The 55926-nt window shown below is 64.1% G+C and carries 54 protein-coding genes (1 of these 54 cut by a window edge); 28 read left to right on the forward strand and 26 right to left on the reverse strand.

The features are described from left to right. Positions 1–1398, forward strand: partial view of a bifunctional aspartate kinase/homoserine dehydrogenase II gene (locus tag OKC41_RS05055; RefSeq protein WP_113069003.1) — the 3' portion only. 1056 nt of this gene lie to the left of the window's left edge; the window shows 1398 of its 2454 coding nt (coding positions 1057–2454); its start codon lies beyond the left edge, outside the window; its stop codon occupies positions 1396–1398. 67 nt (positions 1399–1465) lie between these two features. On the opposite strand, the gene OKC41_RS05060 is transcribed toward OKC41_RS05055, so the two are convergent. Then, entirely contained in the window at positions 1466–2155 is a 690-nt protein-coding gene (locus OKC41_RS05060) for an LrgB family protein (protein ID WP_201894631.1), read from the reverse strand. After that, entirely contained in the window at positions 2148–2549 is a 402-nt protein-coding gene (locus OKC41_RS05065) for a CidA/LrgA family protein (protein ID WP_039040574.1), read from the reverse strand. The genes OKC41_RS05060 and OKC41_RS05065 overlap by 8 nt, the downstream gene beginning before the upstream one ends. 128 nt (positions 2550–2677) lie before the next feature. Between OKC41_RS05065 and OKC41_RS05070 the strand changes: the two genes are divergently transcribed. Beyond that, positions 2678–3553, forward strand: coding sequence for a LysR family transcriptional regulator (locus OKC41_RS05070; protein WP_042880749.1), 876 nt, complete (start codon positions 2678–2680; stop codon positions 3551–3553). 8 nt (positions 3554–3561) lie between these two features. On the opposite strand, the gene OKC41_RS05075 is transcribed toward OKC41_RS05070, so the two are convergent. From OKC41_RS05075 to OKC41_RS05085, 3 genes are all read right to left on the reverse strand, one after another. After that, positions 3562–4392, reverse strand: a complete 831-nt coding sequence (locus tag OKC41_RS05075; RefSeq protein ID WP_234922275.1) for an ABC transporter substrate-binding protein — start codon at positions 4390–4392, stop codon at positions 3562–3564. After that, on the reverse strand, positions 4376–5209 hold the full coding sequence (locus tag OKC41_RS05080) for a hypothetical protein (protein WP_201894679.1): 834 nt from the start codon (positions 5207–5209) through the stop codon (positions 4376–4378). The genes OKC41_RS05075 and OKC41_RS05080 overlap by 17 nt, the downstream gene beginning before the upstream one ends. 153 nt (positions 5210–5362) lie before the next feature. Beyond that, positions 5363–6790: a PLP-dependent aminotransferase family protein gene (locus OKC41_RS05085; RefSeq protein ID WP_039040572.1), complete on the reverse strand. Its 1428-nt coding sequence runs from the start codon at positions 6788–6790 to the stop codon at positions 5363–5365. 252 nt (positions 6791–7042) lie between these two features. Here OKC41_RS05085 and OKC41_RS05090 point away from each other — a divergent pair, with 252 nt between their 5' ends. Genes OKC41_RS05090 through OKC41_RS05100 form a run of 3 tightly spaced genes read left to right on the forward strand, consistent with a single transcriptional unit; the run spans position 7043 to position 8723 of the window. Continuing rightward, a complete protein-coding gene (locus OKC41_RS05090; RefSeq protein ID WP_010675697.1) occupies positions 7043–7510 on the forward strand; it encodes an OsmC family protein in 468 nt (155 codons plus the stop codon). 18 nt (positions 7511–7528) lie between these two features. Then, complete coding sequence (locus OKC41_RS05095; RefSeq protein WP_029314812.1) at positions 7529–7966, forward strand: rhodanese-like domain-containing protein; 438 nt, start codon at positions 7529–7531, stop codon at positions 7964–7966. Then, positions 7956–8723: a GNAT family N-acetyltransferase gene (locus OKC41_RS05100; RefSeq protein ID WP_010675695.1), complete on the forward strand. Its 768-nt coding sequence runs from the start codon at positions 7956–7958 to the stop codon at positions 8721–8723. The genes OKC41_RS05095 and OKC41_RS05100 overlap by 11 nt, the downstream gene beginning before the upstream one ends. 128 nt (positions 8724–8851) lie before the next feature. On the opposite strand, the gene ybaK is transcribed toward OKC41_RS05100, so the two are convergent. After that, the gene (gene ybaK / locus OKC41_RS05105) at positions 8852–9322 is read right to left on the reverse strand and encodes a Cys-tRNA(Pro) deacylase (RefSeq protein WP_010675694.1); all 471 of its coding nucleotides are present in this window, start codon (positions 9320–9322) and stop codon (positions 8852–8854) included. Between the two features lie 181 nt (positions 9323–9503). Between ybaK and OKC41_RS05110 the strand changes: the two genes are divergently transcribed. Then, positions 9504–10985 (forward strand): sensor domain-containing diguanylate cyclase, encoded by a 1482-nt coding sequence (locus tag OKC41_RS05110; protein WP_201894632.1) that lies wholly within the window; start codon positions 9504–9506, stop codon positions 10983–10985. Positions 10986–11152: 167 nt separating this feature from the next. Here OKC41_RS05110 and ppc read toward each other — a convergent pair whose 3' ends face one another. Together ppc and argE are read right to left on the reverse strand one after the other, a co-directional pair. After that, positions 11153–13786, reverse strand: coding sequence for a phosphoenolpyruvate carboxylase (gene ppc / locus OKC41_RS05115; protein WP_201894633.1), 2634 nt, complete (start codon positions 13784–13786; stop codon positions 11153–11155). Positions 13787–13999: 213 nt separating this feature from the next. Continuing rightward, entirely contained in the window at positions 14000–15145 is a 1146-nt protein-coding gene (gene argE, locus OKC41_RS05120; protein ID WP_039040568.1) for an acetylornithine deacetylase, read from the reverse strand. A gap of 261 nt (positions 15146–15406) precedes the next feature. Here argE and argC point away from each other — a divergent pair, with 261 nt between their 5' ends. From argC to argH, 5 genes are all read left to right on the forward strand, one after another. Beyond that, positions 15407–16414 (forward strand): N-acetyl-gamma-glutamyl-phosphate reductase, encoded by a 1008-nt coding sequence (gene argC / locus OKC41_RS05125; RefSeq protein ID WP_010675690.1) that lies wholly within the window; start codon positions 15407–15409, stop codon positions 16412–16414. Positions 16415–16437: 23 nt separating this feature from the next. Next, positions 16438–17217, forward strand: a complete 780-nt coding sequence (gene argB, locus OKC41_RS05130; protein WP_010675689.1) for an acetylglutamate kinase — start codon at positions 16438–16440, stop codon at positions 17215–17217. Between the two features lie 25 nt (positions 17218–17242). After that, positions 17243–18160, forward strand: a complete 918-nt coding sequence (locus OKC41_RS05135; protein ID WP_010675688.1) for an ornithine carbamoyltransferase — start codon at positions 17243–17245, stop codon at positions 18158–18160. A gap of 56 nt (positions 18161–18216) precedes the next feature. Continuing rightward, a complete protein-coding gene (locus tag OKC41_RS05140) occupies positions 18217–19452 on the forward strand; it encodes an argininosuccinate synthase (RefSeq protein WP_010675687.1) in 1236 nt (411 codons plus the stop codon). A gap of 202 nt (positions 19453–19654) precedes the next feature. Further along, complete coding sequence (gene argH, locus OKC41_RS05145) at positions 19655–21040, forward strand: argininosuccinate lyase (RefSeq protein WP_042014804.1); 1386 nt, start codon at positions 19655–19657, stop codon at positions 21038–21040. A gap of 106 nt (positions 21041–21146) precedes the next feature. Here the strand turns inward: argH and OKC41_RS05150 are convergent, their stop codons facing one another. Further along, the gene (locus OKC41_RS05150) at positions 21147–22040 is read right to left on the reverse strand and encodes a LysR substrate-binding domain-containing protein (protein ID WP_201894634.1); all 894 of its coding nucleotides are present in this window, start codon (positions 22038–22040) and stop codon (positions 21147–21149) included. 96 nt (positions 22041–22136) lie between these two features. On the opposite strand from OKC41_RS05150, the gene OKC41_RS05155 reads away from it, so the two are divergent. The 4 genes from OKC41_RS05155 (at position 22137) to OKC41_RS05170 (ending at position 24237) form a co-directional block, all read left to right on the forward strand. Beyond that, a complete protein-coding gene (locus OKC41_RS05155) occupies positions 22137–22463 on the forward strand; it encodes a carboxymuconolactone decarboxylase family protein (protein WP_201894635.1) in 327 nt (108 codons plus the stop codon). Continuing rightward, entirely contained in the window at positions 22454–22846 is a 393-nt protein-coding gene (locus OKC41_RS05160) for a tautomerase family protein (RefSeq protein ID WP_010675683.1), read from the forward strand. The genes OKC41_RS05155 and OKC41_RS05160 overlap by 10 nt, the downstream gene beginning before the upstream one ends. Next, the gene (locus OKC41_RS05165; RefSeq protein WP_201894636.1) at positions 22843–23367 is read left to right on the forward strand and encodes a DUF4865 family protein; all 525 of its coding nucleotides are present in this window, start codon (positions 22843–22845) and stop codon (positions 23365–23367) included. The genes OKC41_RS05160 and OKC41_RS05165 overlap by 4 nt, the downstream gene beginning before the upstream one ends. A gap of 234 nt (positions 23368–23601) precedes the next feature. Then, positions 23602–24237: an FMN-binding negative transcriptional regulator gene (locus OKC41_RS05170; protein WP_201894637.1), complete on the forward strand. Its 636-nt coding sequence runs from the start codon at positions 23602–23604 to the stop codon at positions 24235–24237. A gap of 73 nt (positions 24238–24310) precedes the next feature. On the opposite strand, the gene OKC41_RS05175 is transcribed toward OKC41_RS05170, so the two are convergent. The 10 genes from OKC41_RS05175 to OKC41_RS05220 form a co-directional block, all read right to left on the reverse strand. After that, a complete protein-coding gene (locus OKC41_RS05175) occupies positions 24311–24772 on the reverse strand; it encodes a hypothetical protein (protein WP_201894638.1) in 462 nt (153 codons plus the stop codon). Positions 24773–24972: 200 nt separating this feature from the next. After that, positions 24973–25185: a hypothetical protein gene (locus OKC41_RS05180; RefSeq protein WP_201894639.1), complete on the reverse strand. Its 213-nt coding sequence runs from the start codon at positions 25183–25185 to the stop codon at positions 24973–24975. Between the two features lie 94 nt (positions 25186–25279). Beyond that, entirely contained in the window at positions 25280–25618 is a 339-nt protein-coding gene (locus OKC41_RS05185; protein WP_010675679.1) for a DUF1294 domain-containing protein, read from the reverse strand. Next, on the reverse strand, positions 25615–26205 hold the full coding sequence (locus OKC41_RS05190) for a sugar O-acetyltransferase (protein WP_104453223.1): 591 nt from the start codon (positions 26203–26205) through the stop codon (positions 25615–25617). Before OKC41_RS05190 ends, OKC41_RS05185 begins: the two co-directional genes overlap by 4 nt. Positions 26206–26294: 89 nt before the next feature. Further along, a complete protein-coding gene (locus tag OKC41_RS05195) occupies positions 26295–27554 on the reverse strand; it encodes an MgtC/SapB family protein (protein WP_201894640.1) in 1260 nt (419 codons plus the stop codon). Between the two features lie 220 nt (positions 27555–27774). Beyond that, the gene (locus OKC41_RS05200) at positions 27775–28611 is read right to left on the reverse strand and encodes a transporter substrate-binding domain-containing protein (protein ID WP_039040560.1); all 837 of its coding nucleotides are present in this window, start codon (positions 28609–28611) and stop codon (positions 27775–27777) included. Continuing rightward, a complete protein-coding gene (locus OKC41_RS05205) occupies positions 28608–29369 on the reverse strand; it encodes an amino acid ABC transporter ATP-binding protein (protein WP_234922277.1) in 762 nt (253 codons plus the stop codon). Before OKC41_RS05205 ends, OKC41_RS05200 begins: the two co-directional genes overlap by 4 nt. Then, entirely contained in the window at positions 29366–30028 is a 663-nt protein-coding gene (locus tag OKC41_RS05210; protein WP_201894641.1) for an amino acid ABC transporter permease, read from the reverse strand. The genes OKC41_RS05205 and OKC41_RS05210 overlap by 4 nt, the downstream gene beginning before the upstream one ends. Before the next feature lie 74 nt (positions 30029–30102). Further along, complete coding sequence (locus tag OKC41_RS05215; protein WP_201894642.1) at positions 30103–30768, reverse strand: amino acid ABC transporter permease; 666 nt, start codon at positions 30766–30768, stop codon at positions 30103–30105. Next, positions 30765–31976 (reverse strand): threonine synthase, encoded by a 1212-nt coding sequence (locus tag OKC41_RS05220; RefSeq protein WP_048208437.1) that lies wholly within the window; start codon positions 31974–31976, stop codon positions 30765–30767. Before OKC41_RS05220 ends, OKC41_RS05215 begins: the two co-directional genes overlap by 4 nt. Positions 31977–32191: 215 nt before the next feature. Between OKC41_RS05220 and OKC41_RS05225 the strand changes: the two genes are divergently transcribed. The 3 genes from OKC41_RS05225 (at position 32192) to OKC41_RS05235 (ending at position 37576) form a co-directional block, all read left to right on the forward strand. Next, positions 32192–34339: a prolyl oligopeptidase family protein gene (locus tag OKC41_RS05225; RefSeq protein ID WP_270671770.1), complete on the forward strand. Its 2148-nt coding sequence runs from the start codon at positions 32192–32194 to the stop codon at positions 34337–34339. A 203-nt stretch (positions 34340–34542) separates the two neighbouring features. Continuing rightward, the gene (locus tag OKC41_RS05230; protein WP_270671771.1) at positions 34543–36702 is read left to right on the forward strand and encodes an AsmA family protein; all 2160 of its coding nucleotides are present in this window, start codon (positions 34543–34545) and stop codon (positions 36700–36702) included. Positions 36703–36841: 139 nt separating this feature from the next. After that, positions 36842–37576 carry an SDR family oxidoreductase gene (locus OKC41_RS05235; protein WP_202039951.1) on the forward strand — a complete coding sequence of 245 codons (735 nt, stop codon included), beginning with the start codon at positions 36842–36844 and terminating at the stop codon, positions 37574–37576. Between the two features lie 56 nt (positions 37577–37632). On the opposite strand, the gene glnE is transcribed toward OKC41_RS05235, so the two are convergent. The 3 genes from glnE to OKC41_RS05250 form a co-directional block, all read right to left on the reverse strand. Beyond that, positions 37633–40506: a bifunctional [glutamate--ammonia ligase]-adenylyl-L-tyrosine phosphorylase/[glutamate--ammonia-ligase] adenylyltransferase gene (gene glnE, locus OKC41_RS05240; protein ID WP_069784243.1), complete on the reverse strand. Its 2874-nt coding sequence runs from the start codon at positions 40504–40506 to the stop codon at positions 37633–37635. Between the two features lie 135 nt (positions 40507–40641). Next, complete coding sequence (locus tag OKC41_RS05245; protein WP_010675667.1) at positions 40642–41082, reverse strand: GNAT family N-acetyltransferase; 441 nt, start codon at positions 41080–41082, stop codon at positions 40642–40644. Between the two features lie 107 nt (positions 41083–41189). Further along, the gene (locus tag OKC41_RS05250; RefSeq protein WP_010675666.1) at positions 41190–42440 is read right to left on the reverse strand and encodes a methyl-accepting chemotaxis protein; all 1251 of its coding nucleotides are present in this window, start codon (positions 42438–42440) and stop codon (positions 41190–41192) included. A gap of 100 nt (positions 42441–42540) precedes the next feature. Between OKC41_RS05250 and OKC41_RS05255 the strand changes: the two genes are divergently transcribed. From OKC41_RS05255 to OKC41_RS05295, 9 genes are all read left to right on the forward strand, one after another. Beyond that, positions 42541–43293, forward strand: a complete 753-nt coding sequence (locus OKC41_RS05255) for a potassium channel family protein (RefSeq protein ID WP_029314808.1) — start codon at positions 42541–42543, stop codon at positions 43291–43293. Between the two features lie 152 nt (positions 43294–43445). Further along, positions 43446–44051, forward strand: coding sequence for a TIGR04211 family SH3 domain-containing protein (locus tag OKC41_RS05260; protein WP_010675664.1), 606 nt, complete (start codon positions 43446–43448; stop codon positions 44049–44051). Between the two features lie 165 nt (positions 44052–44216). Further along, positions 44217–44996 carry an NAD(+) diphosphatase gene (gene nudC / locus OKC41_RS05265; RefSeq protein ID WP_039040550.1) on the forward strand — a complete coding sequence of 260 codons (780 nt, stop codon included), beginning with the start codon at positions 44217–44219 and terminating at the stop codon, positions 44994–44996. Positions 44997–45135: 139 nt separating this feature from the next. Beyond that, positions 45136–46203: a uroporphyrinogen decarboxylase gene (gene hemE, locus OKC41_RS05270; protein WP_010675662.1), complete on the forward strand. Its 1068-nt coding sequence runs from the start codon at positions 45136–45138 to the stop codon at positions 46201–46203. 152 nt (positions 46204–46355) lie between these two features. Next, the gene (locus tag OKC41_RS05275) at positions 46356–47285 is read left to right on the forward strand and encodes an ROK family protein (RefSeq protein WP_010675661.1); all 930 of its coding nucleotides are present in this window, start codon (positions 46356–46358) and stop codon (positions 47283–47285) included. A 50-nt stretch (positions 47286–47335) separates the two neighbouring features. Then, the gene (epd, locus tag OKC41_RS05280) at positions 47336–48346 is read left to right on the forward strand and encodes an erythrose-4-phosphate dehydrogenase (protein ID WP_010675660.1); all 1011 of its coding nucleotides are present in this window, start codon (positions 47336–47338) and stop codon (positions 48344–48346) included. Positions 48347–48412: 66 nt separating this feature from the next. Beyond that, positions 48413–49576, forward strand: coding sequence for a phosphoglycerate kinase (locus OKC41_RS05285; RefSeq protein WP_010675659.1), 1164 nt, complete (start codon positions 48413–48415; stop codon positions 49574–49576). Between the two features lie 115 nt (positions 49577–49691). Beyond that, positions 49692–50771, forward strand: coding sequence for a class II fructose-bisphosphate aldolase (fbaA, locus tag OKC41_RS05290; RefSeq protein ID WP_010675658.1), 1080 nt, complete (start codon positions 49692–49694; stop codon positions 50769–50771). Between the two features lie 153 nt (positions 50772–50924). After that, a complete protein-coding gene (locus tag OKC41_RS05295; protein ID WP_201894648.1) occupies positions 50925–52226 on the forward strand; it encodes an FAD-binding oxidoreductase in 1302 nt (433 codons plus the stop codon). A gap of 18 nt (positions 52227–52244) precedes the next feature. Here OKC41_RS05295 and OKC41_RS05300 read toward each other — a convergent pair whose 3' ends face one another. The 3 genes from OKC41_RS05300 to cutA all read right to left on the reverse strand — a co-directional run bounded on the left by OKC41_RS05300 (position 52245) and on the right by cutA (position 54887). Further along, a complete protein-coding gene (locus tag OKC41_RS05300; protein ID WP_039040544.1) occupies positions 52245–52670 on the reverse strand; it encodes a hypothetical protein in 426 nt (141 codons plus the stop codon). Between the two features lie 124 nt (positions 52671–52794). Then, on the reverse strand, positions 52795–54573 hold the full coding sequence (locus OKC41_RS05305; protein ID WP_201894649.1) for a protein-disulfide reductase DsbD: 1779 nt from the start codon (positions 54571–54573) through the stop codon (positions 52795–52797). Continuing rightward, entirely contained in the window at positions 54570–54887 is a 318-nt protein-coding gene (gene cutA, locus OKC41_RS05310; RefSeq protein ID WP_010675653.1) for a divalent-cation tolerance protein CutA, read from the reverse strand. The genes OKC41_RS05305 and cutA overlap by 4 nt, the downstream gene beginning before the upstream one ends. A gap of 183 nt (positions 54888–55070) precedes the next feature. Between cutA and OKC41_RS05315 the strand changes: the two genes are divergently transcribed. Further along, complete coding sequence (locus OKC41_RS05315) at positions 55071–55412, forward strand: hypothetical protein (protein ID WP_010675652.1); 342 nt, start codon at positions 55071–55073, stop codon at positions 55410–55412. A 70-nt stretch (positions 55413–55482) separates the two neighbouring features. On the opposite strand, the gene OKC41_RS05320 is transcribed toward OKC41_RS05315, so the two are convergent. Then, complete coding sequence (locus OKC41_RS05320; RefSeq protein WP_201888174.1) at positions 55483–55920, reverse strand: PACE efflux transporter; 438 nt, start codon at positions 55918–55920, stop codon at positions 55483–55485. Positions 55921–55926 lie beyond the last annotated feature (6 nt).

Consider the following 55926-nt stretch of genomic DNA (forward strand, 5'->3'; position numbering starts at 1 on the left):
CATCCGCTCACCCTGCAGCGCCAGCCGGATCGGCGGGTGCTGCGTCTGGCCTACACCCTGGAGGTGGCACAAGGGGCCTTCGAGGTGCTCCGTGACTTCCAGTTGCAGGGCAACTTTACCGGCCTCATCCAGAAGGAGGGGTTCAGCCTGGTCGCCCTGGTGGGGGCCGGCGTCACCGACAACGCCGAGCAGTGCCACCGCTTCTATCAGCTGCTGGCGGATCAGCCTCTGGAGTTCGTGCAGGTGGCCAAAGACGGCCTGAGCCTGGTGGCCGTGCTGCGCCAGATCGTGCTGGAGCCGCTGCTCATCGCTCTGCACAGTGCCCTGTTCAGCCGCCCGACCCGGGTCGGGCTGGTGGTGTTCGGCAAAGGCAATATCGGCGGTCACTGGCTGGGGCTCTACGCCCGCGAGAAGGCGCGCCTCGAGCATGAGCTCAATCTGGCGCTCACCCTCTACGGGGTCTTCGACTCCAAGGGCGGGCTGCTGGACGAAGAGGGGCTGGATCCCCTCAAGGTACAGGACAACTTCCATCCCAAGCCGCTCATCTGGCCGGAGCTGCTCTCCCAGCTGGAGCAGCACAGTTTTGACTCCCTGATCGCGCTCGACATGACCGCCAGCGAGACGGTGAGCCGCTACTACCCGGACTTTGCCCAGCTCGGCATCCACATCATCGCCGCCAACAAGTTTGCCGGTGCCGCCGACAGCGAGTTTTACCAGCGCATCAAGCAGACCTGTCGCGACCACCAGGTGCAGTGGCGCTACAACGCCACCGTGGGGGCCGGGCTGCCCATCCAGTCCAGCATCCAGATGCTGCGCCAGAGCGGTGACCGCATCCAGGGGGTCTCCGGCATCTTCTCCGGCACCCTCTCCTGGCTGTTCCAGCAGTATGACGGCACTCGCCCCTTCTCCGAGCTGGTGGACGAGGCGTGGCAACACGGCCTGACCGAGCCGGATCCCCGGGAGGATCTCTCCGGTCAGGATGTGCGGCGCAAGCTGCTCATCCTGGCGCGGGAGGCGGGCTTCGAGCTCGACTCCGCCGACATCGAGCTGGAGAACCTGGTGCCGGTGGCCCTGCGCAAGGTGAGTGCGGATCAGTTCATGGACAGGCTCAAGGAGCTGGATGACCCTATCCAGACCGCCTTCGAGGGGGCGCGCCGGGTCGGCAAGGTGCTGCGCTATGTCGCCCGCTTCGAACACGACGGCAAGGCCCGCGTCGGGCTGGAGGCGCTGGAGCCCCATCACCCGTTTGCCAACCTCTTGCCCTGCGACAACGTGTTCGCCATCGAGAGCGACAGCTATCGCACCAACCCCCTGGTGATCCAGGGGCCGGGAGCGGGCCGGGAAGTGACGGCCGCCGCCATCCAGTACGATCTCTGGCAGATCTGCGCCAGCCTCTGAGGCTGCGTGACACGATGCAATGAGCAGAGGCGCCCCAGGGCGCCTCTTCTGTTATCGGGTGGCGGAGTTACCAGAACAGCCGGCCCAGGAGGGGGGCGAGCAGCACGGTGGTCATGCCGGCGATCATCATCACCATGCTGGAGACCACCCCCTCCTCGTTGCCCATCTGATAGGCCCTGGCTGTCCCGGCCCCGTGGGCCGAGGCACCAAAGCCCGCGCCCTTGCCAAGGCGGCTGCGGATGGCGAGCACGGTGAGCACGCTTTCTCCCACCGCCATGCCGATGACGCCGGTCAGCACCACGAACAGGGCGGTGAGATCGGCGTTGCCACCCACGGAACGGGTCGCCTCCACCGCGAAGGGGGTGGTGATGGATCTCATGGCCATGCTGCGTTGCAACAGCTCGGAGAGGTTGAGCCAGCGGGCCAGCAGCACTGTGCTGCCCACCGCCATCACCACGGACGCCACGACCCCGACCGAGAGGGAGAGCCAGTGGCGGCGCATCAGCTGGCGATTCTCGTAGACGGGCACCGCGAAGGCGACGGTGGCAGGGCCCAGCAGCCAGAGCAGCCAGTGGGATTCGGCCATGTAGTCCCGGTAGGGAATGTGGAACAGCATCACCACGGCCACCAGCAGGGTGGGGGCCAGCAGCAGCGGCATCAGGGGCAGGATGCGCTTTTTGCCATAGAGCCACTTGCTGGCGTAGTAGAAGAGCAGGGTCAGGGCGAAGCAGAGCAGGCCGAGCAGGGTGTCAGACATGGCGGCGACTCCGGCGGGCCAGCTTCAGCTCGAGGCGATAGACCCTGTCCACCACCAGGGCCGTGGTGCCGAGCACCAGCACGGTGCTGACGATCAGGACCACCATGATGCGCCACCCCTCCTGCAGCAGCAGCTCCTGATAGTTGACCACGGCCACCACGGCGGGGACGAAGAAGAGCAGCATCTCCGCCAGCAGCCAGCGGGCCCCGGCACTGAACCACTGGGCCTTGACCACCCCGAGCAGGATGCAGACCAGCAGCAGCAACATGCCAGTGAGGTTGGCGGGCAGGGGCAGGTGCAAGGTGCGCACTGCGATGTCGGCCAGCAACCAGATGGCCGCCAGCAGGGCGATTTGGAAGGGGGTTTGCAACCAGCGAAGGCAGAGGGTTTTCATGGTAAGCGTCTTTCTGTGAACCTGCTCACAGTATAGAGAGGGACCAAACCTGCAAAAAATGAATTTAAATTATCAAAATCATGCCAAAGAGGCATGATTTAGCCAGCCATCCCCGTCAAGAGAGCACCATGGATATTCGAGCCCTGCGTTACTTCGTCGAGCTGGTGCGGGAGCAGAGCTTCACCCGCGCCTCCGAGAAGCTGTTCGTCACCCAGCCCACCATCAGCAAAATGATCCGCAACATGGAAGAGGAGCTGGGCCAGCCCCTGCTGAGCCGGGTCGGCCGCCGCTTCACCCTGACCGACAGCGGCCAGGTGCTGTTCACTCGGGCCCAGACCATCCTGGCGGAGATGCAGCAGCTGGAGGCGGAGCTGGCGGATCTGCAGAGCCTGCAATCCGGGCGTCTTGCCCTCGGCATCCCGCCCATGGTGGGTCATGTCTATGCGGATCTCATTCGTACCTATCGCAGCCGCTACCCCGGTGTGGAGCTCTCCATCGTCGAATATGGCGGGCGGCGCATCGAGCAGGCGGTGCTGGCGGGGGAGCTGGATCTCGCCATCACCATGCTGCCGACCAGGGAAGAGGGGGCTCTCTGCGCCCTGGATCTGGACAGTTACCCCATCCGGGTGGTGCTACCGGACCTGCCCCGCTGGCGCGAGGGTGGCGAGATCCGGCTGGAGGCTCTGCGGGACGAACCCTTCCTGCTCTATACCCAGGCCTTCACCCTGAGCGAGCGGCTGGAGCAGGCCTGCGAGCAAGCCGGGTTCGTGCCTCAGGTGGCGGCCCGCAGCAGCCAGTGGGACTTCCTCACCGCCATGGTGCGAAGCGGCATGGGGGTCGCTTTCCTGCCGGAGCCCATCTGCCGGCGGCTGACGCCGGACGGCCTGGTGTTGCGCCCTCTGGCCCCGGCGCTGAGCTGGCGGCTCGGGGTGATCTGGCCAGGGGATCGCTACCTCTCCCGCACCGCCGAGGCCTGGCTTGCCCTGTGCCGCGAACAGGGCTGAAGAGCGGGTTAGGGGGTCCCCGGTGACGCCATGCCTGTGACGAAGCGGGCATAGGCTGCGGAGTGTCGCACCTCCTCAATCTCGTCCCACACCTGTTGGCTGAGATCGGGGTGGGCCTGATGGAAGGGGTGGGAGAAGATGAAGTAGTAGGGTTTTTCGACCAGGGGAGGGGTGATCCGCTCGAGTGTGGCCTGCAGCTGCGGGTGGGCGGCCAGGGTCCGTTCTGCGACCCCGGTTTGCAGGGCGGCGGCAACGGCGCGCTGCATCGCGACCTTCTTGAGCAGGATCAGTGGTTCCCTGCTGGAGTCATCCACCCTGACACCGCTCTCCTGCAGCTGGGCGACGATGGAGAAACCGGACTGCGCCGCAATGACGCCATGGGCGACGAGCTGCCGGCCATCCCAGCGAACCTGTCCGCCTTTTGGCTGGTAGAGGCTGTAGCTCTCGGTGAGCAGGCGCTTGGCGGGATCAGGTGCCCCCTGTCGCATGGGATAGACCCCTATGGTGCGAGCACGCTCTTCGCTGTAGCTCAGCTTGACGGCGGCATCGAGCTGGCCCTGGCTGACGAGGGAGAGGCAGCGTTTCCAGGGCAGGGGGGTGAGAATGATGGGGTGCCCGGTCCGGTTTGCCACCTCCTTGAGGTGGAACTGGACTATCCCCTCGCCGGACATCAGCAACCAGGGAGGCGAATCACTGTTCTCCATGCAGGCACGAATGCTGCCGGGGGCGGCCATGACGCAGGTCGGCAGCAACCAGAGCAGCAGCGCCAGGCAGAGAGTGCGCAGGGGGAGCCTGCCTGACAGGGGAGAACCGGCGAGCCAGTCAGGGAGCGATGCCAAAGTCATCCCTCATCGGGTCATAGAGATAGGAGCGGTAGTCGGTGCTCTCGTCGGGCAACTGCGGGTTGGTCAGCCGGAAGATCTGGCGTGAATCGAGCCGGGCAAAGACCAGGGAAGGCTGGAAATGATGGCGCCAGAGGCGCTGCAGGGAGCCATCTTTCCAGGCCAGTTGCAGGCCGCGCAAAAGGCGCTCGCGCTCCTTGCTGTAGGTGGCGTGGCTGTAGAGGGAGTGGATGAGCGGATAGAAGAGGGCGACATGGCTATCTACGGTCAGCCCCGGCAGGCCGGGTCTGTGGTTTTTCCACTCGCTCAATATCTCGTTGGCACCACGGCAGAAGAGATCGATCCGGCCACGGGCCACCAGGCGAAACAGTGACTCATAGTTATCCACCTCCTGCACCCTGAAGCCGTTGTAGCGAAGGATGTCGGCATCCCGCCAGCCTGTGCCCACCCCTTGCGTGAACTGCTGCAACTGGGACAGGGTGTGAACCCCGGCAAGTGCCCGGGCACGGGCGCTGCCGACAAAACAGACCCGGTAGCCGAGCACGCCCAGATCGATGGGGAAGGGGACCAGGGTGACACCGGGTTGAGGGATCTCCTGGGGCCAGCTGTCGACGATGAAGAGGGCATTCTTGCCCGGCGTTTGCACTTCGAGCCGCATCCTCGCCTTGTTCATCCTGATGGCGTCGAGCAGTTCATAGTCGCCGTAATCGGGCCTTGTTTTCTCCAGCGCCAGCTGCATCGCCGCCCGGTAATAATTCATGCGGACATCCTGTTGGGTTTCCCCGGTGATCAGGGTGAAGCGGGTGGCCGCCATCGTGAGGGACGGGAGGGAGAGGGCGAGCAAAAGGAGCAGGATTCGATGCATCTTGACCGGGTTCGGCAACGGGATTGTGCCCAGTATAGACGGGCCATTCCCGTCGACACAGCGCTATCAGGCTCTGGCAGATCTGACCTCTTGAGAAGGGGGTCATGCGGATTTCATCAAGAGACCCAGGCGACGACAGAGTTGGCGCAGCGTCTGGTTGTCGAGGCAGCCGAAGCCGAGCAGCCACCCCTCCAGTGTCGGCGGGCCCAGGTAGAACTGGCCCAGATGGCGCAGCCCCAACCCGCAGGTATTGGCGGCATTGGTCCAGCGCGCCTCGCCACCGGGGGGCAGCAGCACGGCGCACTGCAGGCCGGCGCCGCTGTGGATGGGGGTGAGCCCCGGGCAGTGCTCTGCCAGTTCCGCCAGCAGCAGATCCCGTCTGCTCTGGTAGAGAAGGCGGCTCTGGCGCAGGTGGGTGGCGAAGTGCCCGCCCCGGATGAAGTCTGCCGTGACCGCTTGCTGCAACTGGTTGCTGTGGCCGTCGACGGCGGCCCGGGCGCGGCAGAAGGAGTCCATCAGCGGCCTGGGCAGCACCAGGTAGGCGAGGCGCAGCGAGCCGAACAGCACCTTGCTGAAGGTGCCCACATAGATCACCCGCCCCTGGCCGTCGAGCCCCTGCAGGGCGGGCAGGGGACGCTGATCATACTGGTACTCCCCGTCGTAATCGTCCTCCAGGATCCAGGCGCCGTGACGCTCTGCCTCGGCCAGCAGCGCCATGCGGCGGGGCAGGCTCATGGGGACGCCAAGGGGATACTGGTGTGCCGGGGTGCAGTAGATGAGGCGCGGTGCAGGATGATCCCCATGAGGGTTGAGTCCCTCTTCATCCACCGGCACCGGATGCACCCGGGCACCGGCGCTCTCCATTGCGGTGCGAGCCCCGGGATAACCGGGGTCTTCCACCCAGACGGTGTCACCGGCATCGATGAGCAACTGGGTTGCCAGCAGGATCCCCTGTTGGGAGCTGGTGAGGATCAGGATCTGATCCGGCTCGCACACCACGCCGCGTGACTGCACCAGATAGCTGCTGATGGCGGCGCGAAGTTCCCCAAGCCCCTGGGGATCCCCGTAGTTCATCCAGTCGCTGGCGCGCTGGCGCCACTGTTGCTGCATCAGCCGACCCCAGAGTGCCTGGGGGAAGAGACGGGGATCCGGCTGGCTGGAAGCAAAGGTGGTGCCCACCTCGGGCACGTCGTGACAGGCGCCACCCAGGGCCATCTCCTGGCCGCGACGAGAGAGGCCAGCCGCTGACTGGGGCGGGCGCGGCGCGGGGCGCACCGCCGCCAGGGCGACAAAGCTGCCGGCGCCCACCTTGCGCACCAGATACCCCTCCGCCTCAAGCCGGCCATAGGCCAGTTCCACCGTGCTGCGGGAGATCCCGAGATCCCGGGCCAGGAGACGGCTGGCGGGCAGGCGGCTGTGCAGGGGCAGGTGGCCCGCCAGGATGGCCTCGCGCAGGGTTCGCACCAGTTGTTCGTGCAGGGGCAGATCCCCTTGCTGCTGGCTGGCGAAGAGCGTTGGCAGAACGGTCATGGTGCGCTCCCGTTGGCTCGGGGGTTGCGCCCCTTTCGAGGCAGGGATCCTGCCCGCAGGGCATGGCGCGGCTGTGGGGCTGGCGACTGACGGGCAGAGCGGGTGGGGTGGATGGTCATGGTGGCGTCTCGATGAAATTGGTCTGCCCATATTGGCAAAATTGGTCGGCGTGGCAAGGCCATTTTGTCGCTACATTGGTGGTCACAGGGTGGCGCCAGCAGGCGGCACGGATTGGCAACACAAGGAGTCTGCATGTCGGAATACAGTGCCACCATCAGTTGGCAGCGGGGGGAGCATGAGCCCTTCGTCGATCAGCGTTACAGCCGGGCCCATGAGTGGGCGTTTGATGGCGGGGTCAGGGTGCCGGCCTCCTCCTCTCCCCATGTGGTGCCGCTGCCTTACTCGGTGGCGGAACATGTGGACCCGGAAGAGGCGTTTGTGGCGGCCCTCTCCAGTTGCCACATGCTCACCTTCCTCTGGCTGGCGGCGAAGGCGGGCTATCGGGTAGAGAGCTACCGGGACGAAGCGGTCGGCATCATGGCGAAAAACGGACAAGGTCGCCTCGCCATGACCCGGGTCACCCTGCGTCCCAGGGTGATCTTCGGGGGAGAGCAGGAGCCCGCCCTGGCGGATCTGGAGCAGTTGCACCACCAGGCCCATGAGGAGTGCTTCATCGCCAACTCGGTCAACACCGTCGTCACCACAGAGATCGTCATCTAGTCATCAGGAGCGTTCAGGATGAGTCATGTATTGAGCACAGGGGTGGCAGGGGCCGCCGAAGCCAGCGCCTTTTTCGAGGCCCAACTGAAGTTTCGTACCGATCCGGCGGATCTGGCCGCCGATCTGCTGGCCGGGGTGGCGGGCATCGTGGTCATCGATACCCGCTCCCCCGCACACTATGCCGAGGGGCACATTCCCGGCGCCATCTCCTTCCCCCACAGGACCATGACGGCGTCGACCACGGCGTTACTGGACCGGAACCTGGTGTATGTCTGCTATTGCGACGGCATCGGCTGCAACGGTTCGACCCAGGGGGCCTACAAGCTGGCGTCCCTCGGGTTTGAGGTCAAGGAGTTGATAGGGGGTCTGCACTGGTGGCGTCAGGACGGTTTCGCCGTCGCCACGGGCAGCGAGCCCGGAGTGCTGCTGGAAGGGGGAATTGCCTGTGCCTGTTGAACGTTGCAATGAGGGGGGCGACGCCTCTCTGTCCGGCGCCGCCCTTTTCAACGACTTTGGGCAGCCTCTGGGGCGTGCGCTGCCAGAATGGCGCGGCGCCGAGTTCCCTCCCCACCGTGCACTGCATGGCTGGGGCTGTCGTCTCGAGCCCCTTGATCCCGAGCGCCACCTGGGGGATCTGTGGCAGGCATTCAGTGCCGACAGCGGGGCCATGTGGACTTACCTGACCAGCGGCCCTTTCGCGGACGAGGCCGCCATGGGGGTCTGGCTGCGGGAGGTCGCCACCAAGCGGGATCCCCAGTTCTACGGCATCATCGACGAGGGGAGCGGACGGGCGCTGGGGCTGGCGAGCTACCTGCGCATCGATCCCCTGGCGGGCAGCATCGAGGTGGGCTGGCTGCACTTCTCCCCCGCCATGCAGCAGTCACGGCTGGCGACGGCGGCCATGGTGTTGATGATGGCCAATGCCTTTGCTCTGGGATACCGGCGCTACGAGTGGAAGTGCAATGCCCTGAACCTGCCTTCGCGCCAGGCGGCCCTGCGCCTGGGCTTTCACTATGAGGGGACCTTCCGTCAGGCGCGGGTGGACAAGGGACACAACCGGGATACGGCCTGGTTCTCCGTCATCGACAGCGAGTGGCCCGCCCTGAAAGGGTGCTTAGAGCGCTGGCTGGAGGACGGCAACTTCGACCATGCCGGGCGTCAGCGTCGCCGACTCTCCGAACTGACCGCCGCCTGCCGCTCTGCGGCGTGTTGAGGGCGGCAGATCACCCGCCGGGACGGGGCGGTTTCCGGTGCCGGGGCTTTGGGTATCCTTCGCACACAAGGCGCCAGATCCGGTATCCAGACGCAAGAGGCGCCAGTCATGGCGCCTCTTTTGTTTGTTCAGTCGTGGTGATCGCCGATGGGGGCCGCAATCCAGTTCATCAGCCGGACCATGTCCCCGGGGGCCACGCCGACCGAGAGCCCCCGCTTGCCACCGCTCACCAGGATCTCGTCGAAGGCCATGGCGGAATCATCCAGCACGGTGGGCAGCAGCTTCTTCTGGGCCAGGGGACTGATGCCGCCTACCTTGTAGCCGGTCAGCTTTTCGGCTTCCGCCGGCTTCATCATCTCCACCTTCTTTAGCCCGGTGGCCTTGGCGAGCTGCTTGAGGCTGCACATGCCCGAGGAGGGCACGATGGCCACCACCGCCTGCTTGTCGTGATGGGCGAGCAGGGTCTTGAACACCTGCGCCTCGGGCAGGCCCAGCTGGGTAGCGGCATGCTTGCCGAAGTCGTCGTGGGCTTCACACTCGTAGGGGTAGAGCCTGTGGGGGATCTTGAGCTTTTTCAGCAAGTTGATGGCGGGTGTCATGGGGTCTCCTCGAACCGTGGCAAGGCCAGACAGTCTGCGCCCGGGAGCCGGATGTGGCAAGAACCAGTCTTCACACCCAATCGGGGCCTGTGTTAGCGTAACCGGGTGCCGGATCCTATGATTTGGGCACTTGTCCCCGCATTCCAATGCAATGCGCCGGCGATCGAAAGGAATCGTAGCCATGAATACCACAGCACTTTGCGCTTGCGATATCGACGCGATGGATCGATATGAGACCCTTGCCAGGCTGACCGCCCTTGATCGGGCCTATGGCATGGTCGAGTTCGATCTCGATGGTCGCATGGTGTCGGTCAACCCCCTGTTTTGCGACATGCTGGGCTATCCCCCCGAAGCGCTGGTGGGCCAGTCCCATCTCATGCTGTTGCCGCCGGATCTGCAGGCGGAGCATGATCTCTTCTGGCAGAAGGTATTGGGTGGCGAGATCCAGTCGGGGGAGTTTCGCCGGGTCAGGCAAGGTGGCAGCCCCCTCTGGCTCCATGCCACCTACATGCCCGTGAGCGACGAGGCCGGCACTCTGCTGGGGGTGGTCAAGCTGGCGCACGACATTACCTCGGCTGTGATGGCCAAGCAGCGGGTCGAGCAGCAGAGCCAGCTGTTTGACATCGTGGTGGCCGCGCACCAGAGTTTTCTGCTCGATCGCAATCTCGGCTCCGCCTGCGACACCGTCTTCGAGCGGCTGCTGAGCGTGAGCGAAAGCTCCTATGGTTTCATCGGCATCATCCAGTACGAGGATGGTTGTCCCAGTCTCTATGTCCCCTCCATCTCCAATGTCTCCTGGGACGAGGCGACCCACGCCTGGTATGAGCAGCAGCGCCAGAGTCGGGGCGGGCTCATCTTCAGCAAGCTCGACAACCTGTTTGGGCACGTGGTGACCCACAATACCCTGGTGTGCTGCAACGATCTGCCGAGCCATCCAGCCAGTCGCGGTGTCTCCCCCCGTGGTCATCCGCACCTGGAGAGCTTCCTCGGCATTCCCATCCGCCACAAGGGAGAGGCGATCGGCATGATCGCCCTGGCCAACCGCCCGGGTGGCTTTGACGAGACCCATGTCAGCCTGCTCGAGCCCCTCACCACGGCCCTTGGCACCCTTATCCACGCCCGCAATCTGGAGGACGAACGCAGCCGCATGGAGCGGGTGCTGCGCTTCAACGCCGAGCACGACTTCTTGACCAAGCTGCCCAACCGCAGCAGCTTTTTCCAGCAGGCAAACGTGTTGCTGGATCACGTCCAGCACCATCCCGCCGAAGGGGAGGCCTGCTGCCTGGCCTTGATAGACATCGACTTCTTCAAGCAAATCAATGACGTATATGGGCACCTTGCCGGAGATGCCGTGCTGGCGTCGCTGGCGGGGCTGCTGATGCAGGCGGTACGCAGCAAGGATCTGGTGGCGCGATTTGGCGGGGAGGAGTTCATCCTGCTGCTGCGGGGCACGACCCTGGAGGAGGCCCACAGCATCATGGAGCGCATCCGGCGCCAGGTGGAGCAGCACACCTTCCTGTACCAGCACCAGGCGATCACCGTCACCATCAGCGTGGGGCTCACACCCTATCAGATGAGTTACAGGCGCATGGATGACTGGCTTCAGTGTGTGGACCAGCGGCTTTACGAGGCAAAACGTCGTGGTCGCAACCAGGTCTCCTGATGAGAGGCTATATCGCGAAATAAAACAGGGCGCCATCATGGCGCCCTGTTTGTTGTGGATGTTTTTTTCCCCTTAGAGGGGGCTGTGCTGGCGGCAATATCGGGATCCCCGTGCCCGGCAGGGACGAAAAAGGGCGCCGGGGCGCCCTTGTTTGCAATGGTCCGGGATCAGCCGGTGTTGCGCATGCCGGCGGCGATGCCGGCGATGGTGACCATCAGCGCCTGATCCAGCTCGGGGTGCAGGGTCTCCGGGTGGTTGCGGGAGCGATTGAGCAGCTCGGCCTGCAGCACGTTGAGCGGGTCTGTGTAGGGGTTGCGCAGCTTGATGGACTCCTTGATCCAGGGCTGATCGTCCAGCAGGTCGCCCTGCGGGCGCAGTTTCAGCACCACCTCGATGGAGTCGGCAAGCTCCTGACGCAGCTGCTTGCCGAGTGCCCACAGGTTCTCTGGCACCAGGCGGGTGTCATAGTATTCCGCCAGCCAGAGGTCGGCCTTGAGGAACACCATCTCCAGCATTTCGAGACGGGTGCGGAAGAAGGGCCACTGGCGGCTCATCTCGTCCAGCACGCTCTTCTGGCCGTCGTCGATGGCCTGTTGCAATCCCTTGTGGGCGCCGAGCCAGGCCGGCAGCATCAGCCGGTTCTGGGTCCAGGCGAAGATCCAGGGGATGGCGCGCAGGCTCTCGACACCGCCGTTGGGCTTGCGCTTGGCGGGGCGGGAACCGAGCGGCAGCTTGCCGAGCTCCATCTCCGGGGTGGCGGCACGGAAGTAGGGCACGAAGTCCGGGTGACCGCGCACGATACTGCGGTAGTGATCACAGGAGACAGACGCCAGCTGCTCCATCACGGCGCGCCAGCTCTCTTTCGGCTTGGGCGGCGGCAGCAGGTTCCCCTCCAGCACGGCGCTGGTGTAGAGGTTCAGGCTCTGGATGGCCACTTTCGGCAAGCCGAACTTGAAGCGGATCATCTCCCCCTGTTCGGTGACCCGCAGGCCGCCGCGCAGGGATCCCGGGGGTTGCGACAGGATCGCCTGATGGGCGGGGGCGCCGCCACGGCCGACGGTACCGCCGCGGCCATGGAACAGGGTGAGGCGGATGTTGTTGGCTTCAGCCAGCGCCACCAGGGATTCCATGGCGGCGTACTGGGCCCAGCCTGCGGCCATCATGCCCGCATCCTTGGCGGAGTCGGAGTAGCCGATCATCACGTACTGACGGCCCTGGATGTAACCGCGATACCAGTCCACCGACAGCAGGCGTTCCATCACGGCGGTGCCCGCCATCAGGTCTTCCTGGGTCTCGAACAGCGGGGCAACCGGCATGCGGAACTTGCAGCCAGCTTCCTTCAGCAACAGCTGGACCGCCAAGACATCGGACGGGGCACCGGCCATGGAGATGATGTAGATGCCGAACGCATCGGGGTCGTGCTGGGCGATGACGCGACAGGTGTCGATGGTCTCGCGGGTCTCGGCACTGGGATCCCAGTCGCTCGGGATGAGGGGGCGGCGGGAGTTCAGCTCGCGCAGCAGGAAGGCCTGCTTGTCCTCTTCGCTCCACTCGGCGTAGTCGCCCACACCCAGGTAGCGGGTCAGCTCGGAGAAGACCTGGCCGTGACGCTCGCCATCCTGACGGATGTCCAGCTTGACCAGGTGGATGCCGAAGCAGGCCAGCTTGCGCAGCACGTCCAGCAGCATGCCGTCGGCGATGTTGCCCATGCCGCAGGCGTGCAGGGAGTGGTAGCAGAGCTCCAGGGGCTCGCGCAGCTGGGCGGTGCTCTTGACCAGATCCCGGCTCTCGCTCGCCTGGCCCTGTACCTTGGCGGTCAGGTACTCCTGGGTCTCGCGCAGTTGCTCGCGCAGCTCACGCACCAGGGCGCGATAGGGCTCGGGATTGTCGCCGACCCGGGCACGCACGGCGTCGGTGCAATCGGCCATGGAGAGCTCGGAGGTGAGCTCCTTGATGTCCTTGTAGAACAGGCTCACTGCCATCCAGCGGCCCAGCTCCAGCACTTCGGCGGTCACCTTGGCGGTGACGAAGGGGTTGCCGTCGCGGTCACCGCCCATCCAGGAGGTGAACTTGACCGGCGCGGCATCCAGCGGCAGCCGCACACCCAGATGGTGTTGCAGGCGCTCGTCCAGATTGCGCATGAATTCGGGGATGGCCGGCCACAGGCTGTTTTCCACCACGGCGAAGCCCCACTTGGCTTCGTCCACCGGGGTCGGGCGCTGTTCGCGGATCTCGTTGGTGTGCCAGGCCTGGTTGACCAGTTGCTCGATGCGACTCTGGATCTTGTCCCGCTCGCGGGGCAGCAGATCGGAGAGTTCCAGGGCCTCGAGGCAGTCGTTGAGCTGCACGTGCTTGTGGATCAGGGTACGACGGGTCACCTCGGTGGGGTGAGCGGTCAGCACCAGATCGATGTCCAGCTCGCGCACGGCCTGGATGATGGTCTCCTGGGACAGGTTGGAGGCTTTCAGCTTGTCGAACATCTGCTCCAGCGGATCCGGAGTGCAGACCTGCTCTTCGCAGCGACGGGAGATGGTGTGGAACTGCTCCGCCACGTTCGCCAGGTTGAGGAACTGGCTGAAGGCACGGGCCACGGGCAGCAGTTCGTCATCGGAGAGGGTACGCAGGGTGTCGAGCAGGCGCTCTCTGTCTGCCTCGTTTCCCTTGCGGGAAGACTTGGCCAGCTGGCGAATGGTCTCAATCTTGTCGAGGAAGGCCTGCCCCTGATGATCCTTGATGGATTTACCCAGCAGTTGGCCCAACATGCCTACGTTGGCCCGTAGTGCGGCGTACTTTTCGTTCATTCCACATCCTTATTTTGTTGGTGCCTCCTGACCTTCCAGGCGGGAGGCGACCTCACTTATTGTTGTGCGATTACAACATATGCTCCGTCATCTTAGGGGGACAATCTACCCAGATTGTCTGCGCAAGGTCAAATAACAAGCCGATTCAGAACATGTATTTCCCTCACCTGTCCCAAGGCGCCTGTCATGTAACTTACTTACATCCCTATTTGGTTAGACGCAGAAGCGCCGGATCAGGTGCTGCAGCACCGCCGTGGTCGGTTTGACGAACGACAGATCCAGGTATTCATCGGGCTGGTGGGCCTGGGTGATATGGCCTGGACCCATCACTATGGTCTCGCAACCCAGCTGCTGGATAAAGGGGGCTTCGGTGCAATAGTTCACGGACTCGGCGGCCCGGCCGCTCGCTTTTTCCGCCTCCCGCACCAGCTCGGAGTCATCCTGGCAGGCATAGGCCGGAATGGGTTCGTGCAGGTGCTGCAGGTGCAGGCAGCCGGGCTGGTGGATCTCGATGGGGGAGAGCGCCTCTTTCAACATGCCCATCAGCTCGTCGGGACCCACCTGCGGGGTGGGACGCATGTCGATGTGCAGCTCGCAGCAGCCGCAGATGCGGTTCGGGCTGTCGCCCCCCTGGATGTAGCCGAGGTTCAGGGTGGGCTGGGGCACGGCGAAGCGGTGATCCGCGTACTTCTCCTTCAGATCCTGCTGGAGCCTGAGCACCTGACCCATGGCCTTGTGCATGATCTCCATGGCGTTGACGCCGTTGGCGGGATCCGAACTGTGGCCGCTTCGGCCTGTGATGCGAATGGCTTCCGACATGTGGCCCTTGTGGGCCACCACGGGCACCAGCCCGGTGGGTTCGCCGATCACCGCGTAGTCGGGTTTGAGTTCAGCTGCGGCGGCGATGGCGCGGGCCCCGGCCATGGTGGTCTCTTCATCGGCGGTGGCCAGGATGCGCAGCGGCTTGCTCAGGGTCTTGAGGTCGACCTCCTTGAGCGCTTCCACGATAAAGGCGAAGAAGCCCTTCATGTCGATGGTGCCGAGCCCGTACAGGCGGTTGCCCTCTTCGGTCACCTTGAAGGGGTCTTTGGTCCAGGCTCCTTCATCAAAGGGAACCGTATCCGTGTGACCCGCGAGCAGCAGCCCCCCTTCTCCCTGACCATAGGTCGCCACCAGGTTGAACTTGCCCGGCAGATCCGGCAGGGCCGTGACCTCGCACTGGAACCCAAGCTGGCCGAACCAGTCGGCCAGCAGCCGGATCACCGCCTCGTTGCTCTGATCCCAGCGAGTATCCGTGCTGCTGATAGAGGGAATCGCAATAATATTCTTATAAAGTGAAAAAAAATCCAGTTTGGCCATCAGCTCCTCCTTGCGTCCCCGGAGTGTTTCTGTTAGAAAATACAAATGCAAAGTGAGTGCATGAATATTCTGTTCGAGTGCTCATCGACAAGGCCTCTAGTTGTAAGGGAAAGTTAATGTTCTGTCACCTGATCTGTAACCGACGACGCATATCCGCCTGAATTGCCCCTCCGCACTCGTTGCATCAAAGGGGCGATAGCCGACCCCTTGCACCGCAGCACCATGCTGTGAATTTCGAACCCAGACTTGGAATACTCAAACATGCTTAAGACCGTTATCGTCGGTGCCAGTGGCTACGCGGGGGCCGAACTGGCCGCTCTGGTCCAGAACCATCCACAACTCGAGCTGTTCGGCCTCTATGTTTCCGCCGGCAGCCAGGACGCCCACAAGCGCTTCTCTTCCCTGCATCCCCAGTGGGTGGGCAAGCTGGATCAGCCGCTGCTGCCCCTGGACGAAGACGGCATGACCCGGATCCTGACCCAAGCCGATCTGGTGGTGCTGGCTACTGCTCACGAGGTGAGTGCGGAACTCGCGCCCAAGTTCCTAGCCAAGGGGTTGCCGGTGTTCGATCTCTCCGGTGCCTTCCGGGTCAACGATCAGCAGTTCTACTCCTCCTTCTACGGCTTCACCCACGAGAATGAGCAGTGGCTGGAGCAGGCCGCCTACGGTCTGGCCGAGTGGAATGCCGATGCCGTCAAGGCCGCCCAGCTGATTGCCGTGCCGGGATGCTACCCGACCGCCTCCCTGTGCGCCCTCAAGCCGCTGCAACAGGCCGGGCTGATTGCCCAGGGGTGGCAGCCCATCATCAATGCGGTTTCCGGCGTCTCCGGGGCCGGTCGCAAGGCCGCCATCAACACCAGTTTCTGCGAAGTGAGCCTCAATCCCTACGGCACCTTCAATCACAGGCACCAGCCGGAGATCAGCCACCACCTCGGCAAGGAGGTGCTGTTCCAGCCCCACCTCGGCAACTATGTGCGGGGCATCCTGGCCACCATCTATGTGCAACTGGCGGAAGGGGTGACGCCGACCCAGGTGGATCAGGCCTACCTCAAAGCCTACGAAGGCAAGCCGCTGGTACGCCTCACCGGCCAGATGCCCTCCATCCGCGGCGTGGCGAGCACGCCCTACTGCGACATCGCCTGGCAGCAGCAGGGCAACATGCTGGTGGTGGTTTCTGCCATCGACAACCTGCTCAAGGGGGCCGCCTCGCAAGCCATGCAGTGCATAAATATCAAGTTTGGTTTTGAACCGGCCACCGGCCTGATTTAACGCTTTAAGAAAGGATCGAGAAGATGGACAAGCAGACGCTGGTAATCAAGTTGGGTGGTGCCCTGATCGAGAACGACGAGGCCCTGACCGCCCTGTTCGCCACCCTGAAGACCTTCCTGGATGATCAGCACCGTCCTCTGGTGCTGGTGCACGGTGGTGGCTGCCTGGTGGACGACCTGCTCAAGGGGCTGGGCATGACCTCCACCAAGAAGAACGGCCTGCGGGTGACCCCGTTCGAGCAGATCCCCGTGATTGCCGGTGCCCTGGCTGGGACCGCCAACAAGATGATGATGGCCAAGGCCATCTCCACCGGCATTCCTGCTGTGGGTCTGTGCCTCGCCGACGGCGGTCTGTGCCAGGTGACCCAGCTCGATCCGGATCTCGGTGCGGTCGGTGACTGCAAACCGGGCAACCCGGCGCTGGTGGCCGGCATCCTGGGGCAGGGTTTCCTGCCGGTGGTGAGCTCCATCGGCATCACCGCCGACGGACAGATGATGAACGTCAACGCGGATCAGGCGGCCACCGCCATCGCCGAAGCGCTGGGCGCCGATCTGGTGATGCTGTCGGATGTGAGCGGCATTCTGGATGGCAAGGGCAAGCTGGTGCCGCAACTGGACAAGCAGAGCGCGCTGGACCTGATGGAGAAGGGCGTTATCACGGACGGCATGGCCGTCAAGGTGAAAGCCGCCCTGCACGCCGCTGAAACCCTGGGCAAGCCGGTCTGTGTCGCTAGCTGGCGCTACCCGGATCAGCTGCTCAAGCTGCTGGCTGGCGGCGCTGTTGGCACCCAGGTCACCCTCTGATCTCCACCGGGAAAAGGACAATCCGATGCAACATCTTCTGAAAGACAGTGATTTAAGCAAGGCCCAGATCGAGGCGCTGCTGGCGCTAGGCAAGGCGGTCAAGGCCGATCCGAAGAAATACAGCCAGGCCCTGGCGGGCAAGAGCGTGGTCACCCTGTTCGAGAAGCCCTCCCTGCGTACCCGGGTCACCTTCGACATCGGCATCGCCAAACTGGGCGGTCACAGCGTCTATCTGGATCAGCAGAACGGGGCGCTCGGCAAGCGGGAGTCGGTGAAGGATTTCGCCAGCAATCTGTCCCGCTGGTGTGACGCCATCGTCGCCCGGGTGTTCGATCACCAGACCCTGGTCGAGCTGGCCGAGTTCGGCTCGGTGCCTGTGGTCAACAGCCTGTGCAACCTCTACCACCCCTGCCAGGGACTGGCGGATTTCATGACCATCAGCGAGCACTACAGCGACCTGTCCAAGGTGAAGCTGGCCTATCTCGGCGATGGCAACAACGTGAGCCACTCCCTGCTGCTGCTGGGGGCGACCCTCGGTACCGACGTGACCCTGGTCTGCCCGAAAGGCCATGGCCCGGATACCCAGATCTTCCTGCAGGCCCAGGCGCTGGCAGCTCAATCTGGCGCGACCATACATATCAGCGATGATGTCGCGGATATCGAAGGCTTTGACGTGGTTTATACCGATACCTGGGTTTCCATGGGTGACAACACACCAATGGAGCAGGTAAAAGATATCTTCATGCCTTATCAGATCAACCAGGCCCTGCTCGATCGGACCGGCATCCAGCACGTGCTGCACTGCCAGCCGGCCCACCGGGAGCTGGAGATCACCTCGGAGGTCATGGACGGCCCAGCCTCCCTCATCATGGATGAGGCAGAAAACCGGATGCATATCCAGAACGCCGTGCTGCTGACCCTGTTCGGACAGGGCCAGAAGTAATCCGGCAACCGACCCGGAATCACCCCTTTTTATCGAATCATCACGGAGAGAAGTAAATGAGCGGAATCAACAAGATCGTACTGGCTTACTCGGGCGGACTGGATACCTCGGCCATCATTCCCTGGCTGAAGGAGCACTATGACGCTGAAATCATCGCCTTCGTCGCCGACGTGGGCCAGGAGCGTGACGATCTGGAAGGGATCGAGCAGAAGGCCATCGCCTCCGGCGCGGTCAAGTGCATCGTCAAGGATCTGCGGGAAGAGTTCGTCAAAGAGTATGTCTACCCGACCCTGAAGACCGGCGCCGTCTATGAAGGCACCTACCTGCTGGGCACCTCCATGGCCCGTCCGGTGATCGCCAAGGCGATGGTCGAGGCTGCCCTGGCAGAAGGGGCTGATGCCATCTCCCACGGTTGCACCGGCAAGGGCAACGACCAGGTTCGGTTCGAAGGGGCGGTGGCTGCTCTGGCGCCCCAGCTGAAAGTGATCGCCCCCTGGCGGTTGTGGGACATGCGTTCCCGGGAAGATCTGCTGGCCTATCTGGAAGCCCGCAACATCCCCTGCAAGGCGACCCTGAAGAAGATCTACAGCCGCGACGCCAACGCCTGGCACATCTCCACCGAGGGTGGCGAGTTGGAGAGCACTTGGAACGAGCCGTCCGAAGCCGTCTGGCAGTGGACCGTCTCTGCAGAGGATGCCCCGAACGAGCCGGAATACGTCAAGCTGACCGTGGCCAAGGGCGAAGTGGTCGCCGTTGACGATCAGCCGCTCAGCCCGCACCAGATCCTGACCACCCTGAACGAGCGTGCCGGCAAGCACGGCGTGGGCCGGATCGACATCACCGAGAACCGGATGGTGGGCATGAAGTCCCGTGGCTGCTACGAGACCCCGGGTGGTACCGTGATGGTTGCCGCACTGCGCGCCGTGGAAGAGCTGGTACTGGACAGACCGACCCGCGCCTGGCGGGAAAAGCTGGGTGCCGAGTTCTCCCACCTGGTGTATGACGGTCGCTGGTTCACCCCGCTGTGCAAGGCCATTGTCGCCTCCGCCAACGCCATCGCCGAGGAGCTCGACGGTGAAGTGGTGCTGAAGATGTACAAGGGTCAGGTCACCGCGGTGCAGAAGAAGTCGCCGAACAGCCTCTACTCCGAAGACTTCGCCACCTTCGGTGCCGACGAAGTGTACGACCAGAGCCATGCCGAAGGCTTCATCCGTCTCTACACCCTGGCCAGCCGGATCCGCGCCATGAAAGAGCAGCATCAAGCCATCGGTGGCGACCATACCCACGGCTAAGCAAGCGCTATCACCCGTTGATTCGAGGGGGCATGGCCCCCTCTTTTACAGGCAGAGAGGCCCTTTGCCATCCTCATCGGGTGTGACAAGAGCGGCTGCGCCCTGGCCGCTTCTGTGAGATAACAGGCTCGCAGAAAAACAGGGCAAGATTTCAAGTTCGACGGCGCAAGTCGCCGCCGACAACGCATTCAAGGAGAGCAGTATGGCACTTTGGGGTGGACGCTTCAGTCAGGGAGCCGATAGCCGGTTCAAGCAGTTCAACGATTCGCTGCGGTTCGATTACCGGCTGGCGGAGCAGGATATTCAGGGCTCCATGGCCTGGGCCAAAGCGCTGGTCAAGGTGGGCGTGTTGACCGAGGGTGAGCAGGCCAAGTTGCAGCAGGCGATGGAAGTGCTGCTCGCCTCCGTGCAGCAGGATCCCCAGCAGATCCTGAACTCGGACGCCGAAGACATCCACTCCTGGGTCGAGAGCCAGCTCATCGACGCCGTCGGCGCCCTTGGCAAGAAGCTGCACACCGGTCGCTCGCGCAACGATCAGGTCGCCACCGACCTCAAACTCTGGTGCAAGGCACAGGGCGAGCTGCTGCTCGGCTCCATCACCGCCCTGCAACAGGGGCTGGTGGCCTCCGCTCGTGCCAATCAGGCCGCGGTGCTGCCCGGTTACACCCACCTGCAGCGTGCCCAACCGGTCACTTACGCCCACTGGGCCCTGGCCTATGTGGAGATGCTGGAGCGGGACCATTCCCGTCTGCAGGATGCCCTCAAGCGCCTCGACACCAGCCCGCTTGGCTGCGGCGCGCTGGCGGGCACCGCCTATGCCATCGACCGCGAGGCGCTGGCGCTCGACATGGGCTTTAGCGGCGCCACCCGCAACAGCCTGGATTCGGTGTCCGATCGGGATCACGTGGTGGAGCTGATGCACGTGGCGTCCCTCTCCATGACCCACCTGTCGCGCTTTGCCGAAGACCTTATCTTCTACAACACCGGCGAGGCGGGCTTTGTCGAGCTGTCTGACGCCGTCACCTCCGGCTCGTCGCTGATGCCCCAGAAGAAGAACCCGGACGCGCTGGAGCTCATTCGTGGCAAGACCGGCCGGGTGGTCGGGGCCCAGATGGGCATGCTGATGAGCCTCAAGGCGCTGCCGCTGGCCTATAACAAGGACATGCAGGAAGACAAGGAAGGATTGTTCGACGCCCTCGACACCTGGCACGACTGCCTCGATATGGCGGCGCTGGTGCTGATCGATCTGAAGGTCAATGGCGAGCGGACCAAGGCGGCGGCCCAGGGCGGCTATGCCAATGCCACCGAGCTGGCGGACTATCTGGTGGCCAAGGGCATCCCGTTCCGTGAGGCGCACCATATCGTCGGCGAGACCGTGGTCTATGCGATCCAGGTGAAAAAGCCCCTGGAAGAACTCTCCCTCCCCGAGTTCCAGCGCTTCAGCCCCGTGGTGGGGGAGGATGTTTACCCGAACCTGGAGCTGGAAGCGACCCTGGCCAAGCGGGTTGCCAAGGGAGGCGTCGCTCGCGAGCAGATAGAGGCAGCCCTCACCGCCGCCGAAGCCTGGCTGAGCAAGCGGGCGGGTTAAGCCAACCGGCTTGCCATGGGAATTAGAAGGCAGAACGGCAACCTCAGGGTTGCCGTTTTTTTATGGGTACGCCTAGGCGCCGTGGGGCGCGTTGACCAGGGGCTGTTCAGCCCCTGTGTCCGGCGCTGGCATGATGTACGGCGTCCGTGAGCAGTCGTTGCAACTGGCTCCTGGCCTCGTCGGTTTCATGGCTGGCGGCGAGTAGCACCACCCCCAGGGTGCCCGGTGAGGGCAGCACACCGTCGAGGGTGGCGAGACTGGCCGGCATGCCGATGGCGGAACGCACCGTGATCCCTAGCCCGGCCTGCACGGCGGCCCAGATCCCGCCCAGGCTCTGGCTGGTGAAGGCGATCCGCCAGGGGATCCCGGCATCGTCGAGGGCGCGGATGGCCCGTGCCCGCATCAGGCAGGGGGCATCGAAGAGCACCAGGGGCAGGGGCTCCCCGCGCGCGAGCAAAGGGGCGAGGTCCCACTCGGGGTGGGCAATCCAGGCCAGTTGCACCACCTCGATGAGGGGAAGATCCTCCCGCTCTCCCTGTGGCTGCCAGGCGAGAGCCATGTCGAGGGTGCCCTCCCTGATCCCCTGCACCAGAGCCCCGTTGCGATCGATGCGGGTCGTCATGCGCAGGGCCGGGTGCTGGCGACAGAGGGGTCCCAGCACGGCGGGGAGCAAAGATTCACCGAAGTCCTCCTGCACCCCGAGCCGGATCTCCCCTTGCAGCAATTCCCCTTTGAGGGCGAGCACGGCTTCGTCATTGAGCGCCAGCAGCCGCTTGGCGTAGCCCAGCAGGCGCTCACCGCTGGCTGTCGGCACCAGGTGACGTCCCTGCTTCATGACCAGATCGGTGCCGCACTGCTGTTCGAGTTTTTTCAACTGGGCGCTGACCGCCGAGGTGGAGCGGCACAGCCGCTGCGCCGCCAGCGCAAAGCTGCCGCACTCCAGCCCCAGCACGTAGCTGCGCAGGGCATCGAGATCCAGACTGGGGGGAAGGGGTGACATAACAATCCTTTTAATCGGGATGATTGGTCTTGAATATTTCGATTTTCTAAATTGTAGCAGTGAGGGAGAGTGGCTTCATCCACCAAGGAGATTGCCATGACACCCGATGTTCCCGATCGCGCCGCCCTGGCGCAGCTTGCCCCCCGACTCGCCCGACTGGCGGAAGAGACGCTGTTTGGCGATATCTGGCAGCGCCCCACCCTCTCGGCACGCGAGCGCAGCCTGATCACCCTGGCCATCCTGGCGTCACTGGGCCGGGTGCAACAACTGCCCTGGCATATTGCATTCGCCCGGCAAAACGGCCTGTTCCGGGATGAGTTGGAAGAGCTGTTCACCCATCTTGCCTTCTACGCCGGTTTGCCCGCCGCAGTGACGGCCGTGGGCTATCTGCCCCCCCGCGAGGAGGTGACCCCATGCCGCTGACCCGCATCACCCTGTGCGAGGGGATGAGCGACGCACACCTGCAGCAACTCAGCGCCCTCTACCACCAGACCCTGGTGGAGGTGTTCGAGGTGCCGCCGAAGGATAAATTCCAGATCCTCGAGATCTTGCCTGCCAGTGCGCTCATCTATGACCCCCACTACCAGACCGGCCGCCGGGACCAGGGTTTCATCCTCTTCCAGATCCTGGCGGGCAAGGTGCGCAGCACCGCGACCAGGGAGCGGCTTTATGCACGTCTCGCCGAGCGCCTTGAGGCCGAGCTTGGGATCCATCCCGACAACCTCATGGTGGTGATCCAGCAGACCGATGCCGAGGCGTGGAGTTTCGGCCAGGGCCGGATGTTCAGACAGGAGGTGGCCTCATGATCGCCATGCACTACCGATTCACCCTGCCCGCAGACTACGACATGGCGCTGATCGAGCAGCGGATCGCCAGCAATGGCGCCAGACTGGACGGCTTTCCCGGTCTGTTGTTCAAGGCCTATCTCTACAGCCGTCAGGACGATGGTGCCCTGCCGGGGCAGGAGAACCGCTATGCCTCCTTCTATGTGTGGCACAGCGCCGAGGCGATGCACCGATTCCTGGCAAGCGAGGGATTCGCGGCGCTCACCCGGCATTTCGGCTGGCCCCGCATCGAGACCTGGCATCTGCTGCGGGCGCCGGATCCGGCCTCCCTCGACGGGGCTTGCATGGCCAGGCTGCGGCGCACCAAGGTCACTTCCCACGGCGAGCTTGCCGACCTGCACGGCGAGGCCATGGTGAGCGGCTGGGATCTCACCCGATGGGAATGGCTGGAGGCGGATTTTCTCCCGTCCCTCTCATCGCCCTTGCCTGCCGGGGGCGAGATCTACCGTATCGGCTATCTGGCGAAGGGGGGCGGGGTGTAAAGCGGAATTATCTTTGTCATTGATGTTGTTTTTTCATTCACTTGGGCTGTGAAAGTAATATTCGCATCGTGAACATAGGGTGTTATATCTCGCTTGTGGATGATGATGTGGCATTGCGGCCATTTGCTGCAATGAACTGGCTCAGTGGGCACATTCGGGGTGACGGCCCGCGCCGGGCAGGGCATGATCCCGCTGCAATGCGTATGGACGCGTCAACCGGATCAAGGAGTTCCCATGTACCTGCCACCCCATTTCGCCGTTACCGACCCCGAGGCGCTGCACCAGCTGATGCAGGCGCACCCCCTGGGGGCCCTGATCACCTGTGGTGAAGGGGGGCTGGATGCCAACCACCTACCGTTCGAGTTCGATGGGGCGCAGGGGGCCCACGGTGTGCTGCGGGCCCATGTGGCTCGCAACAACCCGCTTTGGCAGGAGGTGAAAGACGGCGACGAGGTGCTGGTGATCTTCCGCGCCGCCGAGGGTTATATCTCCCCCAGCTGGTATCCGGGCAAGCAGGTGCATCACAAGCAGGTGCCCACCTGGAACTATGCCGTGGTGCACGCCCATGGACGTATCCGGGTGAGGGACGATGCCCGCTTCGTGCGCCGCCTGCTCGCGACCCTGACCCGTACCCACGAGGCGGGAGAGTCCATTCCCTGGAAGATGGCTGATGCACCGAGAGACTATCTCGAGACCATGGTACAGGCCGTGGTAGGCATAGAGATCGAGATTGAACGGCTGGTCGGCAAGTTCAAGCTGGGTCAGAACAAAGAGGCGGCGGATCGCCTGGGAGCGGCCAATGCCCTGCAGGAGCGCGGGCAGACCGCACTGGCCGGCGCCATGCTGAGCCCGCCTCCTTCACAGCCCTAGCGTGACACCTTGAGATTCGGCCCGACAAAAACGGCAACCGTCTGGTTGCCGTTTTTCATGGTTCCACTCCCGCTCACGCGCTGGCATTGAGCAGCTTGCCGACGCCTTCCCCCGGGCCCTGGGGCAGGGTCTGCTTGAAGGCGTAGAGCAGCTGATCGAGGTTGAGGTCGCTGTTGCCGAGGCAGCCCTTGAGGGTGTCGAGCTCGTTTTGCAGCGCGTCGAGGCGGGTGCTCTGGGTGCCGTCTGCCAACTGGGTGCGGGCGGCATCGATGGCCTGGGGCAGGGGCTGGCCCGAGGATTCCTGACCCAGGGTCTGCATCAGCGCCCCCATGAAGTGGTTGATGGCGGGGCGGTTCTGCTCGCTGTCAGCCTCCTGGATGCCAAGGCGCTGGAACAGGCTCTGCACCGTGGGGGCAAGCTGCGCTTCCTGCACGGCGGGCTCGGTCTGGGCGGGCGGCGTGCTGTCGCCCAGCAGCTTGCTGCCGAGCTTGATGGCAAGGGAGGCGAGGGGAAGCAGGGTGCCGATGGCGATCATGATGTCACTCTCCGTACGACTGATGTCATGACGGAGCAGGGAACGGGCCAGCTTGGCGAACATTCACCCGAAAAATGGCAGGGGATTGATCCTGCTGTGAATTTCGTTTTTGCCAGGCGGAGGACGGGCGGGTGCGAGCGGGGGCGGCGGCAAACCCTTGCAGCCCGGGGGCTGGCCGGTTTGCCGCCCGGCTTGCCGGATCAGAGCTCCTTGAACGGGCGGCGCTTCTCCTCCTCGATGACGATGGCCTCCAGATTGGCGATGCGCTCCTGCAACTCCTTGATGATCATGTCCTGCTTGCCGAGACGGTCGGTAATGCGGGCATCCCCCATCTGGTAGCGGGCGCGTTTGGTGAGATAGTTGAACGACACGCTGATAAAGACGATCAGGACGATACCTGTCCACATGGTCATGAATGACTCCTTTCAAGATTTGAACGAGAGGATCTGTCTCCCGCGCTGTCGTTGTCTCATACCCGACCTTGGGCGGCAATGCCCGCCTGGTTGTTCAGAGCGGCCAGATCGGCCAGCCGAGCCAGATCCCGAGCAGCAGCAACTGCCCCCAGACGATGGCCCAGAACCGCAGGCGGTAGCTCCCTTTCTGGGTCTTGTGGCGCAGCCACTGGCGGGCGACCAGGGCGCCAGGCCAGCCGCCGCACAGCTCAAGCAGATGCAGGCGGGCCTCGGGCACGCGCCAGCCGCCACGAATGGCCTGGCGTTTGTCCCAGGCGTAGGCAGCCAGGGTCAGCAGGCTCATCAGCAGGATCAGGGCCAGCGGCCACCAGTTGGCGTCCCGCACCCCGAGCCAGCCTGCCCAACCCAAAGGCAGCAGGGCAAGGGCCATCATGACAGGCACGCCGGATCCCGAGTCTCGCCCGGTTGTAGCGTGCGGATCACCCGGGCCGGATTGCCCACCGCCAGGGAGTCCGCCGGGATGTCCCGGGTGACCACGGCGCCAGCCCCTATGATGGAGCGCGGCCCTATGGTGACGCCGGGGCAGATGATGGCCCCGCCGCCAATCCAGCAGTCATCGCCGATCCGCACCGGCTTGTTGTAGGCGGTCCAGTTGCGTCGTTCCAGATAGTCCATGGTGTGGGTGGCGGTGTAGATCTGCACGTTGGGGGCCAGCAACACATGGTTGCCGATGTGCACCTCGCCCACGTCGAGTATGGTGACGTTGAAGTTGAAGAAGGTCTTCTCGCCGATGTGGATGTTGCGGCCGAATTCGCAGGTGAAGGGGGTGCTGATCCAGCAGGAGTCGGGACAGTGGGCGAAGAGGTCGCGGCAGATCTGCTGGCGCAGGACGTGATCCCCCGCCGGTGAGGCGTTGAGCCGGCTCAGCAGCGCCTGGCCGCGAATGCGGTCGTTCGCTATCTCCTCGCTCTGGCTGTCCAGGGCGCCCCCTGCCAGTACCTTGTCCCAGTCGCTTGCCATGGTCATCTCCTCCTGTTGCAAGAGGGGGCAGTATACGCGACAAGGGGAAAGGGTGTCAGAGTGCCTGGCCCGTCAGGTGATCCCCGTCATCATGTCATCAGGACAAGGGGCAGGATGAGCAGGATGGAGACGAGGTAGGGGAGCAAGACCCGCCGCCCCAGGCTGCGTCCGCCAATCACCAGTGCCAGCACCCCTTTCACCAGGGAGTTGACCAGCCCGGCGAGCAGTATGCCCCTGGCTGCCACCTCCAGGGCCAGCTCCTTCTGGGCGAGCTGGGAGAGGGAGAGGGTGATGGCGTCCACGTCCGTGATGCCGGAGACCAGCGACAGCAGATAGACCCCGGAGTTGCCCACCTTGCTTTGCAGCAGGGTGGCCATGAAGCCGATGAGGGCGAGCAGCAGACCGAACTTGATGGCGGTGGCGAGATCCAGCGGGTTGCGGGTTTCGGGCTGTACCGGGCCGTCCGGCATCTCTTCCCGCTGGCGCCAGAACCAGAAGGCAAAGCCGTAGACGATGGCTGCCAGCAGCAGCAGGGGGGCGGCCAGACGCAGCGCCAGCTCTCCGTGGATGATCAGCACCAGTGCCAGCAGCCTGAGCCACATGGTGGCTCCCGCCAGCAGAATGCCGGTGGCCAGCAGCCGCTCCAGCCCTCCCTGCTCCTTGTTGAGGCGGGCAAATTGCAGGGTGAGGGCGGTGGAGGAGGCGAGCCCCGCCAGCATGCTGGTGAGCACCAGCCCGGAGCGGGTGCCGAGCAGGCGCACCGCAAAGTGACCACAGAACGAGATGCCGGCAATCACCACCACCATGAGCCAGATCTTGAAGGGATTGAAGGCATTGAGGGGACCCATCTCCGCATCCGGCAGCACCGGCAGCAGCACCAGAGAGATGAGCAGAAAACGCAGGGTGGCGTGAAACTCCATTTCGCTCAAGAACAGCATCCCCTGCTGGATCTTGCCCTTGAGCCCCATCAGGAGGGCCGCCAGCACGGCGCAGGCCACCGCCTCGCTCGGGCTCTGCAGCACCGACATCAGCCCCAGCAGATAGGTGAGCACCATGGCCACCGAGCTGGTGAGACCGAACTCCCCCTGCCAGCGCAGGGCCAGCCAGACCGAGAGGCCGCACCCCGTCACCACGGTCAGCAGAGCGAGCAGGGCCAGCCAGGGCCCCAGGGTGGGCAGCAGCAGGGCGCAGACCCCGCCGAGCAGACCGATGAGGCCATAGGTGCGCATCCCGGCGATGCGCTGGTTGTCTCCGAGCTGGCGCACCTGCCAGCCCCGCTCCAGCCCGATGATGAGCCCGATGGCCAGGGACACCAGGGCGCCGTAGACGGGCTCGGCCTCTATCCACATGGGTTTCTCCTCCCGCTGCCGTTTCAGTGAGGATGGCACAGGGTATCCCGGGGCAGGGGGAGCTGGCTCACAGAGCGGGTGTCCCGCCTGCCGGGGTCTTGCAAACAAAAAAAAGGCGCCACCTGGAGGGGGCGCCTGGAAAGGTCAAACCTTGCGGTTTGCAGACCAACGGAACCAAAGATCACACACTTCACACTCAGCACTGCTGTGGGGGCAGGGCTCAACCCTGCCACTTGCCTCCTTCCACTATCACGTCGTTGGGATCGGTATCGGCGCTAAGCTTGTCGCGCACATACTGGTCGTAGAGTTTGAGCAGGTACTTCTCTTCCCCCAGCTTGGCGAGACGGTCGTTGACCCAGTCACGCAGCTCGATATTGCCCTTCTTCACCGCCGGGGCGATGGGGTCTTCCGAGCCCAGCTTCTCGGGCAGCACCCGATAGCCCGGGTTCTCCTTGGCCCAGCTGAACAGCACCAGGTTGTCCTGGGCGTAGGCGTCGCCGCGGCCCTGGGCCAGCGCCTGCAGGGATTCGGTGTTCTTCTCGAACTTGAGCACCTTCCAGTCCGGGTGGTTGCGGGTCAGCCAGATGTCGGCCGTGGTGCCGGTGGTGACGATAAGCCGCTTGCCGGCCAGATCGTCGAGCTTCTTGGCGTCGCTGCCTTCCGGCACCAGCACCTGCACCGCGACCTTGAGGTTCGGGTTGGTGAAGTCCACCACCTGCCGCCGCTCCGGGGTCACCGTCATGTTGGCGAGGATGAGATCCACCTTGTCGCTCTGCAGGAAGGGGATGCGGCTGGCGGGCTCCACCGCCACGAACTCGACCTTGTTTTCGTCCCCCAGCAGATCCTTGGCGAAGCGGCGGCCGAGATCGGTGTCAAAGCCGACGTAGTTGCCCTTCTCGTCCACATAGCCAAACGGCGGCTTGTCGGTGAAGACGCCGACGATGAGCTTGTCCCGCGCCTTGATCTTGGCGAGGGAACCGTCTTCTGCCTGGGCGGCGCCGCTGGCGAGGCCCAGGCCGATGAGGGCGCTAAACAGGACCGAGGTAATTATCTTCATGCTGACTCCTTTCGTTTGCTGACAGTTGTATAAGAAAACTTGGCAAGGAACTGGCGGGCACGCTGGCTCCTGGGATTGTCGAAAAATTGATGGGGGGCGGCCTGCTCCAGGATGTGGCCGCCGTCCATGAAGACGATGCGATCCGCCACCGCCTGGGCGAACGCCAGCTCGTGGGTGACGATAAGCAGGGTCATGCCGCTGCCGGCGAGATCCCGGATCACCTCCAGCACCTCCTGCACCATCTCGGGATCCAGCGCAGCGGTCACCTCGTCAAACAGCATCACCTGGGGGTTCATGCACAGGGCCCGCACGATGGCGATGCGCTGCTGCTGGCCGCCGGAGAGCTGGCGAGGATAGTCATGGCGCCGCGCCCACAGGCCGATGCGGGTCAGCAGCTGTTCCGCTTGCAGCAGGGCCTCGGCTCGCTCCCGCTTCTGCACCTGCACAGGGCCGAGCAGCACGTTCTCCAGCACCGTCAGGTTGGGGAAGAGGTGATAGCTCTGGAACACCATGCCGATGCGCTGGCGAAGCCGCTGCCAGTCGGTGCTGGCATCCAGCAACTCTCCGTCGAAGCGAATGTCGCCCCCCTGAATGGGTTCGAGCCCGTTGAGGGTGCGCAGCAAGGTGCTCTTGCCGCAGCCGCTCGGCCCCAGGATGACGATCACTTCCCCGGCGTTCACCGTGAGGCTGACCTCGTCCAGTACCCGGTGTTGGCCGAATTGTTTGCTGACAGCATTGAGTTCAAGCAGAGGTGTCATACCGCATTACCCCATTGTTGCTCCAGCCGGCGCGAGGCGAGCGAGAGCGGATAGCAGACCAGAAAGAAAAACAGGAACAGCAGACCGTAGATGAGCAGCGAGCCATAGGTGCGCTCGATGATCTGCTGGCCTACCTTGATCACCTCCACCACCCCGATCAGCACCGCCAGCGAGCTGGTCTTGATGATGCGGGTGTAGATGTTGATGGTCGGCGGCGTCAGCCGTTGCAGCGCCTGGGGCAGCAGCACGTGGCGATAGAGCTGCCAGCGGGAGAGCCCGAGCGCCAGCCCGGCCTCCTGCTGGCCGCGGGCGAGGGACTTGAGACCGCCGCGCACCACTTCACCCACCTCGCTGGCGCCCCACAGGGCCAGCACCAGCACGGCGCACCAGAAGGCCGGGATGTCTACGCCAAAGAAGATCGGCAGCCCGAAGAAGAAGAGGTAGAGCCAGACCAGCACGGGGACCACCCGAAACAGCTCCAGATAGACCCGCAGTGCTCCCCGAGTCAGCCTTCCCCCTTGCTGGGCCAGCACGCCATAACCGACCCCGCCCAGGGTGGCGAACAGGATGGCGAGCAGGGAGATGGCGAGGGTCTGACCCGCGCCCACCGCCAGCAGCGGCAGCGCCTGCGTCAGCTGTTCAGTGACTGGACTGGCCATAGTGATCCCTCCTTCTTTGTGCATGGGTGGCGAATGACGGCAGCAGCTGGACAATAGGTGTCTGCATCAGTTGTTCAATGACCGAACTGACCATGTTGCAGCCTCCTTTCAACGACGCGCAGGGCAAGGGAGAGCGGCAGAAAGATCAGCACGCACATCAAGGTCAGCACCGCCAGCATCTCGTAGGTCTTGTAGTAGAGGGCGATGTAGTTCCTGGTGGTGTAGAGGAGCTCGGGCACCGCCACTGCCGAGGCCACCGTGGTCTCTTTGAGCAGAAAGATGAAATTGGCAAACAGCGCCGGCAGGCTGGCGAGCCAGGCCTGGGGCAGCTGGACGTGGCGCAGCAGCTGCCAGCGGGAGAGGCCGATGGCCCGGCCCGCTTCCAGCTGGCTGGGGGGGACCGCCTGAACGCCTGCACGCAGCGCCTCGGTCAGGTAACCGCCGCCGAGGAAGGTCATGGCGATCACCGCCGTGGCAAAGCCGGAGAGCGAGATGCCGAGCGCCGGCAGCCCGAAGTAGAGAAAGAACAGCTGGATCAAGAGCGGCGTGTTGCGGGCCAGCTCCACATAGGCGCGGATCAGCCCGTTCAGCCAGGGCTTGTGCAGGCTTTGCAGCGTCACGTTGAGCAGCGCCACGGCGAGCGAGGTGAGGATCACGATGGCGCCGAGCTGCAAGGTGACCCAGACCGATTGGCCGAACGCCGGCAGGGTGGTGAGAACAAAGGACCAGTCGAAGCTCATGCCGGGATCCTCCCGTCACGGCGCAGCCGCTGGGGCACGACCGTGATGGCGTCAGGGTACTTGATGCCGGCGCCGGTGTTGAGCACCACCACCCGCTCGCCCCCCTGTATCCAGCCCGCTTCCCGCAGCTGGCGGGCGGCGGCGAAGGCGGCCGCCCCTTCCGGGCAGACGAAGCTGCCTTCGCGCGCGGCGAGCTGGCGGATCTCGCGCTGGATGGCGCTATCGTCCACCGCGATGGCGCACCCCTCGGTGCGATAGAGGGCGTCCAGCACCAGAAAGTCCCCCAGCGCCTTGGGCACGTTGATGCCAAAGGCGAGGGTCTGGGAATCGGGCCAGAAGCGCGATTCGCGCTCCCCCTGCTGCCAGGCCTGGACGATGGGGGCGCAGCCGCTCGCCTGCACCGCCACCAGTCGCGGCAGTGGCCCCTTGACCCAGCCCAGCTCCTGCAACTCCCGCAGCGCCTTGTAGATGCCGATGAGACCGACTCCGCCGCCGGTGGGGTAGAGGATGACGTCCGGCAGGGTCCAGCCGAGCTGCTCGGCGATCTCCAGCCCCATGGTCTTCTTGCCCTCGATGCGATAGGGCTCCTTGAGGGTGGAGGCATCGAACAGCCCCTGCTCGGCCACCGCCTCGGCCACCTGGCGACCGGCGTCGCTGATGAGGCCATCCACCAGATAGAGGCGGGCACCGGCCAGCGAGGTCTCCAGTCTTGTGATGGCGGGGGCCGCCTGGGGCATGACTATGGTGCTGCGCAAGCCGGCGCGGGCGCCGTAAAGCGCCCAGGCCGCCCCGGCGTTGCCGTTGGTGGGCATGGCGAAGTGGGTGATGCCGAGCTCCCGGGCGCGGGAGACGCCGACCGCGGCGCCGCGGGCCTTGAAAGAACCGGTGGGGATGATGCTCTCATCCTTCATCCAGAGATCCGGAATGCCGATCTGTTTGCCGAAAGCGGGCAGGGGCAGCAGGGGAGTGAAGCCTTCCCCCAGGGTGATCACCTGGGCGGGGTCGCGCACCGGCAGCAGCTCGTGGTAGCGCCACAGGCTGGCGGGGCGCCCCAGCAGCGCGGCCGGGTGCCAGGCCTGTTTCAGGGCCTCGAGGTCGTAACTGGCCAGCAAGGGGGCACCGACCGGGCTCAACTGCTGGGGCTGATCGGCATCCACTATCTCGCCGGTCTTGCTGCAACGCAGATGTGATAGGTAGCTGTACGGCATGCTTTATCCTGAATGGCTCACGTTGGCTGGTGTCTTATTCCATCCTGTGACCCAAGGGCCGGATAACAAACAAAATAAAGCGGCAAACTTAAGCGAAAAAATTCATATGGCTCCCCCGTGTCGGCGGGCCACCCTCTGCCACTGGTCGGGGGGTTGGGCCATCCGGCGCGCTTTGTTAACCTGCCCGCTCACTCAAACCGCAGGGAGCCGCCTCGATGCGAGCCATTGTCAGCCTGCTGGCCCTGTCACTGCTCTGTGCGTGCAGCGGCCAGCCAACCAGAGAGGATGCCATGTCAGGGAATACGCGCCTTCACTACCCCGTCACCCGCCAGGGTGAGCAGGTGGATCACTATTTCGGCCAGGCCGTGGCCGACCCCTATCGCTGGCTGGAGGATGATCGCAGCCCCGAGACGGAGGCCTGGGTCAAGGCCCAGAACCGGGTGACTCAGGGTTACCTGGCGCAGATCCCGTATCGCGCCGCCATCAAGGAGAAGCTGGCCGCCTCCTGGAACTACGCCAAGGAGGGGGCACCGTTTCGCGAGGGGCGCTACCACTACTTCTTCAAGAACGACGGCCTGCAGAACCAGAACGTGCTGTGGCGCCAGCAGGAGGGCAAGCCGGCCGAGGTGTTCCTCGATCCCAATACCCTCAGCCCCGACGGCACCACGGCGCTGGATCAGCTGAGCTTCTCCCGCGATGGCCGCATCCTGGCCTACTCCTTGTCGCTGGCCGGCAGCGACTGGCGCGAGATCCACCTGATGGACGTAGAGAGCAAGCAGCCGCTGGAGGCGCCCCTCAAGGACGTGAAGTTCAGCGGCATCAGCTGGCTCGGCAACGAGGGCTTCTTCTACTCGAGCTACGACAAGCCCGACGGCAGCGAGCTGTCGGCCAGGACCGATCAGCACAAGGTCTATTTCCACCGGCTCGGCACGGCGCAGGAGGATGACCGGCTGGTGTTCGGCGCCATCCCGGCCCAGCACCACCGCTACGTGGGGGCGACCGTCACCGAAGATGACCGCTTCCTGCTCATCTCGGCGGCGAACTCCACCTCAGGTAACCGCCTCTATGTGAAGGATCTGAGCCAGGAGAACGCGCCGCTGCTGACGGTGCAGGGGGATCTGGATGCGGACGTGAGCCTGGTGGACAACAAGGGCGGCACCCTTTACCTGCTGACCAACCGGGACGCCCCCAACGGCCGGCTGGTGACGGTGGATGCCGCCAATCCGGGCCCGGCCCACTGGCGGGATCTCATCCCCGAGCGTCAGCAGGTGCTGACGGTACACAGCGGCAGCGGCTATCTGTTCGCCGAGTACATGGTGGATGCCACCGCCCGGGTCGAGCAGTTCGACTACGAAGGCAAGCGAGTGCGCGAGGTGGCGCTGCCCGGCCTTGGCAGCGTCAGCGGCTTCAACGGCAAGCACGATGATCCCGCCCTCTACTTCGGCTTCGAGCACTATGCCCAGCCGCCGACCCTCTACCGGTTCGAGCCCAAGAGCGGCGCCATCAGCCTCTATCGCGCCTCGGCGGCGCCGTTCAAACCGGAGGATTACGTCTCCGAGCAGCGCTTCTACCAGAGCAATGACGGCACCCGGGTGCCGCTCATCATCAGCTACCGCAAGGGGCTGAAACTCGATGGCAGCAACCCGACCATCCTCTATGGCTACGGCGGTTTCGACGTGAGCCTGACCCCGAGCTTCAGCGTGTCGGTGGCCAACTGGCTGGATCTGGGGGGCGTCTATGCGGTGGCCAACCTGCGCGGGGGCGGCGAGTATGGCCAGGCCTGGCACCTGGCGGGCACCCAGCAGAACAAGCAGAACGTGTTCGACGATTTCATCGCGGCGGCCGAGTACCTCAAGGCCGAGGGCTACACCCGCACCGATCGGCTGGCGATCCGAGGTGGCTCCAACGGCGGTCTGCTGGTGGGGGCGGTGATGACCCAGCGGCCGGATCTGATGCGGGTCGCCCTGCCGGCGGTGGGGGTGCTCGACATGCTGCGCTACCACACCTTCACCGCCGGGGCGGGCTGGGCCTATGACTACGGCACCAGCGCCGACAGCGAGGCGATGTTCGACTACCTGAAGGGCTACTCGCCGCTGCACAACGTCCGGGCCGGGGTCAGCTACCCTTCGACCCTGGTGACCACGGCGGATCACGACGATCGGGTGGTGCCGGCCCACTCCTTCAAGTTTGCCGCCACCCTGCAAGCCGACAATGCCGGCCCCCATCCCCAGCTCATCCGCATCGAGACCAATGCCGGGCACGGGGCGGGCACGCCGGTGGCCAAGCTTATCGAGCAGAGTGCGGACATCTATGCCTTCACCCTGTACGAGATGGGCTATCAGCAGTTGCCGCGTCAGCCTTGATCCGGGCGAGACGGGCGCCAGCTATCCACTATCATCAGGGCCCTGCGGGGCCCTTTTCATTGCCGCGTGTTGGAAGAGCTGCGCTGGCTGCACTAGCTGCGACCATCCCTGTCTCGCTGCTGGCCCGTTTTGGCAGACGTGCCCCATCTGTCATCCCCCCGGTGGTATAGTCAGCCACAAGATCCGCATTCAAGGAGTCCATCGTGAAGAAGATCATCTGCATCCTGCTGGGGTTGGCGCTGGCGGCCGTGGTGGCCATCGCCGCCCTGGTGTCCCTCATCGATCCCAACCAGTTCAAGCCCCAGCTGGTGGAACAGGTGCGCAAGAGCACCGGCCGCGAGCTGGTGATACAAGGTGATATCGGCTGGCGTTTCTGGCCAAGCCTGGGCCTCTCCCTCGAGCAGGTGGCGCTGCGCAACCCCGCCGGTTTCGCCGAGCCCGACCTGGTGCGCTTCACGCGCGGGGAGGCCTCGGTGGGCCTGCTGCCCCTGCTCTCCCACAAGCTTGAGATAGGCAAGGTGACCCTGAGCGGCGCTCATCTGTTTATCCAGACCAGGGCTGACGGCAGCTCCAACCTGAGGGATCTGCTCCAGGCCTCCGCCGACCCCAAGGAGGAGGCGACGACCTCCGAGCCTGCCGCAACGACGCCCCCAGCCGCCAGTGACAAACAGCTCTGGCAGATCAGCCTGCAAGGCATCGCGCTGGTGGATGCCAGCGCCCTGGTGCGGGACGACCGTAGCGGTACCGTCTCCCGGCTCGACCGGCTGGATCTCGATCTGGGGCAGTTGACCCCGGGGGAGTGGGTACCGGTGACTCTGGCGGCCAAGGGGGCCCAGGGTGAGCTGGCGTTTGATCTCAAGGGTCAGGCCCAGCTCAAACCGGCCCGGGAGGCCATGAAGAGCGAGCTCAAGGATCTCAATCTCAGCGGCAGCCTGAACCAGCCGGCGCAGCGGCTGGATGCCTTCTCCCTCAAGGCCGATCGGCTGGCACTGGGGCAGTGGAGCAGCCTCACCCTCAGTCTGCAAGGGGCACAGGGGGCAGCGAACAAGCCGACCCTGGCCGGTACGCTGGAGGGGACCCTCAAGGCGCGCCTCGATGAAAACCGGCAACTGCTGGAGCTGTCGGATGCCGTGCTGGCCGCCAAGCTGAGCGGTGATGCCCTGCCGCGCCCGCAGATGCAGGTGAAGTTGGCGGGCTTTGCCCGCGCCGAGCTGGACAAGCAGGTCGTCACCCTCAGCAACCTGGTGATGGGGGTGGATGATGTTCTGCTGAGCGGCAACGGCAGCGTGCAGTTGGGCGCCGTGCCCAGGGTAGGGTTTGACCTCAAGGGGGAGAAGCTGGATCTCGACGCCTGGCTCGGTCAACCGGCCAAGGCTGCACCTGTGGCCGCCACGTCGGGGGCGGCTGCACCGGCCGGAGCAAAGGAGCAGGCTGCGGCGCCCGCCAACAGGGCGCTCTCCACGGTAGAGCCTGATCTGACCGCCCTCAAGTCGGTGGACCTAGCTGGCCGCCTGCAACTGGGCAGCCTGCGCCTCAAGGGGCTGGATCTGAGCGCCGTCGATCTGCAACTGGCCCTGGCCGGTGGTCAGCTCACCCTCAAGCAGTTCAGTGCCGGGGTGGCCGGCGGCCAGGTGACCGCCAGCGGCGTGCTCGATGCCCGTCAGCAGCCGGCCCGCTATCAGGTGCGCAAGCGGGTGCAGGGGGTCGATGTGCGGCCCCTGCTGCAGACCCTGGCCCAGACCGACCTGCTGGAAGGCAAGGGGGATCTGGAGGTCGAGGTGCAGGGTAGCGGTCTTTCCGAGCAGGCGCTGCGCAGCCGGATGCAGGGCCAGGTGAAGCTCAAGTTGAGCGATGGCGCCCTGCACGGCATCAACTTGGCGGAGATGATCCGTGAGGCGCGGGCCACCCTGACCGGCAAGGGGGCGGATCAGGTGAAGGAGGTGCGTAAGACCGATTTCAGCGCCCTCACCGCCAGCTTCCAGATTGCCAACGGGATTGCCAGGAGCGACGACATCCAGCTCTTTGCCCCCGCCCTGCGAGTGAAGGGGCAGGGCCAGACCGCCCTGGTGCCGGAGACCCTCGACTTCCTGTTCCTCACCTCCGTGGTGGAGAGCAGCAAGGGGCAGGGGGGCAAGACGGTGGACGAGCTCAAGGACATCACCATACCGGTGCGCATCGGCGGCCACTGGCAGGCGCCGAGCTACAAGCTTGACGTGAAGGAGCTGCTCAGCAACAACAAGGTGCTGGAGGAGAAGGCCCGCAAGGAGGCCGAGCGGGGTCTCAAGAAGCTGCTGGGTGACAAGGCCGACAACGAAGGGGTGAAGGGGGTGGCGGACCAGCTGCTCAAGGGCCTGTTCAAATAGCCAACTTCCCGTTGTTGCCATCAAGAGCCCGCCCCGTGCGGGCTCTTTGTTGTGGTGCCGGGCGTCACGGAACGAGGTGTGGTCGGCAACATGAGGTACTATGCGAAACAGTCTTCGAAACCGGGAGCCAGGAGGGTTCATGAACAAACGGGTGCTGATCACCGGCGGCGGCAGAGGTATCGGGGCCGCGACAGCCCGCTATCTGGCGGCGCAGGGTTACCATCTCTGTCTCAACTATCGTCAGGACAGGGTGTCCGCCGAGGCGGTGGTGGCCGAGATCCTGGCCACCCATCCGGTCGAGTGCATCGCGGTGCAGGCCGATGTCAGCGTGGAGGCCGAGGTGGTGCGCCTGTTCGAGGAGATGGACGCGAGGCTCGGCCCCGTCACTCATCTGGTGAACAACGCCGGCAGGTTGCAGCCCCAGATGCGGGTGCTGGAGATGAGCGCAGAGCGCATCAACCAGACCCTGACCACCAATGTCACCAGCTGCTTTCTCTGCTGCCGCGAGGCGGTGCGCCGCATGACGGCGGGGGGCGCCATCGTCAACGTCTCTTCTGCCGCCGCGCGCCTGGGCTCCCCCGGGGAGTACGTGGATTATGCCGCCGCCAAGGGGGCCGTCGACGTGCTGACCAGAGGCTTGTCGCTGGAGCTGGCGGCTCAGGGGATCCGGGTCAACGGGGTGCGTCCTGGTTTCATCTACACCGACATGCATGCCGACGGCGGCGAGCCCGGCCGGGTGGACAGGATCAAGGGCAATATTCCCCTGCAACGGGGCGGTCAGCCGGCCGAAGTGGCCACCGCCATCGCCTGGCTGCTGTCGGACGAGGCCTCCTATGCCACCGGCACCTTTATCGATGTGGCGGGCGGACGCTAGGTCATCTTCAACAAGCCTTTCGTCAACGAGAAGGGGCGCCATGGCGCCCCTTCTGCTTATTCTCCCAGCAGCTGTTGCCAGACCGCCAGCACATGGCCCCGCTCTCGCGGCAACTGATCGTCCCCCACCTTGCGGGAGATCTCCGAGAGATTGAGGCGATGGCCAAGGTTGCGGATCTCCAGATAGGCCTGCTTGAGCCCCTCTGCCTGCTCCAGTGTGAGCACTCCCGCCATCACGCACTCATCGAAGATGCGCACATTGTCTGACCAGCGGGTGAGGGCGTCCGGCTCACCGCAGGCATGGGCCAGCACCAGGTACTGGGCGATGAACTCGATGTCCACCATGCCGCCGGGGGACTGCTTGAGATCGAACTCTCCCTCTCCCGCCTTGAGCAGGTGATCCCGCATCTTCTGGCGCATCTCCCGCACTTCGCGGGCCAGGGTGGGCAGATCCCGCTCCTTGGCCAGCACGTCGCGGCGGATGCGGGCAAATTCGGCGACCACGGCATCATCGCCATAGATGGGACGGGCTCGCACCAGGGCCTGATGCTCCCAGGTCCAGGCTTCCTGCTGCTGGTACTGCTCATAGGCCGACAGCGATGAGACCAGCAGGCCTGAGTCGCCGGAGGGGCGCAGCCGCATGTCGATCTCGTAGAGGATGCCGGACGGAGTGCGGGTGCTGAACAGATGCAGGATCCGCTGGGCCAGGCGCAGGTAGAACTGGCGGCTGTCGATGGGCTTGCGGCCATCGGTGTAACTGTTGGGGTCGCCGCCGTGCAGGAACACCAGATCGAGATCCGAGCCGTAGCCGAGCTCGATGCCCCCCAGCTTGCCGTAGGCCACCACCGCAAAGCCGCGCTCACCGCTCACCGCCACCTCGGGCGGCACCCCGTAGCGTTCGCTCATCTGGGCCCACGCCTGATTGACCACCTCCTCGGTGATCGCCTCCGCCAGCCAGGTGAGGTGGTCGCTCACCTTCATCAGCGGCAGGGCACCGGCGATGTCGGCGGCGACGATGCGCAGGAGCTGCACCTGCTTGAACTGGCGCAGCGCCTCCATCTGCTGCTCCACGTCCTCCTCGGGGATGCGCAGCAGGAACTGGCGCAACTGGGGCTTGTACTGATCCAGCGGGGTGGGGTGGTAGAGGTGCTGGGGATCCAGCAGCTCGTCCAGCAGGATGGGGTAGCGGGCCAGCTGCTCGCTCACCAGGTTGCTCTCGTCACACAGGCGTACCAGCTGGCGCAGGGCGGCGGGGTTTTCCGCCAGCAGTTGCAGATAGGCGCTGCGGGTGAAGATGCGGGTCAGCAGGGTGCAGACCCGCTCGAACAGGCGGGCGGGCTCGCGGCTCGCCACCACCAGCCGCAGCAGCTCCGGCATCAGCCAGTCCAGGGCTATGCGCCCCTGGGGCCCCACCTGACGGCGCTTGTACTCCTCCTTGAAACGCAGCAGGGCGGCGCAGAGGGGGGCGGGCTCCACCACTCCCTGCGTGGTCAGCAGTTTTTCCAGCTCGGCGGCATCAAGCTCGGTGCGCCAGAGATCGAGCCAGAGCTGTTCCAGGTGGGCGGGGGCCTCCTTCTCTTCCCCCACCACGGCGACGAACTCCTGATGGACGGCGGCCATCTCCTCATCGAGGTGGGCCATGAAGGCGTCCCAGTCGGTAAAGCCGAGGGTGGCGATGAGCCGCTGGCGATCCCGATCCTCGGTGGGCAGAGTCTGGGTCTGCTGATCGCCGATCTCCTGCAAGATGTTTTCCACCCGGCGCAGGAAGCGATAGGCGGTGAGCAGGCGTTCGCACTGGCTCCCCTCCAGGGCACCCCCCTGGGCGATGGCGGCCAGCGCCTCGGGCAGGTGGCGTACCCGCAGGGCGGGCTCGCGCCCGCCACGGATGAGTTGCAGCGCCTGGGCGATAAACTCCACCTCGCGAATGCCCCCGGCCCCCAGCTTGATGTTGCCCTCCAGTCCCTTGCGGCGCACCTCGGCGGCGATCATCGCCTTCATCTGGCGCAGGCCGTCGATGACGCCGAAGTCGATATAGCGGCGGAACACGAAGGGGCGCAGCAGTTCGGTCAGGGCCATGGCGTGTTCGCACTGGGGGCCCAGCACCCGCGCCTTGACCATGGCGTAGCGTTCCCAGTTGCGGCCGTGATGCTGGTAGTAGTCCTCCATGGCGGCGAAGGAGATGGCGAGCGGCCCCGCATCGCCAAAGGGGCGCAGCCGCATGTCGACCCGGAACACCTGACCATCCTGGGTGGGCTGGTGGAGGGCGTTGATGAGACGCTGCCCCAGCTTGATGAAGAACTGCTGGTTGGCGAGCTCCCGCCGACCGCCGACTGTGTAGCCGTTCTCGGGGAAGGTGAAGATAAGGTCGATGTCCGAGGAGAAGTTGAGCTCGCCGCCGCCGAGCTTGCCCATCCCGAGGATGAGCAGCGGCTGGGGGTTGCCATCGCCGTCCATGGGGGTGCCCAGCTCGCTGCACTGCTTGGCGTAGAGCCAGTCGCGGGCACCACAGATGAGGGCATCCGCCAGCTTGGTGAGATGGATGAAGCTCTCTTCGACCTCGGACTCCCCGAGCAGCTCGCGCCAGGCGATCACCAGCATGCGGCTGCGGCGGAACTGGCGCAGGATACGCTTGAGCGCCTCCTCGTCCGCGACCTCGGCGAGCAGGGCTGCGAGCTCAGGTTCATAGGCGGGCCAGCGCTCGGCCCGGGTCAGTGCGTCCGATGCCAGGGTCTCGGCCAGCAGCCCCGGCTGCTTGATAAGGGAGTCGGCGACAAAGTCGGAGAGGCCGAGCAGGGTCAGCAGGGTCTGGCGGGTGGGCTCGGGCAGGGCGTCATACTGGGGCGCCAGAGCGAGCAGCCGCTGCCAGTGGCGCAGGGCCTGCTCCTGCAGCAAGGGAGAGAAGGCGGAGAAAGAGGGAGAGTGCTGGGCCACGGTTGCCATCCTTGTGGTTGACGAGTCTGCAGGGAGAGTGAAATGCCGGCTGCCAATCTAGCACTCCCGGGCGCTGGCGTCACAGCGCCGCTGCCCGGAAGGTGATCCGGCGACGGATCTGGCGATCGGCCGGGCTCAGGGGCGCCGGTAGATCTCGGGGTCGTAGATTTCCATCAGGCTGCCGGGGCTTCTCGGCGGCACAAAACCGAAACCGGCGTAGAGGCCGTGGGCATCGGAGGTGGCGAGAGAGAGACGGCGCAGCCCTTGCAGCTCCGGGTGGGCGAGGATCGCTGCCACCAGGGCCTTGCTGTGGCCGCGCCCGCGATGTTCGGGCAGCACGAAGACGTCGGCGAGATAACCGAAGGTGGCCTTGTCGGTGATGACCCGGGCGAAGGCGACCTGCTGGCCGTCGAGATAGGCTCCGAAGCACAGGGAGTGGTTGATGGCCCGCTGCAGGGTGGCGAGGGGAATGCCGAGGCACCAGTAGGCCTCTTCACTGAGGAAACGGTGAATGAGCGGGACGTCGAGGCGTCCCTTGTCGTCGCTTATCTCAAGCGCACGTTCTGTGGTCTGCATCCTGGCTCCTTGCCGTGATGAAAAAAGAAAGGCCCCTAAGGGGGCCTTCCAGTGTACTCAAATCACGACCTCAGGCCAGCCTGTAGGTTTGACGACGGGCGCCAGCATCAGGCCAGCTTGAAGGCCTGGATATGGCTGTCCAGCGTCTGGCTGTGGTGTTCCACCAGTTCGGAGGCATCTTTCAGCTCCCGCAGCACCACGACGGAGCCTTCCACCACCTGTTTGACCTGCTCCAGGTTGGCATTCATCTCCTCGGCCACCGAGCTCTGCTGCTCGGAGGCGGCGGCGATCTGGCGGTTCATGTCGGCCACTCCCTGCACCCGTTGCACTATGGTGTCGAGCTGGGTACCTGCCTGGGTCACCTGCTCCACCCCCTTGTCCGCCTGCTGCACGCTCTCGGCCATCAGGCCGACAGCCTGGCGGGCGTTGCCCTGAAGCTGCTCGATCATCTTCTGGATCTCGACGGTGGCCGCCTGGGCACGGTTCGCGAGTTCGCGCACCTCGGAGGCGACCACGGCAAAACCGCGACCCGCCTCACCGGCGCGGGCGGCCTCGATGGCGGCGTTCAGGGCCAGCAGGTTGGTCTGCTCGGAGATGCTGCGGATAGTGTCCACCACGGAGCCAATGCGATCGACCCCGTGCTCCACTTCGTTGACCACGGTGGAGGAGCGCTGGATGTTGCCGGAGAGAGTGTCGATGGTGTTGACGGTAGCCGCAACGCAGCGGCTGCCCTCCTCGGCCAGCTGGCTGGTTTCGGCGGTGGCGTGGGACGCCTGCTCCGCGTGGTTGGCCACTTCTCGAATGGCACCTACCATCTGGCTCATGGCGCTGGCAAGCTGCTCAATCTGGGTGAACTCCTCGTTGATGGCCTCGTTCGCCTCATCCATACAGAGAGTCACCTGGGAGGCGATCTCGTTGAGCTCCTTGCAGGCGGCACGCTGGGTCCCGAACACCTCCTTGAGGTTCTCCTGGGAGTGGGCAACCGCCTTGGCGATGTCGCCGAACTCGTCCCGGGACTTGAGCAGCACGCTGTGGCTGAGATCCTTGTTGGCGAAACGCTCCAGCAGCCCCACCAGGTAGTGGACCTGCTTGACCATGAGGCGTGAGCCGGTGAGCAGCAGCACCACGAAGACGACCCCCATGAGCGCCGTCTCCACCAGCCCGGTCCAGAGCAGGCGATCGGCGATGGTGTTGGCCATGGCGGCATCAATGCCCTCGCTGAGCAGGGTCGCTTCCAGGTTGCTGGCATCGAACCAGAGTTTGGCCAGCAGCAGCAGGGTGCTGAACACCATGAGCAGCACCACCTTGGGCACCAGTCGGATGTTGCTCATGCGCCTCTCCAGCGGGTTCAACTGCATAATTTTTCTCCTTTCAACGTCCATTATTCCTTTGCCGTCATAGCTATCGGCATTATCTTCCTTTTTATTAATTTGCACCGTGCTTAAAGTTGGAAAATGTATGCGACATCACTTAACTCATTTGCGTACCATGGATCTGCTGATGGGGTTTCTCTCCGTGATTTCGGTCTGCCTGGTGGCTGCTCGCTGGCTGGGGCACGGTGAACTGAGCCCCCAGACCCTGCAGCTCTTTTATGATGTCGACAGTCTGATCTGCTACTTCTTCCTCGCTCACTTCGCCTATGGCTGGGCGCGCGCCTCCGACAGGATGGCCTTCTTCAAGAGCAACTGGTTCTATCTGCCCGGCAGCCTGCCCATGGTGGAACAACTGCGCTGGGCGCGGCTCATCCAGCTGTGGCGGGTCTACCAGTTGCTCCGGGACAGACCGGATCTGCTGGCCATGTTCCGTCGTGAACGCAACGAAACCACCCTCTCCGGCATTCTCTTCCTCTTCTTCCTGTTGCTGGGGGTCGGCTCCGGCGTCATGTACTGGCTGGAAACGGGGCAACCCGGCAGCCAGATCCAGACTCCTTACGATGCCTTCTGGTGGACGCTGGTGACCCTCTCTACCGTGGGGTACGGGGATCTGGTGCCCAAGACGGAGGAGGGGCGCTTCGTCGCCAGCCTGCTGATCCTCTTTGGTGTGGGGTTGTTTGGCGCCCTCAGCGGCTTCATGGCCAGCCTGTTCGTCCATCCCGGCAAGACCAACGACGACACGGCTGTGTGGCGACGCCAACAGAGCGAGCAGCAGGCGCAACTGCTCAAAGAGCTCAAGGCCCTGCGCGCCGAGGTGCAGGCGCTGAAACAGAAGTAGGTACGACGTCTGGAATGGTCGCGTCGTAAACCGGCGGCGCTGCGAGACAGCTCTCACTCGGGGAGATGGCGCTTTTCTTTGCTTGTCCTTTGACCCGCAGGCGGCTTAACATTCGGCCTGCAACCTAATCCAACGAAGAGAATCGATCGACCATGCGCGCCCTTCTCGGGATCCTGATCTGCTTGTGTGCCCAACAGGCACTGGCCGATACCCGCTATGTTTCAGACAACATCTTTACCTATATCCACAACGGTCCGGGTACCCAGTACCGGATCCTCGGCAGCGTCAAGGCCGGTGAGCCGCTGGAGGTCAAGGCGGTGAACCAGGAGGCCGGATTCACCCAGGTGGTGGACGGTCGTGGCCGCGAGGGCTGGATCAAGAACAGCGAGCTGCAGGGGGAGATCAGCCTGCGTGAACGCCTTCCCCAGGTTCAGAAAGAGCTGGACGAAGCCAAGGCCCGTCTGCTGAACCTCAATGGCGACAACGAGAAACGCTTCGCCGAGAAGGATGGCAAGATCGCCGAGCAGAGCAAGGAGATCGCCAGCCTCAAAGCCCGTCTGGACAGCCAGAGCGCCGAGATGAGCAGCCTCAAGGAACAGAACGACGCCCTGACCCAGAGCTATGACAACCGTGAGCACGACATGCAGATGGACTGGTTCATCCGCGGTGGTGCCATGGTGGGGGGCGGCATCCTGCTCGGGATCCTCCTGCCCATGCTCCCGCGCCGTCGCAAGAGCAGCGAGCGCTGGATGAACTGATCGCCCCGGTGGTCAACAGGATGAAAGGTCGCCAGAGGCGACCTTTTTTCATGGTGTGTCTGGCGAGAAGAGGGCCATGTCGGGGGTCGCCATCGGCCCTTCCCGCTCGTAAGATGAGGCGAACGATCCTGTGCCGCGCGCATTCTCAACAAGAGCCTTCATCATATGTCATCAACTGAACAGGCCTTCTGGTTCGTGCTGGGGGGCGATCACCTCGTCCTGCTGGATGAACAGGGGCGTATTCCACAAGGGGCCCGCGCCGTTTTGCCCACCCATCTGCACACAGCCCCCTTCGAGCGCTTCGACGAGTGGGACGGCCTGCCTTGCCATCTGCTGGATCTGGGGGCGGAGGCGGAGACCGGGGCCATGGCCCCGCTGCGCCAGCTCATGGTGGCGGGGGACGAAGAGGGCTTTCGCCTCGCAGGACGGGCCTGGCAGCTCGCCACTTTTCGCCGTACCCATCGTTTCTGCGGTGAGTGCGGCGCCCCCATGACCCCGAGGGAAGGGGAGTGGGCCCAGGGGTGTCATCATGGCCATGTCGTCTATCCGCGCATCTCCCCCTGCATCATCGTCGCTGTGCGCAAGGGGCCGGCCATCTTGCTGGCAGCCCACCGCCGTCACTATCAGGCGGATGATCCCATGTATACCGTGCTGGCCGGCTTCGTGGAGGCAGGGGAGAATCTGGAGCAGTGCGTGGCGCGGGAGGTGTTCGAGGAGAGCGGCATCCGGGTGACCAATGTGCGTTACGTGGCGAGCCAGCCCTGGCCCTTCCCCCACAGCCTGATGATGGGCTTCACCGCCGACTACGAGAGCGGCGAGATCCGGGTGCAGGATGACGAACTGGTGGCGGCAGGCTTTTTTGAGGCTGACCGGCTGCCGCGCTTGCCCCCTCATGGCACCATAGCGCGTCGGCTCATCGAACAGTGCCTCGCCGAGGCGCGTTGAGGGAAAACGGGGGCGCTTGTATGCGCCCCCTCACATCTTTGCACTCCTGCGGCGATGTGCGGCGTCAGGGTCGCCCTCAGCCTTGCACAAAGTGGTATCATGTCCGCCATTTTATGCGTGACATGACTCAGGAACTGGGATGAAAGAGCTGAAAAACGATCGATACCTGCGTGCCCTGCTGCGCCAGGAAGTGGACATGACCCCGGTATGGATGATGCGTCAGGCTGGCCGTTATCTGCCGGAATACAAGGCGACCCGCGCCGTTGCGGGGGATTTCATGTCCCTGTGTCGCAACGCCGAGCTGGCCTGTGAAGTCACCTTGCAGCCCCTGCGCCGCTATCCACTCGATGCCGCCATCCTCTTCTCCGACATTCTGACCGTGCCCGATGCCATGGGGCTGGGCCTCTACTTCGAACACGGGGAAGGCCCGCGCTTCGAGCGCCCGATCACCTCCATGGCCGACGTGCAGGCCCTGCCCATCCCGGATCCGGAAGACGAGCTCGGCTACGTGATGAATGCGGTGCGCACCATCCGCCGCGAGCTCAAGGGCGACGTGCCGCTCATCGGCTTCTCCGGCAGCCCCTGGACCCTGGCCACCTACATGGTGGAGGGGGGCAGCTCCAAGGCGTTCACCAAGATCAAGCAGATGATGTATGCAGAGCCGCAGACCCTGCACCTGCTGCTCGACAAGCTGGCGGACAGCGTGATTAGCTATCTCAACGCCCAGATCAGGGCGGGTGCCCAGGCGGTCATGGTGTTCGATACCTGGGGCGGCGTGCTCACCCCGCGGGATTACCGCGACTTCTCCCTGCAGTACATGCACAAGATCGTCGATGGCCTGATCCGTGAACATGAGGGCCGCCGTGTGCCGGTCACCCTGTTCACCAAGAACGGCGGCCAGTGGCTGGAGCAGATCGCCGCCACCGGCTGCGATGCGTTGGGGCTGGACTGGACCACCGACATCGCGGACGCCAAACGCCGGGTGGGCGACAAGGTGGCGCTGCAGGGCAACATGGATCCCTCCATGCTCTACGCCACCCCGGAGCGGATCCGCGAAGAGGTCGCCACCATTCTGGCCGGTTTCGGTCATGGCAACGGCCATGTCTTCAACCTGGGGCACGGCATCCATCAGGATGTGGACCCGGAACATGCTGGCGTGTTCGTCAACGCGGTGCATGAGCTCTCCGCCCGGTACCACGGTCGCTGAGGGCGGCATACAGCGTGATGAACGGGGCCTGCGGGCCCCGTTTTGCTGTCCGTGACACAGGGGGCTGCATCCTGGTCGCGGCTCGGGTTACACTGCACCCCCCATGTTGGCCGTGGTGGTCGGGATGGGGTCGTTGAAGGGCAGGAGGCTGGATGGAGAAGCGGGCGTGGGATTGGGGCATCGACCTTGGCGGGACCAAGTGCGAGTGCGTGGTGCTCGATGGCGACGAGGTGTTGCTGCGCCACCGCATTCCCACTGAACGGCACGGCGGCTACCAGCACATGCTGGGCCAGATCGCCAAACTGGTGGACGAGTGTGCCGCCAAACTCGGTCAGCGTCCTGCACTCATCGGCATGGGGACGCCGGGGGCCCGGGACCCCCAGACCGGGCTGCTGAAAAACAGCAACACCACCGAGTTCAACGGCAAGCCGCTCAAGGAAGATCTGGAGCGCAGGCTGGGCGTCCCCGTGCTCATCGCCAACGACGCCAACTGTTTCGCCCTGGCGGAAACCCATCTGGGGGCGGTGCGCCAGCATCATCCCGATGCAAAAGTGGTGTTCGGCATCATCATGGGCACCGGGGTCGGGGCCGGCATCGTCATCAACGGCCAGATCCTCAACGGTCACCATGGCATCGCCGGGGAGTGGGGGCACAACGTCCTGTTGCCGGAGGGGCCAGAGTGCTACTGCGGCAAGCGCGGCTGCGTCGAAACCCTCATCAGCGGCCCGGCGCTGGAGGCCTGGTACGAGGCCAGGACCAAACGCCGTCTCTCGCTCGCCCAGATTGCTGCGGCCAGTGCCCATGATCATGTCGCCAGGCTCACCATGGACAGGTTGCACCTGCTGTTCGGCCAGGCCCTCGCCAACGTGATCAATATTCTCGATCCGGACGTCATCGTGATCGGTGGCGGCGTGGGCAATGTGCAGAGCCTCTATCGCGCCGGGCGCGAAACGGTATTGCCCTTCCTGTTCAACCCCCGTTTCGCCACCCCCATGATAGCGCCGGCCCTGGGGGACAGCGCCGGGGTATTCGGTGCCGCACTGCTGGCCCGCGGCGTCTTTCGCGAGGCACTGCTCTCGTGAGTCGCCCCTTCCTCCCATCCCTTTGTCGCAGCTAAGGACACAACGTTTCCATGATCAAGATTGCCATCAACGGCTATGGCCGCATCGGCCGCAACGTGCTGCGGGCCCTCTACGAGAGCGGCCGCGACAAGACCATCAAGATAGTGGCCATCAACGAGCTGGCGGCCCCCGAGGCCATGGTGCACCTGACCCGCTTCGACACCAGCCACGGCCGGTTCCGCTATCCGGTGCAACTGGCGGGCAACAGCATGCAGGTGGGGGAGGATCTCATCGCCCTGTTTGCCGAGAAGGATCCGTCCAGGCTGCCCTGGCGGGCGCTGGGGGTGGACGTGGTGCTGGACTGCACCGGGGTGTTCGGCTCTCGGGCCGATGCCGAGCTGCATCTGGGAGCGGGAGCGGGCAAGGTGCTCTTCTCCCATCCGGCGGATGCGGATGTGGACGCCACCATCGTCTACGGGGTCAACCACCAGGTGCTGACCGGGCGGGAGCGGATCGTCTCCAACGCCTCCTGCACTACCAACTGCGTGGTCCCCGTTATCGAAACATTGCATCGAGAATTCGAGATAAATTGTGGTACTATTACGACAATTCATTCGGCCATGCACGATCAGCAAGTCATCGATGCCTATCACGGCGACTTGCGCAGAACCCGGGCAGCCAGCCAGTCCATCATCCCGGTGGACACCAAGCTGGCAAAGGGGTTGGAACGTATCCTTCCCCACTTCGCCGGCAAGTTCGAGGCGATCGCGGTGCGGGTACCCACCATCAATGTAACCGCCATGGATCTGAGCATTACTGTTCGTAAAAAAGTGACAGTTAGTGACGTAAATCAAGCCCTGCAACGGGCATCCAGAGGTACATTACACGGTATTCTGGACTACACGGAAGAGCCACTGGTCTCCGTAGACTTTAATCATGATGCACACTCCTGCATCATTGATGGTACCCAGACCCGGGTCAGCGATGCCAACCTCGTCAAGATGTTGATGTGGTGCGATAACGAATGGGGCTTCGCCAACCGCATGCTGGATACCACCCGGGCCATGATGGCCGCAGGCTGAAAGTCTGCACCGGGCGCAAGGTTACTGTTTTTTTAACATTACCTGAAAATATATAGAGGACTGAATATGTCTGTTATCAAGATGACCGACCTGGATCTGGCGGGCAAACGCGTTCTGATCCGTGCTGACCTGAACGTGCCGGTAAAAGACGGCAAGGTCACTTCCGATGCACGTATCGTTGCGACTCTGCCGACCATCAAGCTGGCTCTGGAAAAGGGCGCCAAGCTGATGATCACCTCCCACCTGGGTCGTCCGACCGAGGGTGAATACAACGAAGAATTCTCCCTGGCTCCGGTTGTCAACTATCTGAAAGACGCACTGTCCTGCCCGGTTCGTCTGGCCAAAGACTACCTGGATGGCGTAGACGTCGCCGCCGGTGAGCTGGTTGTGCTGGAAAACTGCCGCTTCAACAAAGGCGAGAAGAAGAACACCATCGATCTGGCCAAAAAATACGCCGCCCTGTGTGACGTCTTTGTAATGGATGCGTTCGGTACTGCTCACCGCGCCGAAGGTTCTACCTACGGTGTGGCCCAGTTCGCGCCGGTTGCCTGTGCAGGCCCCCTGCTGGCTGGTGAACTGGAAGCCCTGGGCAAAGCCATGCTGAAGCCCGAGCGCCCCATGGTTGCCATCGTGGGTGGCTCCAAGGTCTCCACCAAGCTGACCGTACTCGAATCCCTCTCCAAGATCGCTGACCAGCTGGTGGTCGGTGGTGGCATCGCCAACACCTTCATCGCTGCTGCCGGTCACAACGTCGGCAAGTCCCTGTGCGAGCACGATCTGATCGACACCGCCAAGAAACTGGCTGCCGAAACCAACATTCCGGTGACCACCGACGTGGTTGTGGGTAGCGAATTCTCCGAATCCACCCCGGCCACCATCAAGTCCGTGTCCGACGTGACTGACGGCGACATGATCTTCGACATCGGTCCGGATTCCGCCAAGGCCCTGGCCGACATCATCATGAACGCCAAGACCATCCTGTGGAACGGCCCGGTCGGTGTGTTCGAGTTCGACCAGTTCGCTGAAGGCACCAAGGTGATCGCCGAAGCCATCGCCGCTTCCCCGGCCTTCTCCATCGCTGGCGGTGGTGACACCCTGGCTGCCATCGACAAGTTCGGCATCGCCGACAAGGTCTCCTACATCTCCACCGGCGGCGGCGCCTTCCTGGAGTTCGTAGAAGGCAAGGTACTGCCGGCTGTCGCGATTCTCGAAGAGCGCGCCAAAGCCTAATTGACCCGGGACGGGGGGCAAAAGCCTCCCGTTTCGTTTATCATGTGGCCGCTGTGCCGGTTCATGATGAACCCCCCACTTTTTATTAACGGCATACGAGACAGGACGATTAAACATGTCTAAGAAAATTTTCGACTTCGTAAAACCCGGCGTGATCACTGGTGATGACGTTCAGAAAGTGTTCGCCATCGCCAAGGAAAACGGCTTCGCTCTGCCGGCCGTCAACTGCGTCGGTACCGACTCCGTGAACGCCGTGCTGGAAGCTGCTGCCAAGGTCAAAGCCCCGGTTATCGTACAGTTCTCCAACGGTGGTGCCGTGTTCACCGCCGGTAAGGGTCTGAAGCTGGAAGGCCAGCAAGCTGCCATCCTGGGTGCCATCTCCGGTGCCAAGCACGTGCACGCCGTTGCCGAAGCCTACGGTGTACCGGTGATCCTGCACACCGACCACGCCGCCAAGAAGCTGCTGCCGTGGATCGACGGTCTGCTGGACGCGGGCGAGAAGCACTTCGCCGAAACCGGCAAGCCGCTGTTCTCCTCCCACATGCTGGATCTGTCCGAAGAGTCTCTGGAAGAGAACATCGACATCTGCTGCGAGTACCTGACTCGCATGGCCAAGATGAACATGACTCTGGAACTGGAACTGGGCTGCACCGGCGGTGAAGAAGACGGCGTGGACAACAGCCATCTGGACCAATCCTCCCTGTACACCCAGCCGGAAGACGTGGCCTACGCCTACGAGCGTCTGTCCAAGATCAGCCCGCGCTTCACCATCGCTGCCTCCTTCGGCAACGTGCACGGTGTGTACAAGCCGGGTAACGTCAAGCTGACTCCGAAGATCCTGGACAACTCCCAGAAGTACGTCTCCGAGAAGTTCGGTCTGCCTGCCAAGTCCCTGGACTTCGTGTTCCACGGTGGCTCCGGCTCTACCCTGGAAGAGATCCGCGAATCCATCTCCTACGGTGTGGTGAAGATGAACATCGACACCGACACCCAGTGGGCGACCTGGGAAGGCGTGCTGAACTTCTACAAGTCCAACGAAGCCTACCTGCAAGGCCAGCTGGGCAACCCGGAAGGTGCCGACAAGCCGAACAAGAAGTTCTACGATCCGCGCGTATGGCTGCGTGCCGGTCAGACTTCCATGATCGCACGTCTGGAGAAGGCCTTCTCCGACCTGAACGCCATCGACGTACTGTAATTCGCAGCACCTTGATTGCATGAAAAGGCGCCCTTCGGGGCGCCTTTTGCATTTCTGTGATCCTGACGGGCTGGATTGGGGATGGGGGGCTGGGTATTATCGATGACACCCGTTTAATTTAGTAAACGAATGCAACCAGGCAGGATGCTGAGCATGCAGACAGGAAGACAGGGACATCAGGAACACACGGCCTCCTATTACGCGGCCACTCGCAACGACCATCGGCAGTGGCCCGAGCTCAGTGGTGAGCTGGATGCGGACGTCTGCGTCATCGGTGGCGGTTTCACCGGCCTCAACACCGCCATCAATCTGGCCGATGCCGGTTACAAGGTGGTGCTGCTGGAGGCCAACCGCATTGGCTGGGGAGCGTCGGGACGCAACGGCGGCCAGCTGATCCGCGGCATCGGCCACGATACCAGCCAGTTCGCCCGCTGGATTGGCGAGGCGGGCGTGCGGGAACTGGATCTGATGGGGATCGAAGCGGTGCAGCTGGTGCGCGAGCGGGTCGAGCGTTTCAACATCGAGTGCGATCTGACCTGGGGCTATTGCGATCTCGCCACCAAGGCGCGCCACCTGAAGGGGTTCGAGGAGGATGCCGAGCACCTGGCGAGCCTGGGTTACCGGCACACACTGAAAATGGTGGCACGGGAGGAGATGCACACCGTGGTCGGATCGGATCGCTATATCGGCGGGATGATCGACATGGGCTCCGGCCACCTGCATCCTCTCAACCTGGCCCTCGGCGAAGCGCGTGCGGCAGCCAGTCTCGGGGTCTCCCTGTTCGAACACTCAAGGGTGATCCACATCGATTACGGCGAGCGGGTCGAGGTGACCACGGCCCACGGCCGGGTCAGCGCGGACTACCTGGTGATCGGCTGCAACGCTTACCTGGGCGACCTCCAGCCCGATCTCGGGGGCAAGGTGCTGCCGGCGGGCTCCTACATTCTCGCCACCCAGGTGCTGGAGAAGCGCCTGCGCCAGCGCTTGCTGCCACAGAACATGGCGGTGTGCGATCAGAACGTGGCGCTCGACTACTATCGGCTGTCGGCGGACGGTCGCCTGCTGTTTGGCGGTGCCTGCAACTACTCGGGCCGTGACCCCCGCGACATCAAGGCCTTCATGCTGCCCAAGCTGTTGCGGGTCTTCCCCGAGCTCGCGGGTACCGCCATCGAGTTCCAGTGGGGGGGCATGATAGGCATAGGCGCCAACCGGCTGCCCCAGATAGGCCGCCTCGAGCAGCATCCCAACGTCTTCTATGCCCAGGCCTATTCGGGCCATGGCCTCAATGCCACCCACATGGCGGGCAAGCTGGTGGCGGAGGCGATCAAGGGGGAGAGCCGGGGCTTCGATCTCTTCAGCCGCGTCCCCCACATGACCTTCCCGGGCGGCCCGGCGCTGCGCTCTCCGTTGCTGGCGCTCGGGATGCTCTGGTATCGGCTGAAGGATCTGCTCTAGGGGGAAGGGGGCTCGGGATTATCCCTGCTGCGTCGCGTCTGGCTCGGCCAGGCGCCAGCCCTGCTCCGTCTTCATCATCCAGACCTGGGTCTCCTGCGCCAGGGCCTGGCCTGCCTCGAAGTCGCCATATTTGCGCTCGAGCTCCATCAGCCCCATCTCCTGCTGGAAGGGGCCGACCCTGTCATAGACGAGATCCTCGTCGTGCAGCACCTGCAACTGATCCAGTCCCTGCTTGAAGTGGAGCTGGTAGCTCACCTTGACCAGATAGACCCCCTCCATCCGCTCCTCCTTGCCGAGCACGGCGAAGTCGCGGATGTCGAACAGGTCAGCATCCGTGCCCGCCTGCAACCTGGCGGTGACCTGGCTCTGGATGGTCTCTTCACCGGGACCTGCGTTGCAGCCATAAAGCCAGAGGGCCAGCAGGGGGATGAACCACTTTTTCATCAAAACTCCGGACGAACGAGACGGGAAAGGGCAAATTCTGCCACGGCGTCGGTCATATACAAGGGATTGCCGGAAAAATGGCGGTCAAACCGGGGGCCCACACGGTTGCACGGGCCACCCGGTATCAGCGCAGCTTGTCCAGCTGGCCGAGAAATTCGACAGGCCCCATGAAGCCGGTCACCCGCTGGCCGTTCACCTCGTTGCCATCGCGATCGAAGAAGATGAGGGTCGGCAATCCCAGCACGTTGAGGCCGTTGAGCAGATCCACGTCGGCGTCGTCGTTGGCGGTGACGTCCGCCTGCAGCAGCACCATCTCGCTGAAGCGCGCCTGTACATCGGGGTCGCTGAAGGTCTTGTGCTCGAACTCCTTGCAGGCCACGCACCAGTCGGCGTAGAGATCCAGCAGCACCGGCTTGCCGCGGGCGGCGACAAGCTGCACCTTGAGATCGTCCAAGGTCTTGATGCGGATGAAGCGGGGGGCCTGGGTCTGGGCGGCGGCATTGGCCCCCTCGGGCGGCAGCAGCAGATCCTTGCCCACCACCACCAGACCCATCATCCCCAGCAGCAGAACGAAGCTGCCGAGGCTCTTGCCCACCGAATGGGCGCGATGCTGGTTGTGGTGATAGAGATAACCGCACAGCACCAGCCCCCAGCCGAGCCAGAGCAGGGTGGCGACGAGGTCGCTCAGGAGCCTTGAGAGCAGCAGGATGGGTACCGCCAGCAGCGCAAAACCGAAGAGTTGCTTGATCACATCCATCCAGGCGCCGGCCTTGGGCAGCAGCTTGCCGCCAGAGGTGCCGAGCAAGAGCAGCGGCAGCCCCATGCCCAGGGAGAGGGCATAGAGGGCCGCACCGCCGAGCCAGAGGTCGCCACTCTGGGCCACGTAGATGAGGGCCCCGGAGAGCGGCGCCGTGGTGCAGGGGGAGCAGACCAGTCCCGAGATCATGCCCATGATGGCGACGCCGGCCACGGATCCGCCCTGCTGGCGGTTGGAGAAGCCCGAGAGATGGGTTTGCAGGCTGCTCGGCAGTTGCAGGGTGTAGAGCCCGAACATGGAGAGGGCGAGCAGCACGAACATCACCGAGAGGCCGATGAGCACATAGGGGTGCTGCAGAGCCGCCTGGAATTGCAGGCCCGCCGAGGCGACGACGAGCCCGAGCAGGGTATAGGTGACCGCCATCCCCTGCACATAGACGAAGGAGAGCAGGAAGGCGCGACGGGTGGAGAGGCGATGCCCGGCCCCGGCGATGATCCCGGTCAGGATGGGATACATGGGGAAGACGCAGGGGGTGAAGGCGAGGCCGAGACCCAGGGCGAAGAAGGCGGCGACGCTGATCCAGAACCCCTGGCTGCCGAGGGCGGCCGCCAGCCTGTCCTGCTGGCTGCCAGGCACGTCGGTGCCCTGAAGGCTGGCCGACGCTTCCGCCCGGGCGGGGGCGGCGAGGGGCTCGACGGCGATCCGCTTGTCGGTGGGTGGGTAGCAGAGTCCCTCGGTGCAGCCCTGGTAACTCAGGGTGAGGCTGGCCGCGTCCCCGACCCGGGTCAGTGCCACGGGGATCTGCACCTCCTGGTAATAGACCCGGCTCTTGCCGAAGAAGTCATCCTCGTGCTCGGTGCCGGGGGGCAGGACGGGCTCGTCGAAGGCGAGGTTCTCTCCCTTCACACGGATACTGTGGCGATAGAGGTAGTAGCCGTCGGCGATGCGTATCCGGAGCAGCAGCCGATCACCCTGTTGTTCGCTCTCGAGGGCGAAGGCCTGATCCACCTTGAGGAATCTGGGCTGGGTCTCGATGCCGAGGCTGCCGAGCAGATCCTGGCTGCTGGCCCGGGCGGGGGCCGTCGTCAGGACGCAGAGCAGGCCCAGCAGCATCAGCAGGAAGGAGAGGGGGTGAGAGGCGGTCATGAGGTCTCCTGTGTCAACCAGTCGAGATAGGCAGGGTGGCCCTGGCTTGCGGGGAGCGCCAGGATCTCCGGTACCTCGTAGGGATGGTGGGCGAGAATGCACTGGCGCAGGGGTTCGAACAGCGCGGCCCGACTCTTGATGACGAGCTGGATCTCCCGGGTTCGCTCCGTCTTGCCCTGCCAGCGATAGACGGAGGTGACCCCGGGCAGCTGGTTGATGCAGGCGGCGAGGCGCTGGTCGAGCAGCTGCTCGCAGAGGCGGTCTGCACTGGTCTCGTCGGGGCAGGTGCAGAGCACCAGAATGGCATCGGTCATAGGGATGGACGGTCTCGGCAACGGGGCGCACGGGCCCCCTGGATCAGCCGTTACTATACCGGGCCGGGGGGCAAATAGCACCCGGCCCCCCGCACCCGGAATAAGTCATGCGCCCGAGATGGACGCTGTGAAAAGGACAGGGCAGAATGAGCGGGCTTGTTCCAATTCTACGTAAGGAAATGTATGACCCAACAGAATGAGCAGCAGAGAAACCGCATGTTGAGCCTGTTGCGTGAAGGGGAGCGCCGCATGCTGGTGCAACTGGCCGGTCTGCTGCGTACCAGTGTCGACGAGATCAATGCGGAGCTGGAAAAAGAGGAGCTGTTGTCGGCGTTGGAGCAACCCATCACGGTGGAGTACCTCAACGGCGTGGTGCAGCATCATCTGTTCGAACGCCTGCACAAGGGGGACATGGTGGCGGCCCAGCGCATGCTGAACCAGTACCAGAGCGACCTCGAAGCCATGATGCGCCAGGAAACCAGGCAGGACGATACCCCGCCGGAAGAGGTCAAGGCACAGGCCTGACCCCGCGAGGCCCTCTTCAGCACCATCATGCCATCGCATGATGGTGCCTCGCCCTTACCCCTCGAATCGCTTATCCCAGCACCTTCTGCACCTGTCCCATGGGAATGGGGAACACCTTGTCGTAACTCCAGTTGTAGACGAAGGCATAGACCAGGTAGAAGAGCACGAAGCCCATATCCAGCACCAGCGCCTCCAGCAGGCCGATGTCGAGCCACCAGGACATCACCGGCAGGGCCACGATCAGCAGGCCCCCCTCGAACCCCAGGGTGTGCAGCACCCGCTGCCACAGCGCCTTGTGGGTGTGGCCCTGATAGCGCAGCAGCAGCTTGTCCACCCCGATGTTGTAGACATAGTTCCAGACGGTGGCGACCACCGAGAAGAACAGGGCCAGGGGGCCCATGTGGTTGAGCCCGACGCCGGTCACCCAGCTGGCCAGCGGGGCGGCGATCAGCAGGCCAATCAATTCGAAGCCGATGGCGTGGCGCAGGCGGTCACGGGTCGTACGCATGGTCTG

The organism is Aeromonas sp. QDB17 (assembly GCF_027705305.1).
Classification (GTDB): Bacteria; Pseudomonadota; Gammaproteobacteria; order Enterobacterales; family Aeromonadaceae; genus Aeromonas; species Aeromonas caviae.

Coding starts and splice junctions, on each gene's coding strand:
- OKC41_RS05225 (WP_270671770.1), top strand. CDS start 32,192: ATGCGAGCCATTGTCAGCCTGCTGGCCCTGTCACTGCTCTGTGCGTGC.
- argE (WP_039040568.1), bottom strand. CDS start 15,145: ATGGCCAAACTGGATTTTTTTTCACTTTATAAGAATATTATTGCGATT.
- argH (WP_042014804.1), top strand. CDS start 19,655: ATGGCACTTTGGGGTGGACGCTTCAGTCAGGGAGCCGATAGCCGGTTC.
- OKC41_RS05060 (WP_201894631.1), bottom strand. CDS start 2,155: ATGTCTGACACCCTGCTCGGCCTGCTCTGCTTCGCCCTGACCCTGCTC.
- OKC41_RS05110 (WP_201894632.1), top strand. CDS start 9,504: ATGAATACCACAGCACTTTGCGCTTGCGATATCGACGCGATGGATCGA.
- OKC41_RS05235 (WP_202039951.1), top strand. CDS start 36,842: ATGAACAAACGGGTGCTGATCACCGGCGGCGGCAGAGGTATCGGGGCC.
- cutA (WP_010675653.1), bottom strand. CDS start 54,887: ATGACCGATGCCATTCTGGTGCTCTGCACCTGCCCCGACGAGACCAGT.
- OKC41_RS05300 (WP_039040544.1), bottom strand. CDS start 52,670: ATGAAAAAGTGGTTCATCCCCCTGCTGGCCCTCTGGCTTTATGGCTGC.
- OKC41_RS05320 (WP_201888174.1), bottom strand. CDS start 55,920: ATGCGTACGACCCGTGACCGCCTGCGCCACGCCATCGGCTTCGAATTG.
- OKC41_RS05285 (WP_010675659.1), top strand. CDS start 48,413: ATGTCTGTTATCAAGATGACCGACCTGGATCTGGCGGGCAAACGCGTT.
- OKC41_RS05305 (WP_201894649.1), bottom strand. CDS start 54,573: ATGACCGCCTCTCACCCCCTCTCCTTCCTGCTGATGCTGCTGGGCCTG.
- OKC41_RS05080 (WP_201894679.1), bottom strand. CDS start 5,209: ATGGCGGCCACCCGCTTCACCCTGATCACCGGGGAAACCCAACAGGAT.
- OKC41_RS05070 (WP_042880749.1), top strand. CDS start 2,678: ATGGATATTCGAGCCCTGCGTTACTTCGTCGAGCTGGTGCGGGAGCAG.
- OKC41_RS05135 (WP_010675688.1), top strand. CDS start 17,243: ATGCAACATCTTCTGAAAGACAGTGATTTAAGCAAGGCCCAGATCGAG.
- OKC41_RS05090 (WP_010675697.1), top strand. CDS start 7,043: ATGTCGGAATACAGTGCCACCATCAGTTGGCAGCGGGGGGAGCATGAG.
- OKC41_RS05140 (WP_010675687.1), top strand. CDS start 18,217: ATGAGCGGAATCAACAAGATCGTACTGGCTTACTCGGGCGGACTGGAT.
- OKC41_RS05180 (WP_201894639.1), bottom strand. CDS start 25,185: ATGACCATGTGGACAGGTATCGTCCTGATCGTCTTTATCAGCGTGTCG.
- OKC41_RS05295 (WP_201894648.1), top strand. CDS start 50,925: ATGCAGACAGGAAGACAGGGACATCAGGAACACACGGCCTCCTATTAC.
- OKC41_RS05170 (WP_201894637.1), top strand. CDS start 23,602: ATGTACCTGCCACCCCATTTCGCCGTTACCGACCCCGAGGCGCTGCAC.
- OKC41_RS05220 (WP_048208437.1), bottom strand. CDS start 31,976: ATGCCGTACAGCTACCTATCACATCTGCGTTGCAGCAAGACCGGCGAG.
- OKC41_RS05215 (WP_201894642.1), bottom strand. CDS start 30,768: ATGAGCTTCGACTGGTCCTTTGTTCTCACCACCCTGCCGGCGTTCGGC.
- argC (WP_010675690.1), top strand. CDS start 15,407: ATGCTTAAGACCGTTATCGTCGGTGCCAGTGGCTACGCGGGGGCCGAA.
- epd (WP_010675660.1), top strand. CDS start 47,336: ATGATCAAGATTGCCATCAACGGCTATGGCCGCATCGGCCGCAACGTG.
- OKC41_RS05315 (WP_010675652.1), top strand. CDS start 55,071: ATGACCCAACAGAATGAGCAGCAGAGAAACCGCATGTTGAGCCTGTTG.
- OKC41_RS05200 (WP_039040560.1), bottom strand. CDS start 28,611: ATGAAGATAATTACCTCGGTCCTGTTTAGCGCCCTCATCGGCCTGGGC.
- OKC41_RS05155 (WP_201894635.1), top strand. CDS start 22,137: ATGACACCCGATGTTCCCGATCGCGCCGCCCTGGCGCAGCTTGCCCCC.
- OKC41_RS05175 (WP_201894638.1), bottom strand. CDS start 24,772: ATGATCGCCATCGGCACCCTGCTTCCCCTCGCCTCCCTTGCCATCAAG.
- OKC41_RS05195 (WP_201894640.1), bottom strand. CDS start 27,554: ATGTGGATAGAGGCCGAGCCCGTCTACGGCGCCCTGGTGTCCCTGGCC.
- ybaK (WP_010675694.1), bottom strand. CDS start 9,322: ATGACACCCGCCATCAACTTGCTGAAAAAGCTCAAGATCCCCCACAGG.
- OKC41_RS05260 (WP_010675664.1), top strand. CDS start 43,446: ATGCGCGCCCTTCTCGGGATCCTGATCTGCTTGTGTGCCCAACAGGCA.
- OKC41_RS05255 (WP_029314808.1), top strand. CDS start 42,541: ATGCGACATCACTTAACTCATTTGCGTACCATGGATCTGCTGATGGGG.
- OKC41_RS05185 (WP_010675679.1), bottom strand. CDS start 25,618: ATGATGGCCCTTGCCCTGCTGCCTTTGGGTTGGGCAGGCTGGCTCGGG.
- OKC41_RS05095 (WP_029314812.1), top strand. CDS start 7,529: ATGAGTCATGTATTGAGCACAGGGGTGGCAGGGGCCGCCGAAGCCAGC.
- fbaA (WP_010675658.1), top strand. CDS start 49,692: ATGTCTAAGAAAATTTTCGACTTCGTAAAACCCGGCGTGATCACTGGT.
- OKC41_RS05065 (WP_039040574.1), bottom strand. CDS start 2,549: ATGAAAACCCTCTGCCTTCGCTGGTTGCAAACCCCCTTCCAAATCGCC.
- OKC41_RS05210 (WP_201894641.1), bottom strand. CDS start 30,028: ATGGCCAGTCCAGTCACTGAACAGCTGACGCAGGCGCTGCCGCTGCTG.
- ppc (WP_201894633.1), bottom strand. CDS start 13,786: ATGAACGAAAAGTACGCCGCACTACGGGCCAACGTAGGCATGTTGGGC.
- OKC41_RS05150 (WP_201894634.1), bottom strand. CDS start 22,040: ATGTCACCCCTTCCCCCCAGTCTGGATCTCGATGCCCTGCGCAGCTAC.
- OKC41_RS05165 (WP_201894636.1), top strand. CDS start 22,843: ATGATCGCCATGCACTACCGATTCACCCTGCCCGCAGACTACGACATG.
- OKC41_RS05160 (WP_010675683.1), top strand. CDS start 22,454: ATGCCGCTGACCCGCATCACCCTGTGCGAGGGGATGAGCGACGCACAC.
- hemE (WP_010675662.1), top strand. CDS start 45,136: ATGAAAGAGCTGAAAAACGATCGATACCTGCGTGCCCTGCTGCGCCAG.
- OKC41_RS05250 (WP_010675666.1), bottom strand. CDS start 42,440: ATGCAGTTGAACCCGCTGGAGAGGCGCATGAGCAACATCCGACTGGTG.
- nudC (WP_039040550.1), top strand. CDS start 44,217: ATGTCATCAACTGAACAGGCCTTCTGGTTCGTGCTGGGGGGCGATCAC.
- OKC41_RS05275 (WP_010675661.1), top strand. CDS start 46,356: ATGGAGAAGCGGGCGTGGGATTGGGGCATCGACCTTGGCGGGACCAAG.
- argB (WP_010675689.1), top strand. CDS start 16,438: ATGGACAAGCAGACGCTGGTAATCAAGTTGGGTGGTGCCCTGATCGAG.
- OKC41_RS05205 (WP_234922277.1), bottom strand. CDS start 29,369: ATGACACCTCTGCTTGAACTCAATGCTGTCAGCAAACAATTCGGCCAA.
- OKC41_RS05085 (WP_039040572.1), bottom strand. CDS start 6,790: ATGACCGTTCTGCCAACGCTCTTCGCCAGCCAGCAGCAAGGGGATCTG.
- OKC41_RS05245 (WP_010675667.1), bottom strand. CDS start 41,082: ATGCAGACCACAGAACGTGCGCTTGAGATAAGCGACGACAAGGGACGC.
- OKC41_RS05190 (WP_104453223.1), bottom strand. CDS start 26,205: ATGGCAAGCGACTGGGACAAGGTACTGGCAGGGGGCGCCCTGGACAGC.